Origin of the sequence: Pandoraea vervacti (assembly GCF_000934605.2) — a bacterium.
GTDB classification, from domain to species: Bacteria; Pseudomonadota; Gammaproteobacteria; order Burkholderiales; family Burkholderiaceae; genus Pandoraea; species Pandoraea vervacti.
This window is the reverse complement of sequence record NZ_CP010897.2, coordinates 1898843-1956513: the sequence shown is the minus strand read 5'-3', so window position 1 is coordinate 1956513 and position 57671 is coordinate 1898843. Positions and strand designations below refer to the sequence as shown.

The 57671-nt window shown below is 62.6% G+C and carries 51 protein-coding genes (2 of these 51 running past the window's edge); 20 read left to right on the top strand and 31 right to left on the bottom strand.

Going from position 1 to position 57671, the window contains the following annotated elements:
* On the bottom strand, positions 1-1289 hold the 5' portion of the coding sequence (uvrB, locus tag UC34_RS08810; RefSeq protein ID WP_044455249.1) for an excinuclease ABC subunit UvrB. The gene continues 799 nt to the left of window position 1, outside the view; only the first 1289 of its 2088 coding nucleotides appear in the window; it begins with the start codon at positions 1287-1289; its stop codon lies off the left edge, out of view.
* Positions 1290-1640: 351 nt separating this feature from the next.
* On the opposite strand from uvrB, the gene UC34_RS08805 reads away from it, so the two are divergent.
* Together UC34_RS08805 and UC34_RS08800 are read left to right on the top strand one after the other, a co-directional pair.
* Positions 1641-2840, top strand: a complete 1200-nt coding sequence (locus UC34_RS08805; RefSeq protein WP_044455248.1) for an amino acid aminotransferase — start codon at positions 1641-1643, stop codon at positions 2838-2840.
* A 229-nt stretch (positions 2841-3069) separates the two neighbouring features.
* Positions 3070-4311, top strand: a complete 1242-nt coding sequence (locus tag UC34_RS08800; protein WP_044455247.1) for a polyhydroxyalkanoate depolymerase — start codon at positions 3070-3072, stop codon at positions 4309-4311.
* A gap of 140 nt (positions 4312-4451) precedes the next feature.
* Here the strand turns inward: UC34_RS08800 and UC34_RS08795 are convergent, their stop codons facing one another.
* The gene (locus tag UC34_RS08795; protein ID WP_044455246.1) at positions 4452-5090 is read right to left on the bottom strand and encodes a TetR/AcrR family transcriptional regulator; all 639 of its coding nucleotides are present in this window, start codon (positions 5088-5090) and stop codon (positions 4452-4454) included.
* Positions 5091-5194: 104 nt separating this feature from the next.
* On the opposite strand from UC34_RS08795, the gene rsxB reads away from it, so the two are divergent.
* Positions 5195-6130 (top strand): electron transport complex subunit RsxB, encoded by a 936-nt coding sequence (gene rsxB, locus UC34_RS08790; RefSeq protein ID WP_044455245.1) that lies wholly within the window; start codon positions 5195-5197, stop codon positions 6128-6130.
* 63 nt (positions 6131-6193) lie between these two features.
* On the top strand, positions 6194-6838 hold the full coding sequence (gene nth / locus UC34_RS08785; RefSeq protein WP_044455244.1) for an endonuclease III: 645 nt from the start codon (positions 6194-6196) through the stop codon (positions 6836-6838).
* Positions 6839-7044: 206 nt separating this feature from the next.
* On the opposite strand, the gene UC34_RS08780 is transcribed toward nth, so the two are convergent.
* The gene (locus UC34_RS08780; protein ID WP_044455243.1) at positions 7045-7638 is read right to left on the bottom strand and encodes a malonic semialdehyde reductase; all 594 of its coding nucleotides are present in this window, start codon (positions 7636-7638) and stop codon (positions 7045-7047) included.
* 102 nt (positions 7639-7740) lie between these two features.
* Positions 7741-8562 carry a DMT family transporter gene (locus tag UC34_RS08775; protein ID WP_237165324.1) on the bottom strand — a complete coding sequence of 274 codons (822 nt, stop codon included), beginning with the start codon at positions 8560-8562 and terminating at the stop codon, positions 7741-7743.
* Between the two features lie 361 nt (positions 8563-8923).
* On the opposite strand from UC34_RS08775, the gene UC34_RS08770 reads away from it, so the two are divergent.
* Positions 8924-9355, top strand: coding sequence for a DUF1841 family protein (locus UC34_RS08770; protein ID WP_044455242.1), 432 nt, complete (start codon positions 8924-8926; stop codon positions 9353-9355).
* 190 nt (positions 9356-9545) lie between these two features.
* On the opposite strand, the gene UC34_RS08765 is transcribed toward UC34_RS08770, so the two are convergent.
* Complete coding sequence (locus UC34_RS08765; protein WP_044457926.1) at positions 9546-9947, bottom strand: c-type cytochrome; 402 nt, start codon at positions 9945-9947, stop codon at positions 9546-9548.
* Between the two features lie 46 nt (positions 9948-9993).
* On the bottom strand, positions 9994-10359 hold the full coding sequence (locus tag UC34_RS08760; protein ID WP_044457925.1) for a c-type cytochrome: 366 nt from the start codon (positions 10357-10359) through the stop codon (positions 9994-9996).
* Positions 10360-10640: 281 nt separating this feature from the next.
* Between UC34_RS08760 and UC34_RS08755 the strand changes: the two genes are divergently transcribed.
* The 4 genes from UC34_RS08755 (at position 10641) to UC34_RS08740 (ending at position 14523) form a co-directional block, all read left to right on the top strand.
* Positions 10641-11483: an AAA family ATPase gene (locus UC34_RS08755; RefSeq protein WP_044455241.1), complete on the top strand. Its 843-nt coding sequence runs from the start codon at positions 10641-10643 to the stop codon at positions 11481-11483.
* Between the two features lie 13 nt (positions 11484-11496).
* Positions 11497-12672 (top strand): vWA domain-containing protein, encoded by a 1176-nt coding sequence (locus UC34_RS08750; protein ID WP_044455240.1) that lies wholly within the window; start codon positions 11497-11499, stop codon positions 12670-12672.
* Positions 12673-12842: 170 nt separating this feature from the next.
* The gene (locus UC34_RS08745; protein ID WP_044455239.1) at positions 12843-14054 is read left to right on the top strand and encodes a benzoate/H(+) symporter BenE family transporter; all 1212 of its coding nucleotides are present in this window, start codon (positions 12843-12845) and stop codon (positions 14052-14054) included.
* Positions 14055-14175: 121 nt separating this feature from the next.
* A complete protein-coding gene (locus tag UC34_RS08740) occupies positions 14176-14523 on the top strand; it encodes a DUF2322 family protein (RefSeq protein WP_044457924.1) in 348 nt (115 codons plus the stop codon).
* A 166-nt stretch (positions 14524-14689) separates the two neighbouring features.
* Here the strand turns inward: UC34_RS08740 and UC34_RS08735 are convergent, their stop codons facing one another.
* The 5 genes from UC34_RS08735 to UC34_RS08715 all read right to left on the bottom strand — a co-directional run bounded on the left by UC34_RS08735 (position 14690) and on the right by UC34_RS08715 (position 20719).
* Complete coding sequence (locus tag UC34_RS08735) at positions 14690-15532, bottom strand: spermine/spermidine synthase domain-containing protein (RefSeq protein WP_044455238.1); 843 nt, start codon at positions 15530-15532, stop codon at positions 14690-14692.
* Positions 15533-15721: 189 nt separating this feature from the next.
* Positions 15722-16267, bottom strand: coding sequence for a DNA-deoxyinosine glycosylase (locus UC34_RS08730; RefSeq protein WP_044455237.1), 546 nt, complete (start codon positions 16265-16267; stop codon positions 15722-15724).
* Between the two features lie 5 nt (positions 16268-16272).
* Positions 16273-16869, bottom strand: a complete 597-nt coding sequence (locus UC34_RS08725; RefSeq protein WP_044455236.1) for a chorismate--pyruvate lyase family protein — start codon at positions 16867-16869, stop codon at positions 16273-16275.
* Between the two features lie 225 nt (positions 16870-17094).
* On the bottom strand, positions 17095-18981 hold the full coding sequence (gene htpG, locus UC34_RS08720; protein ID WP_044455235.1) for a molecular chaperone HtpG: 1887 nt from the start codon (positions 18979-18981) through the stop codon (positions 17095-17097).
* 292 nt (positions 18982-19273) lie between these two features.
* A complete protein-coding gene (locus UC34_RS08715; RefSeq protein WP_157123098.1) occupies positions 19274-20719 on the bottom strand; it encodes an aminotransferase-like domain-containing protein in 1446 nt (481 codons plus the stop codon).
* A gap of 304 nt (positions 20720-21023) precedes the next feature.
* Between UC34_RS08715 and UC34_RS08710 the strand changes: the two genes are divergently transcribed.
* The 5 genes from UC34_RS08710 to UC34_RS08690 all read left to right on the top strand — a co-directional run bounded on the left by UC34_RS08710 (position 21024) and on the right by UC34_RS08690 (position 25238).
* A complete protein-coding gene (locus UC34_RS08710) occupies positions 21024-21377 on the top strand; it encodes a DUF2917 domain-containing protein (RefSeq protein WP_044455234.1) in 354 nt (117 codons plus the stop codon).
* Positions 21378-21514: 137 nt separating this feature from the next.
* Positions 21515-22201, top strand: a complete 687-nt coding sequence (locus UC34_RS08705; protein ID WP_044455233.1) for a VOC family protein — start codon at positions 21515-21517, stop codon at positions 22199-22201.
* A gap of 71 nt (positions 22202-22272) precedes the next feature.
* Positions 22273-23169, top strand: a complete 897-nt coding sequence (locus UC34_RS08700) for a DMT family transporter (protein WP_044455232.1) — start codon at positions 22273-22275, stop codon at positions 23167-23169.
* 140 nt (positions 23170-23309) lie between these two features.
* On the top strand, positions 23310-24500 hold the full coding sequence (locus UC34_RS08695) for an aminotransferase-like domain-containing protein (protein ID WP_044455231.1): 1191 nt from the start codon (positions 23310-23312) through the stop codon (positions 24498-24500).
* Positions 24501-24782: 282 nt separating this feature from the next.
* Complete coding sequence (locus tag UC34_RS08690; RefSeq protein WP_044455230.1) at positions 24783-25238, top strand: RidA family protein; 456 nt, start codon at positions 24783-24785, stop codon at positions 25236-25238.
* 242 nt (positions 25239-25480) lie between these two features.
* On the opposite strand, the gene UC34_RS08685 is transcribed toward UC34_RS08690, so the two are convergent.
* Positions 25481-26749: an MFS transporter gene (locus UC34_RS08685; protein WP_044455229.1), complete on the bottom strand. Its 1269-nt coding sequence runs from the start codon at positions 26747-26749 to the stop codon at positions 25481-25483.
* A gap of 132 nt (positions 26750-26881) precedes the next feature.
* Between UC34_RS08685 and UC34_RS08680 the strand changes: the two genes are divergently transcribed.
* The gene (locus UC34_RS08680; RefSeq protein WP_044455228.1) at positions 26882-27814 is read left to right on the top strand and encodes a LysR substrate-binding domain-containing protein; all 933 of its coding nucleotides are present in this window, start codon (positions 26882-26884) and stop codon (positions 27812-27814) included.
* Here the strand turns inward: UC34_RS08680 and UC34_RS08675 are convergent.
* From UC34_RS08675 to UC34_RS08635, 9 genes are all read right to left on the bottom strand, one after another.
* Positions 27811-28263, bottom strand: a complete 453-nt coding sequence (locus UC34_RS08675; protein WP_044455227.1) for a CopD family protein — start codon at positions 28261-28263, stop codon at positions 27811-27813. The two genes, UC34_RS08680 and UC34_RS08675, sit on opposite strands and share 4 nt — an antisense overlap.
* 11 nt (positions 28264-28274) lie before the next feature.
* Entirely contained in the window at positions 28275-30611 is a 2337-nt protein-coding gene (parC, locus tag UC34_RS08670; RefSeq protein WP_044455226.1) for a DNA topoisomerase IV subunit A, read from the bottom strand.
* 232 nt (positions 30612-30843) lie between these two features.
* Positions 30844-31791, bottom strand: a complete 948-nt coding sequence (locus UC34_RS08665) for a lytic transglycosylase domain-containing protein (protein WP_072617448.1) — start codon at positions 31789-31791, stop codon at positions 30844-30846.
* Positions 31772-32179 (bottom strand): DUF4399 domain-containing protein, encoded by a 408-nt coding sequence (locus UC34_RS08660; protein WP_044457921.1) that lies wholly within the window; start codon positions 32177-32179, stop codon positions 31772-31774. The genes UC34_RS08665 and UC34_RS08660 overlap by 20 nt, the downstream gene beginning before the upstream one ends.
* Positions 32180-32416: 237 nt before the next feature.
* A complete protein-coding gene (locus UC34_RS08655) occupies positions 32417-34396 on the bottom strand; it encodes a DNA topoisomerase IV subunit B (RefSeq protein ID WP_044455225.1) in 1980 nt (659 codons plus the stop codon).
* 404 nt (positions 34397-34800) lie between these two features.
* Positions 34801-36732 (bottom strand): ribosomal protection-like ABC-F family protein, encoded by a 1932-nt coding sequence (abc-f, locus tag UC34_RS08650; protein WP_044455224.1) that lies wholly within the window; start codon positions 36730-36732, stop codon positions 34801-34803.
* A 90-nt stretch (positions 36733-36822) separates the two neighbouring features.
* Entirely contained in the window at positions 36823-37296 is a 474-nt protein-coding gene (locus UC34_RS08645) for a GNAT family N-acetyltransferase (protein WP_044455223.1), read from the bottom strand.
* Between the two features lie 143 nt (positions 37297-37439).
* A complete protein-coding gene (locus UC34_RS08640) occupies positions 37440-37673 on the bottom strand; it encodes a hypothetical protein (protein ID WP_044455222.1) in 234 nt (77 codons plus the stop codon).
* Between the two features lie 596 nt (positions 37674-38269).
* Entirely contained in the window at positions 38270-38785 is a 516-nt protein-coding gene (locus tag UC34_RS08635) for an ABC transporter permease (protein WP_044455221.1), read from the bottom strand.
* Positions 38786-38942: 157 nt separating this feature from the next.
* On the opposite strand from UC34_RS08635, the gene UC34_RS08630 reads away from it, so the two are divergent.
* From UC34_RS08630 to UC34_RS08620, 3 genes are all read left to right on the top strand, one after another.
* Positions 38943-39143 (top strand): hypothetical protein, encoded by a 201-nt coding sequence (locus UC34_RS08630; RefSeq protein WP_044455220.1) that lies wholly within the window; start codon positions 38943-38945, stop codon positions 39141-39143.
* Between the two features lie 112 nt (positions 39144-39255).
* On the top strand, positions 39256-40974 hold the full coding sequence (locus UC34_RS08625) for a glutamine--tRNA ligase/YqeY domain fusion protein (RefSeq protein ID WP_044455219.1): 1719 nt from the start codon (positions 39256-39258) through the stop codon (positions 40972-40974).
* Between the two features lie 305 nt (positions 40975-41279).
* Positions 41280-42257 (top strand): urea transporter, encoded by a 978-nt coding sequence (locus tag UC34_RS08620; RefSeq protein WP_084070470.1) that lies wholly within the window; start codon positions 41280-41282, stop codon positions 42255-42257.
* A 509-nt stretch (positions 42258-42766) separates the two neighbouring features.
* Here the strand turns inward: UC34_RS08620 and UC34_RS08615 are convergent.
* The gene (locus UC34_RS08615; RefSeq protein WP_044455217.1) at positions 42767-44263 is read right to left on the bottom strand and encodes a cryptochrome/photolyase family protein; all 1497 of its coding nucleotides are present in this window, start codon (positions 44261-44263) and stop codon (positions 42767-42769) included.
* Between the two features lie 133 nt (positions 44264-44396).
* Between UC34_RS08615 and UC34_RS08610 the strand changes: the two genes are divergently transcribed.
* Entirely contained in the window at positions 44397-44852 is a 456-nt protein-coding gene (locus UC34_RS08610; protein ID WP_044455216.1) for a hypothetical protein, read from the top strand.
* A gap of 254 nt (positions 44853-45106) precedes the next feature.
* On the opposite strand, the gene UC34_RS08605 is transcribed toward UC34_RS08610, so the two are convergent.
* The 9 genes from UC34_RS08605 to UC34_RS08565 all read right to left on the bottom strand — a co-directional run bounded on the left by UC34_RS08605 (position 45107) and on the right by UC34_RS08565 (position 56968).
* Positions 45107-45631, bottom strand: coding sequence for an MgtC/SapB family protein (locus tag UC34_RS08605; RefSeq protein WP_044455215.1), 525 nt, complete (start codon positions 45629-45631; stop codon positions 45107-45109).
* 25 nt (positions 45632-45656) lie between these two features.
* Positions 45657-46784: a DNA polymerase IV gene (gene dinB, locus UC34_RS08600; RefSeq protein ID WP_063389878.1), complete on the bottom strand. Its 1128-nt coding sequence runs from the start codon at positions 46782-46784 to the stop codon at positions 45657-45659.
* Positions 46785-46884: 100 nt separating this feature from the next.
* Positions 46885-47610 carry a hypothetical protein gene (locus tag UC34_RS08595; protein ID WP_237165283.1) on the bottom strand — a complete coding sequence of 242 codons (726 nt, stop codon included), beginning with the start codon at positions 47608-47610 and terminating at the stop codon, positions 46885-46887.
* A gap of 269 nt (positions 47611-47879) precedes the next feature.
* Positions 47880-48962, bottom strand: a complete 1083-nt coding sequence (locus tag UC34_RS08590) for a CaiB/BaiF CoA transferase family protein (RefSeq protein ID WP_044455213.1) — start codon at positions 48960-48962, stop codon at positions 47880-47882.
* Between the two features lie 108 nt (positions 48963-49070).
* Complete coding sequence (locus UC34_RS08585; RefSeq protein ID WP_044455212.1) at positions 49071-50372, bottom strand: CaiB/BaiF CoA transferase family protein; 1302 nt, start codon at positions 50370-50372, stop codon at positions 49071-49073.
* A 3-nt stretch (positions 50373-50375) separates the two neighbouring features.
* The gene (locus tag UC34_RS08580) at positions 50376-52403 is read right to left on the bottom strand and encodes an aconitase family protein (protein ID WP_063389824.1); all 2028 of its coding nucleotides are present in this window, start codon (positions 52401-52403) and stop codon (positions 50376-50378) included.
* Between the two features lie 127 nt (positions 52404-52530).
* The gene (locus tag UC34_RS08575) at positions 52531-53607 is read right to left on the bottom strand and encodes an ABC transporter substrate-binding protein (RefSeq protein WP_084070469.1); all 1077 of its coding nucleotides are present in this window, start codon (positions 53605-53607) and stop codon (positions 52531-52533) included.
* A 134-nt stretch (positions 53608-53741) separates the two neighbouring features.
* Positions 53742-54737, bottom strand: coding sequence for a LysR family transcriptional regulator (locus UC34_RS08570; RefSeq protein WP_237165282.1), 996 nt, complete (start codon positions 54735-54737; stop codon positions 53742-53744).
* A gap of 620 nt (positions 54738-55357) precedes the next feature.
* A complete protein-coding gene (locus UC34_RS08565) occupies positions 55358-56968 on the bottom strand; it encodes an ABC transporter permease (RefSeq protein ID WP_044455211.1) in 1611 nt (536 codons plus the stop codon).
* Positions 56969-57584: 616 nt separating this feature from the next.
* Here UC34_RS08565 and UC34_RS08560 point away from each other — a divergent pair.
* On the top strand, positions 57585-57671 hold the 5' end (the start) of the coding sequence (locus UC34_RS08560; RefSeq protein WP_044455210.1) for an ABC transporter ATP-binding protein. It continues 1023 nt past the right edge of the window; 87 of the gene's 1110 nt are visible here — the first part of the coding sequence; it begins with the start codon at positions 57585-57587; its stop codon lies off the right edge, out of view.

Sequence of the window (57671 nt, the reverse complement as noted above, 5' to 3'; positions counted from 1 at the left end):
CGCACGACCTGCTCGACCACCTGCCCGGTTCGCTTGGCCTCGTAGTCTGCGGGCGTCGCCGATACGAAGATCGCCTGGCGCATTTTGCGTTCGTACTCCGCAAACTTGAGCGGACGATTGTCCAGTGCGGATGGCAGGCGAAACCCGTAATTGACGAGGTTCTCCTTGCGCGCCCGGTCACCGTTGTACATGCCGTTGAACTGGCCGATGAGCACGTGGGATTCATCGAGGAACATCAGCGCATCCGGCGGCAGATAGTCGACGAGCGTCGGCGGCGGTTCGCCCGGCGCCGCGCCGGACAAATGCCGCGAGTAGTTTTCAATGCCCTTGCAGAACCCCAGTTCCTGCAACATCTCCAGATCGAAACGGGTTCGTTGCTCAAGGCGCTGCGCTTCGACCAGTTTGCCTTCCTTGTAAAAGAAATCGAGCCGCTCGCGCAGTTCGTCCTTGATCGTCTCGATGGCGCGCAACACCGTATCGCGCGGCGTAACGTAGTGCGAGGACGGATACACCGTGAATCGCGGCACTTTTTGGCGAACCCGCCCGGTCAGCGGATCGAACAGTTGCAACGAATCGACCTCGTCGTCGAACAACTCGACACGCAGCGCCAGCTCGGCATGTTCCGCAGGGAATATGTCGATGGTGTCGCCACGTACGCGAAACGTACCGCGGCCGAAATCCGTTTCGTTACGGGTGTACTGCATGGCGATCAATCGGGCGATGATCTCGCGCTGTCCCAGCTTGTCGCCCTGGCGCACCGTCAGAATCATCTGGTGGTATTCGGAGGGATTGCCGATACCGTAGATAGCGGACACTGTCGCCACAATCACCACGTCGCGCCGTTCGAGCAGGCTCTTGGTCGCCGACAAACGCATCTGCTCGATGTGCTCATTGACCGACGAGTCCTTCTCGATGAAGAGATCGCGCTGAGGAACGTAGGCTTCCGGCTGGTAATAGTCGTAGTACGAGACGAAGTACTCCACCGCGTTGCGCGGGAAGAACTCACGAAACTCGGAGTACAACTGCGCGGCTAGTGTCTTGTTCGGCGCGAACACGATGGCCGGACGGCCCATCCGGGCGATCACGTTAGCCATCGTGAATGTCTTGCCCGAGCCCGTGACGCCCAGCAGCGTCTGAAAGGCGAGCCCGTCGTTGATGCCTTCGGTCAGTTGCGCGATGGCCGCCGGTTGATCGCCCGCCGCAGGAAACGGGCAGTAGAGCTGATAGGGCGAATCCGGGAACGTCAGGAACTTGCTTTCGTCGAGGTCGGTGTCAGCCGCAGGGGTCATGGCGGGGCGCGAACATGAGAGACGTAATTCGGCATTTTAGCGCGTCGGACGATTCCCTGAGTCCGATAGGTGACAGGACGCAGGTCGAAGTACGCGACGACGGAAGGCCGGTCCATCGGTCAACTTGCGGCCGTCCGCAGACGCCCTGCCCTCACCCGAAAATGCGCCGATTTCGTCAATTTCTGGCAATACGAGGCACTTTTCGTGCCGAAAACGCAGGAATTCGCCGACTGCGCGCCGGTGTTTACCACAAGCGCGGGTATTCTTCGCTAAAATAGCGCGCTGGGCCGATCCTGCGTAAGTTGCGGCCGACCCGCTGCATTTTCCTACTACCTGCCTCGAGCCGTCGAAATGACCCTCTTTTCCGCTGTCGAACTCGCCCCGCGCGACCCCATCCTTGGCCTGAACGAAGCCTACAACGCCGATCACCGCACCGATAAGGTGAACCTGGGTGTTGGCGTGTATTTCAATGCAGAAGGCAAACTGCCCCTGCTCAAGGCCGTGAAGGCAGCGGAAGAACAACGCGTGGCTGCGGGCCTGCCGCGCGGCTATCTGCCGATGGAAGGCATTGCCGCTTACGACAAGGCCGTGCAGGAAATGCTGTTCGGCAAGGAATCGCCGGTCCTGACCGAAGGCCGCGTGGTCACCGCCCAGGCACTGGGCGGCACGGGCGCCCTGAAGATCGGTGCGGACTTCCTCAAGCAGCTCAATCCCAACGCAACCGTCGCCATCAGCGATCCGAGCTGGGAAAACCACCGCGCCCTGTTCTCGACGGCCGGCTTCAACGTCGTGTCGTATCCGTACTACGACGCCGCATCGCACGGCGTGAACCTGAACGGCATGCTCGACATGCTCGGCAAGGAACCGGAAGGCACGATCGTCGTGCTGCACGCCTGCTGCCACAATCCGACTGGCGTCGACCTGTCGATGGATCAGTGGGCACAAGTCGTGGAACTCGTGAAGGCACGCAAGCTGGTGCCGTTCCTCGACATCGCCTACCAGGGCTTCGGCGACGGCATCGATGCCGACGCCGCGGTCGTCCGCCTGTTCGCTGCCGCCGGCCTCGACTTCTTCGTGTCCAGCTCGTTCTCGAAGTCGTTCTCGCTGTACGGCGAACGCGTGGGCGCCCTGTCGATCGTCACGGGCAACAAGGACGAGTCGGCCCGCGTGCTCTCGCAACTCAAGCGCGTGATTCGCACGAACTACTCCAACCCGCCGACGCACGGCGGCTCGGTAGTGGCCGCCGTTCTGGGCAACGCCGAACTGCGCGCGCTGTGGGAAGAAGAACTGGCCGAAATGCGTGAGCGTATTCGCGCAATGCGTCTGGCACTGGTCGAGAAGCTGCGCGCTCACGGTGTGGACCGCGACTTTTCGTTCGTGATCAAGCAGCGCGGCATGTTCTCGTACTCGGGACTTACCGCCGATCAGGTCGAGCGCCTGCGTGAAGAATTCGGGATCTACGCCGTGAGCACCGGCCGCATCTGCGTGGCCGCGCTCAACGACAAGAACATCGATCACGTGGCGTCGGCCATCGCCCAAGTGCTTCGTTAAGCGATTTTTCGGCGCGCAATTCGCGCCGAATGAGAAAGCCCGCCGCCCGGCGGGTTTTTTTTGATCCTTGAATTGTTGCGTCGCAGCAACGATAGTTTATGACAATGACTCGAATAAGCTAAGACTATCGGGATGATGCGGAAATGCCATATATCAGGGTTATGCTGCGTTGCACAGCCGCGATAAACGGTTGCATAATTCCCCCATCATCCGCCTCAGGGCACACAACATGCTGTATCAGATTCATGAGTACAACCGTGCGTGGCTGAATCCTCTCACCACGTGGGCAAAGGCGGCGGCGACGACTTTCGTCAACCCGGGCAGCCTGCTTGCCATGATGCCGGGCGCGCCCCGCATCGCTGCCGGATATGAGTTGCTCTACCGGCTCGGCAAGGACTACGAAAAGCCCGAATTCAACATCAAGGCAGTCGAGGTCGACGGACACAACATTCCGGTCGTCGAAATGACCGCGATGGAAAAGCCGTTCTGTCGCTTGCTGCGCTTCAAGCGTTACGCCGATGACGCCAGCGCCGTCGGGCAACTCAAGGACGATCCGGTCGTGCTGGTCGTGGCGCCGCTCTCGGGTCACCACGCTACGCTGCTGCGCGACACGGTCTCCACGCTGCTCAAGGACCACAAGGTGTACATCACCGACTGGGTCGATGCACGCATGGTGCCGCTTGAAGCCGGGTCGTTCCATCTGGACGACTATGTTGCGTACATTCAGGCGTTCATCCGTCACATCGGCGCGGAAAATCTGCACGTCATTTCGGTGTGTCAGCCGACGGTACCGGTGCTCGGCGCCATTTCGCTCATGGCCTCGAACGGCGAAAAAACGCCCAAGACCATGACGATGATGGGTGGCCCCATCGACGCCCGAAAGAGCCCGACCGCCGTCAATTCGCTGGCGATGAACAAGTCGTACGAGTGGTTCGAGAATCACGTGATCCACGCGGTCCCGTCGAACTACCCCGGCGCCGGCCGCCTCGTGTACCCCGGCTTCCTGCAACACGCGGGTTTCGTCGCCATGAACCCGGACCGCCATCTGAAGTCGCACTGGGACTTCTATCTGGACCTGATGCGCGGCGACAGCGACGATGCCGACTCGCACCGCCGCTTCTACGACGAATACAACGCCGTGCTCGACATGTCCGCGGAGTATTACCTCGATACGATCAAAACGGTGTTCCAGGACTTCAGTCTCGCGCGCGGCACATGGGATGTGGCGGGCGAGCGAGTGCGTCCGCAGGACATCAAGACGACGGCGCTCTTCACGATCGAGGGCGAACTGGACGACATTTCGGGCAGCGGTCAGACCCAGGCAGCGCACGAACTGTGCACCGGCATCCCGGCCAAGCGTCGTGCGCATTTCACCGCGCCGAAGTGCGGTCACTACGGGATCTTCTCCGGCAGTCGCTGGCGCAACGTGATCTACCCCCAGATCCGCGACTTCATCGCGAAGCACGCCTGAGCGTCAGTCGCTATCGGCCACAGCCACACAAAAACCGCCGCGTGAGCTCCGGCCCACGCGGCGGTTTTTATTTTCCGATCAACGTTAAGTGCGGCCTGCCGCAAACGGTCCGCAGATGGCGGCAGGCGTCGTCTGAACGGTTATCGCGTACGCAATGAATCCAGCAACATCTGCGTATTGAATGACGAGTAAGTCTTTCGCGCGTCCTCGCTCATCACGTCTCGCCCCATCACGATGGACAGCGTATGGCGGTTGGACATCACGTAATAACCCATCGCCGAAATGGTCACGTAGAGATCGACGGGATCGATGCCCTCGCGAATCTCGCCACTGATCTGACCGCGCCTGAGCGTTTGCGCAAGCAGGTCGACGATCGGCGAGACCTGCTGACGAATCTCCGTCGACTGACGCATCGACTTCGCTTCGTGCAAATTTTCGTTGTTGATGAGCTGGATCAGCTCCGGGTGATCGGCGTAATAGTCCCACACGAAATGGGCCAGTTCGGCCACGGCGTCGAGCGGCGCGAGCAAGTCGAGCTTGAGCGCGTGTTCGGCACGGTTGAATTCGCCATAGACCTCTTCGAGGACCGCCAGATAGAGCTGGTCCTTGTTCCCGAAGTAGTAATAGAGCATGCGCTCATTGATCTCGGCTCGCCGTGCGATGCTGTCCACGCGCGCCCCACTCGAACCACGTTCCGCAAACTCCTCGATCGCAGCGGCAAGAATGCGCTGGCGGGTGCGTTCCGGGTCACGTTTGATCTTGGTTTCTAGGGTTGTCATGATCGGCCGGTCGTTCTCATGGGGCGGAATTATGGCACAACGGTTTCAGTGTTTCCGCAAAATGCAGGATAATTCGACTTTCTGCCGAATCCCCCACATAAGACGTGTCCGAAGTCAGCGCGCTTGCCCAGCGTATCGATGCCCTGTTGCCCCAGACGCAATGCACCAAATGCGGTTACGCGGGGTGCCGTCCGTACGCCGAAGCCATCGCCAGCGGGCAGGCCAACTACAACCAATGCCCGCCGGGCGGGGCCGAAGGCGTGGCGCGGATTGCGAAACTCCTTGGCCGCCCCGTCATTCCACTCAATCCGGAAAACGGCGCGGAGCGAGCGCGTCCGCGCGCCTTCATCGACGAATCGTTGTGCATCGGCTGCACATTGTGCATTCAGGCGTGCCCGGTCGACGCGATCGTCGGCGCCGCGAAGCAGATGCACACGGTCATTGAAGACCGCTGTACCGGCTGCGACCTGTGCGTGCCCCCCTGCCCTGTCGACTGTATCGAGATGATTCCCGTGACCGGCGAACGTACCGGTTGGAACGCCTGGTCGCAAGCGCAGGCCGATCAGGCTCGCACACACTTCGAAGCGCATCAGGCACGTCTCGAAAAGGACAAGGCCGAGCGGGAGGCGCGGCTGGCCGCCCGCGCGGCGCGCGTGGCGCCCGGTACGTCACCTGCGCCGGCCGCAGGCAGCGCCGATATCCATACCCAGCCTGCGGCTACCGCCGGTGACGTCCCCACCGGCGCCGCGCGCGAAACGCAAACGGCCACAACGGCACCCGCCGTTACCGACGAAGCGGCCGCTGCGGCTGCGCGCAAGCAGGCCATCATTCAAGCCGCCCTTGAACGGGCGCGTCAAAAGAAGGCGGCACTGGCTGCCGAGGGGCTGGGTCCCAAAAATACCGAGAACGTCTCCGCGTCGGTGCAGGCTCAGATCGACGAGGCAGAAGCCCGCCGGAAGCGTCTTGGCCTGCATGACGATGGCGGCGAAAGCTCGCCGAGTGCGCCGGATGCCGGAGACGACACAAAACATCGGGCCTGACCAGGCGGCACACCGCTTTCGCCGCCCTTCTCACAACAACAATCGCACGCCACGCGCCCCGCTATGAACGACGCCAAACGCCGCGCCCTGTTCGAGACGCTGCAACAGCTCAATCCCACGCCGACGACGGAGCTGGAATACACGTCGCCATTCGAGTTACTGATCGCCGTGCTGCTTTCGGCACAGGCCACCGATGTCTCCGTGAACAAGGCGACCCGCAAGCTGTACGCCGTGGCGAACTCACCGGCAAAGATGCTGGCGTTGGGGGAAGCGGGCGTGGCGGACTACATCAAAACCATCGGCCTGTATCGGACGAAGGCCAAGAACGTCATCGCCACCTGCCAGCTTTTGCTCGATGTGCACGGCGGCGAAGTGCCGCGCTCGCGCGAGGCATTGGAAGCGTTGCCCGGCGTTGGCCGAAAGACCGCGAATGTCGTACTGAATACGGCATTCGGCGAAGATACGATTGCCGTCGACACACACATTTTTCGCGTAGCGAACCGCACGGGGCTCGCGCCTGGCAGGGACCCCCTAGCCGTCGAGTTGGCGCTCGAGCGTGTCACGCCTCGCGAATTCAGGCACGACGCCCACCATTGGCTCATCCTGCACGGCCGCTACGTGTGCAAAGCGCGCAAGCCCGAGTGCTGGCATTGCGCCATCGAGCCGCTGTGTGACTTCCGTCCCAAAACACCGGCACCGAAGACCTGATATCCCCCACCGCGGCGCAACGTCGTTCGCGCGGCTACGCGCTGCATGCCCATGACGACGAATGGCGATGAATAACGAGGCATAACACCGAATAGCAACAAATAACGGGCGGCCCGATATCGGGACCGCCCGTTTTGTCTTGCCACGCCGCTTTCGGCGTACCGAGCGGCGTACCCGTGAAAGCGGCGTGTTTGCCTGCCAACGAATCAGATGATGCGAGCTGCCTCGTCGAACGAGAGACGCGGGTTACGGGGGAACAGCTTGTCGTGATCGCCGTAGCCGAGGTTGCAGATGAAGTTGACGCGCCACTCGGTGCCAGCGAAGAACGTGTCGTTGACCTGTTGTGCGTCGAAACCGGCCATCGGTCCGCAATCGAGCCCCAGTGCGCGAGCCGCCAGAATGAAGTAGCCGCCTTGCAGGGAACTGTTCATGTGGGCGGCACCGGCAGCCTTCACGGCGTCGCCCGAGAACATCGGCACCATCTTTTCGGCGCCGTTGGGGAACAGCTTGGGCAGGTGTTCGTAGAACTTCAGATCGTAGGCGATGATCGCCGTGACCGGTGCCGTGCGGGTCTTGTCCACGTTGCCGGGCGCCATGCATTCGAGCAATCTGGCCTTCGCGTCGGGGCTCTTCACGAAGACGATCCGTGCGGGCGTCGTGTTGGCGGACGTCGGCCCCCATTTCACCAAATCGTAGAGTTCGCGCAACGTCTCGTCGCTGACCGGCTTGTCGAGCCACGCGTTGTGCGTGCGCGCATCAGTGAACAGTTGGGCGATAGATGCTTGGGCAATGGTGCTCATGACGAATGACCTCGGAAAATAAATAGCGAACAAAGCGCTGTCGACGGGCGATTGTACCGTCGCCGTCTATCGCGCGCCGCTGCGGCAAAAATCACCGTGACGTCAGGCATTGGCCGCAGCGCCTCGCGCAGAGAGCCAGACAACGCCTGCCAATATCAACGCCCCGCCGCCCCACTGTGCGGGCGTGAGCGTTTCGCCCAGCAACATGGCCGCAAGTAGCACGGTGACGACCGGCTCCAGCGTCGAGAGCATCGAGGCACGCCCCGCGCCAAGGCGCTGCAAACCGGCGAAGAATGTCAGGATGGCCACGACCGTCGAACATAGGGCGATGGCGATCAGGGCGGCCCAACCACCTGCGCTGGCAGGCCAGTGTAACGATTCGCCCTGTGACGCCCTGATCGCCGACATCACGCCGAACGACGCCGTGGCCGCCACGCAGACGAGCGTCGCCGTCGCACGGGCGTCGACGCCTCGCGTTAGTCGGGCGCCCACGACGATATACCCGGAATAGATCAACGCAGCCGCCACGGCAAGCGCCATACCCAGCGGCTGACCTTGCCCGCCGCCGACCGTGAGCGCAGTCCCCAGCGAGCACAGCACGAGCGCCCCCAGCTTGACCGGCGTGAGGCGCTCGCGCAGGAAAATCGCGGCCAAAATCGTCACGAAAACGGGGTAGAGATAAAGCAGCAGCGCGACGAGCGACGCCTGAGCGTACTGCAGCGCACCGAAAAAGCACAGTGACTGACCGACATAGCCGATACCGCCCATGAGTGCGATATGCAACGACTGGCGACGCGACGGAAAACGCACGCGCTGCAAGCGACACCAGACGATTAGCAGCACGGCAGCGACAAAGAAGCGAAACAGCAACATCGCGAAGATGTCGGCCCCTGACGCCGTCGCCCCCCGCGCGAAGATCGCCATGGCCCCGAACGCCGACGCCGATATCGCGATCAGCGCTACGCCGCCCCAGGTCGGCGCCGCTGGGGCAGGATTCGCCGCCGGGATGGCGCCAGAGGCCTGAGGGACGTCAGGAAGACGGGGGCTTTGCGGCATAATGACGAATTGAGCGACAATACGGCGTGTTTTTATTGCGTTATCGGCGAATTCCGGTCGTGGATCGCGGTCACGAGTTCCGGTCACAAATTCCGGTCACCGCCGACCCGCCCGGCCTATCGCGGCACTGCGGCACTGCGGCACTGCGGCACGACATTTGCCGCCCCGCCATTGTAGTCATGGCCAAGCACGCCGCAAGACGCCTCAAAAAGAACCCCACGGAGTCCCCATGTTCAATCCGAGCCGCGACGAAGTCCGGCAATTCTTCTGCACCACCTGGCAAAAGCAACGCGACGGCAATATCCTGACGCCGCTCGAGACGATCGCTGCCGACTGGATCAACGAACACCCGGAGTATCACGACGCCCTCACCGACACCGACGAGGCCAGCGCCCGCGATTACTCGCCCGAAGCGGGACAGACCAACCCGTTCCTGCACCTGTCCATGCATCTCGCGATCAGCGAGCAGGTGTCGATCGATCAGCCGCCGGGCATTCGCGCCGCCTACGAAAAGCTGACGAACCGTCTTGATTCCCCTCACGAAGCGCAGCACCGCATCATGGAATGCCTCGGACAGACGCTCTGGGAAGCGCAGCGCAGCGGCCAGCCGCCCGACTCGGATGCCTACCTGCAACGTATCGAGCAGCAGGCATCGCGCTAAGCGCGCTGGCGGAGCAACGCCTGAGGTGATCGGTTCGCGTGAATTGCACGGCAACGCCCATTAGCACGCCGCATCCGGCGGCAACACGTAGCCAACGTGGCCGAGTACGTGCAAAGCGCACCTCGTCAGACGAAAATAAACGACGGTTGCCACACAGCAACCGTCGTTTTTTCATGCTGCCGCAAAAGACTTACTTCTTCGTGACCAGATCGCCGGGCAGCGATTCGATGTAAGCCGAGATGTCCTTGAGCTCCTGGGAGGTGAAGGGACGCGGCTTGCCGTCCTTGCCGATCGTCGCCGGATTGGACATGACCTGCGTCTTCATGATCGCGTTGCTGCGGCCATAGACGAGGCTCGTTTCGTTCTGGTACGCCCGCAGGGCGTTATAGATGTAATCCGCGTACTGACCGGCCAGCTTCGGATACTCCGGCGTGATCGGCGCGTTCAGATTTGCGCCATGGCAACTGACGCACATGCCCTTGTCGACCAGCGCCTTACCGTTCGCTACGTTACCTGCGGCCACCGCAGCGCCACTCATGCCGGCGAGCGCCGCACCCAGCGTCAGGGACACCGCAGCCGCGGCCTTTGCCATCGAATGCATCGAATGCTTCATCGTGTTCTCCTCAGCCACGCACGTTTTACTTCTGGGGATTGACCGGCGTCGACGCCGTCTGTGCCGCGTAATAGGCGGCAATGTCGACGATGTCCTGATCAGTCAACGTGGCTGCGATGCCATGCATCGTCTGGAACTTGCGGTCGCCCTTGGCGTATTCCTTCAGGGCGTTTTCGATGTACTTCGCGTTCTGCCCACCGATTTTGGGTACGTGATACACCTCGGGGAACGCTGTGCGATAGTCGGGAATGCCGTGGCAGCCGATGCACATGGCCACCTTGCCTTTTGCCGCTTCCATGTCAGGCTTGAGTTCGGCCGCATGAAGCGCGCTGAGCGACATGAGTGACGTGCTGCCAAGCGTCAGCGCCATCATCGTGAGGAACTTTTTCATGGTCTTCTTGGGAACGTTTTTGGTTGGAATACCGGCCCGCAACACGCAGATCGACATCCCGGCTCCAAGGCTGTCGACCTGTGAAAAAAGCAATCGATTGTAACCCACACCCTCCCGGGCGCAAACTCGGTGCTGACCCGCACAGTTCTCCGAAGTTTTCTCGCAAGCCTTTGATGTAAAGACACATTTCTTGTGCCCAAGCGAGCCTCATGCGCAATGTCTTATACTGAACTTTTTCCCTGCCCGGCCGCCTGGCCGGCGGTTTGCGGACGGCTCAGACAATGCGCTTCGAAGGTTCTTCCCAATACGTCGCCACCGACGACCTCAAGCTCGCCGTGAATGCGGCGGCCACGCTGCAACGACCATTGCTCATCAAAGGCGAGCCCGGCACCGGCAAGACCATGCTCGCGGAGGAAGTCGCGGCCGCCCTCGGCATGCCGCTGCTGCAATGGCACGTCAAGTCCACCACCAAGGCGCAGCAAGGTCTGTACGAATACGACGCCGTGTCGCGTCTGCGCGACTCGCAACTGGGCGACGAACGCGTCCGCGACATCGCCAACTACATTGTCAAGGGCGTACTCTGGCAAGCCTTCGAAGCCGATCAGCCCGTGGTATTGCTGATCGACGAGATCGACAAGGCCGACATCGAGTTTCCGAACGACCTGCTGCGCGAGCTCGATCGCATGGAGTTCTACGTCTATGAAACGCGCGAGCTGGTCAAGGCACGTCATCGCCCGCTTGTCATCATCACGTCGAACAACGAAAAGGAATTGCCGGACGCCTTCCTTCGCCGCTGTTTCTTCCACTACATCAAGTTTCCCGAACCGTCGACGATGCAGTCGATCATCGACGTCCATTTCCCCAATATTCGACGCGAACTGGTGAACGCCGCCATGGCGACGTTCTTCGAGGTGCGCGAGATCCCCGGCCTGAAGAAGAAGCCTTCGACCTCGGAGCTCATCGACTGGCTCAAGTTGCTGATGGCCGAGGAGATCGGGCCGGAAGCGCTGCGTAGCGCCGATAACAAGCTGGCGATTCCGCCGCTTGCGGGGGCTCTGCTCAAGAATGAACAGGACATGCACCTGTTCGAGCGCCTCGTCTTCATGAACCGCGCCAACCGGTAAGCGCGCCCACGTCATGCTGATCGACTTCTTCTACACCTTGCGCGCGGCGAAGCTGCCGGTTTCCGTCAAGGAATACCTGACGCTGCTCGAAGCGCTGCAACGTCAGGTCATCGCGCCCTCGCTCGACGAGTTTTACTATCTGGCGCGTCTTTCGCTCGTCAAGGACGAGAAGCATTACGACAAGTTCGATCAGGCCTTCGGCGCGTACTTCAAAGGCGTGCAGCAGATCGTGGATGCCTCCGGCGAGGTGCCGCTGGAGTGGCTCAAGAAGCGTATGCAACGCGAGTTGTCCCCGGAAGACAAGGCGCGTATTCAGGCACTGGGCGGGTTGGACAAGCTCATGGAGCGCCTGAAGCAGTTGTTCGACGAGCAGAAGGGGCGGCACGAAGGCGGCAACAAGTGGATCGGCACGGGCGGAACATCGCCGTTCGGCAATGGCGGCTACAACCCCGAGGGCATTCGTATCGGGGGGGAAAGCAACGGCAATCGCACGGCGGTCAAAGTCTGGGACCAGCGTACGTATCGCGACTACGACGATTCCGTAGAACTCGGCACCCGCAACATCAAGGTTGCGTTGCGACGCCTACGCAAATTTGCGCGCGAAGGTGCTGCCGAAGAACTCGATCTCGACGACACCATTCGTTCGACGGCCGCCAACGCCGGCTGGCTCGACCTGAAACTCGTGCCGGAGCGCCATAACAACGTCAAGGTGCTGATGCTGCTCGATGTCGGCGGTTCGATGGACGACCATATCGCGCGCACCGAAGAGCTTTTCTCCGCCGCAAAGTCGGAGTTCAAGCATCTTGAGTTTTACTATTTCCACAACTGCGTCTACGACTATCTCTGGCGGCAAAACCGTCGTCGCCACAACGAGCGTTTCGAGACGTGGGACGTGCTCCGTAAATACCTGGCCGACTACAAGCTGATTTTTGTGGGCGACGCCACGATGAGTCCGTACGAAGTGCTGCAACCGGGCGGCTCAGTCGAATACAACAACAAGGAAGCGGGCGCCGTGTGGCTGCGGCGCTTCATCGATCGCTTCCCGCATCATGCGTGGCTCAACCCGGAGCCCGAAGCGATTTGGCAATATCGCCAGTCGATCTCGGTGATCCGTCAGCTATTTGCGAATCGCATGTACCCGATTACGCTCTCGGGGCTGGAATCGGCCATGCGCGTACTCAGCAAGTAAACCGCCGCTTCCGCTTGTTTCCCCATGGCTTCACGCTGCCGCACATTGCGGCACATTGCGGCACATTGCGGAGTATCGGACGCCGGGTACGCACCCGGCCCATTGCGCCGCCAGTAGCGCAAGACATCACAACCAAAACGCCACAACATACGCAGAGACAGCACTTCATCATGACGTCCAGCACCACGCCCGCGCCGCCCCCGCCCCTGCCGCCATTGCGTCCGTTGGCGGACACGTCTGCATCGGCCATCGTCGCCGGCTTCGTGGCCATGATGACCGGCTATACCAGCTCGCTCATCCTCATGTTCCAGGCCGGACAGGCCGCCCATCTGAGCCCGGCGCAAATCTCGTCCTGGATCTGGGCGCTGTCGATTGGTATGGGCGTGACGACCATCGGCTTGTCGCTACGCTATCGCACGCCCGTAGTGGTCGCCTGGTCCACCCCGGGCGCCGCCCTCTTGATCACGTCGCTGCCGGGGGTTCCCTACGGCGAGGCCATCGGCGCGTTCATCGTCTGCAACGCGCTCATCGCTATTTGCGGACTCACGGGCGGTTTCGAAACGATCATGCGACGCGTGCCCCCTGCCCTGGCCTCCGCATTGCTCGCCGGGATTCTTTTCCGGATCGGGCTGGAGATATTCGTCGCCGCGCAGCACCAGACCGCACTCGTCCTCTCGATGTTCTTGACTTACCTCGTCGTCAAGCGTGTCGCCTCGCGCTACGCCATTTTGCTGGCGCTGATCGTGGGAACGGCCGTTGCCGGCGCGCTGGGGCTGCTCGATTTCAGCCACTTCAACGTCTCGCTGGCAAAGCCTGTGTGGACGACTCCGTCGTTCTCGCTGGCCGCAACGATCAGCATTGCGATCCCGCTGTTCGTGGTGGCGATGGCCTCGCAGAACGTACCGGGTCTGGCCGTGTTGCGCGCTGACGGCTACAACGTGCCGGCCTCGCCGCTGATTTCGACGACGGGTATCGCGTCGGTGCTGCTCGCGCCTTTTGGCTCGCACGGCATCCATCTGGCAGCCATCACCGCGGCGATCTGCACCGGGCGCGAAGCACACGAAGACCCCGCCAAGCGCTATACGGCAGCCGCGTGGTCCGGCATCTTCTATCTGGTTGCCGGCACCTTCGGCGCGACCATTGCCGCGCTGTTTGCGGCGTTCCCGAAAGCGCTCGTGGTCTCGATTGCTGCGCTCGCGCTGTTCGGGTCGATCATGAACGGGCTCGCCAATGCAATGCATGACGTCAAACAGCGCGAAGCAGCGCTGATTACGTTCATGGTGACGGCATCAGGCCTGACGCTACTGTCCATCGGCTCGGCTTTCTGGGGGCTCATTGCGGGCGTGCTGACGCTGGCGATCCTGCAATGGCGACGCGGTTAAGTTCGCCCCCCCGGGCGATGCCGTCCCACAGCAAGCCGCGCCGGCCGAAGTGATAACATTCGGCCCGCAATGTTTTTCCATTCCCATTCGACGTAATCGCAGGAGCAGCAACACCATGGCAGTGATCGACCCGACCCCGGTATTCAAGGACAATCTCGCATTGATGGCCGCTATCGGCAGCAACGGCAGCATCGAAGGCATCGCCCGCATCGACCTGCGCAACGGCAGCGGCGCCATCGTCGGCACCATCGAGAATGCGCCGGGCAAGCAAGGTTCGCTCGCCGTGTATCACTATCTCAAGCAGGCCTTCGGCACGCTCGACGCCAAGGCTGCAGAGCACGCACTGGCCGTGTTCGGCGAGCACACGGCGGACGCCCGCAACCGTCCGGGCGCCCACCCGAACGTCGATCGCCTTCTGGCGATCGTCGCCGGGGGCGAGCCGCTGACCATCGACGAAGTCGCGGCGTGATTCGGATCGGCTGGAGCCGTTCGCTCAATTAGTGTTTGGCCGATTTCGCGCCGATGACTTAACGGTCGCGCAAGAACGAAAAGCCAGCCTCAGCCAGCCTCTCGGCTGGCTTTTTGCATCTCCGCGAATGGCGGCTTACGCCATTGACGGCACTACGTGCGTAACGTCAGACCGTAAGCACTGGACCGCCGTCACCGTTGGTTTCGCGAAGCTGTTTGACCCATCGCTTCGCGGGCAGACCGGTGGCCGCTTCCACCACCTTGGCGCGGGCTTCCACGTCCTTCCACTCGACTGACAGAAGCGGGCCATTGAAGGCCAATACGATGACGTTGCCGTCATGCACTTCCGGGAACTCGATCACCCGATTGTCGAACGCCTGACGCAGGCGACGGATGTTCTTCGGATAGCTGTCGTGATCGCCGAACAGATTCATCGTCAGCATGCCCGGCTCGCGCAGCACGGCGCGGCACGCCTTGTAGAAGGCCGGCGTGTCATGCACGGGCCCACGCGCGGTAGCGTCATAGAGGTCGACTTGTAGCACGTCGACAGTACCGTGATTTGCGGTGTCGGTCACGAAATCCCAGGCGTCGGCTTCGAGCACCTTCAGGCGACGCGAATCGCTCGGCAGATCGAACATCGTGCGAGCGGCGACGACCACGGCCGGGTTGAGCTCAACAGCCGTCACTTGCGTGCGCGGGAATTGCTTGGCCGTGAACTTGGTGATCGAGCCCATGCCGAGCCCGAGTTGCACCACGTGCTTCGGCGCGCGCAGGAACAACAGCCACGCCATCATCTGCTGCGCGTATTCGAGCTCGATACGGTCAGGCTTGGACAGACGCATCGCCCCCTGCACCCACTCCGTGCCGAAATGCAGGTAACGCACGCCACCGATTTCGGAGAACGTCACCGGCGCAAAACGCGGCTTGTACGCGGGGCGCGGTGAACGGGCGGCACGGTCGTCGGCAACGAACGCTTCGGCTTCGATGGATTTGCGTTTGATGAGGGTCATGTGTCCTTCAGTAATGCTCGGGAAATTCCGATGGGTTCGCATTGTACCGGGTTCGGGATGTCGGACGCCGGCGCAAGTCTGGTGACCACGCATACGCGGTCTGCGCGCAAACGGCAGACCGAACAGATCGGGTGCGCGGGGGACAGGTATGTGACCGGGATACGACCGGCATGCGAGAGACGCCGGCGACTACGTCTGGTCCAGCCAGTCACGCAGCACGAGCCACGCATCGCGCTTTGTGGCCAATGGAATCGTGTACGCGGGACTGCTCGACGGCAGCAATACGACCGGCATCGTCACACCGCCCTGCGCCAGCGCGCGCTGACCGATGCGAGCCGCCGTGCCGCCGTTGAACGCCACAGCACGTAGTGCAGGCAACGTGGCGATCAACCCTGCGAGATCGCTGCCGGTGTGCAATCGTATGTTGCTGTCGAGACTGCCTTCGCGGCGCGCTTGCGCCACGACATCCCACAGCCCCACCCCATGGGCGCGCAACGCGTCGAGCCGCGCGTCGTACGCGAGCGCCGGCAACGGTTCGCCGATCACCTCCCCCACCAGATACCAGAAGCGATTCTGCGGATGCGCGTAGTACTGCTGGTGGGCAAGAGAAACCTCGCCCGGCAGGCTGCCGAGAATCAGCACACGCGTGCGCGCGTCCACCACCGGGGGAAAATTGCGTTTGAGGCCGGCGCCGGACAAGGTCGGTGCGGTCCGCGAGGACGATGAGCTCGACATGACAATCAGACGTTCACATTGTCGCGCAGGCTCGACGACAGCCGGCGCCAAAAGCGCGGAAGAAACGCTTCGGTGACAAGCAGCGGCGCACCGTGCCGCAGAAATACCGAGCGACGAGCCCACAGCCGGGCTCGCAGATGCCTGCCGACAACGGGGTCACGCGCATCATGGCGAGCACGCCCGTGCAGCAGGTGACGCGGCCCGAGGGGACGAGAGACCAACACGGATCGCGTGACGGCGGGATCGTGATACAACAGGTCCGCCAGCGGGCGAGTGCGCAATCGGCGCATCGCTTGCCAGATGGACCGACTATACGTGAGTGGCGTAACGCTGTGCGCGACGACCACGGGCTCGTCGTCAATCAGGAGGATGACGTCCCGCGCCCAGAGCGGGGTACGCAGCGGCACACCGATGGCGCGGCATTGATCGGCGTCGGCCGGTATCACCCGCTCAGCCACGACGCGAACGCTCACCTGGCCGAGTGCGGACAGATGGCGTGTCAATGCACCGCCCCGGGTCAGCCAGTCCTTGTGATGACGCGAAAGCGCCGGTGCCGGGACAGCCTGCCAGCGCCGCCCGCTTACATCGAATCGGAAAGTCATGGCTCGGCATTATAAAGGGCCTGCGCGCGCCTGCGCCGCCCCGTCGGATTCACGCCCATATCTCGCCGAACGCTCTGCGCGAAGGGCCGTAGGCAAGGGACGTCCATGAAAAACGCCCCCGCGACATTTCGTCACGGGGGCGTTTTCGGTCGGGCATACCGTAGCGAATGCGGCGTCGGGCCGTAGATCCCGCGCCGCTCTCGTTCGACGGTTATCTTGCCTCGCTTAACGTGCGGCGAGCAGCAACGCGTTGGTACGTTTGACGAACGCCGCCGGATCTTCGAGATTGCCGCCTTCCGCCAGCAACGCCTGGTCGAACAGCAACTGTGTCCAGTCCGACAGGTCCGCACTGTCCGCGCTCAGGCGTTTGATGAGGGCGTGCTCCGGATTGATTTCGAGAATCGGACGGAACTCCGGCATCTTCTGGCCGGCGGCCTTCATCAGACGCTGAAGCGTACCGCTCATGTCGTTCTCGTCGGAGACCAGACACGACGGAGAGTCGGTCAGACGGAACGTCACACGCACGTCCTTGGCCTTGTCTGCGAGCACTTCCTTCATCTTTTCCACCAGCGGCTTGAGCGCATCGCTGGTCTTCTCCTGGGCTTCCTTCTCACCCGCGTCTTCGAGCGCACCGAGATCCAGATCGCCACGTGCCACGCTCACCAACGCCTTGCCGTCGAATTCGTGCAGGTAGGACAGCATCCATTCGTCAACGCGATCGGTCAGGAGCAGCACTTCCACGCCCTTCTTGCGGAAGACTTCGAGATGCGGGCTGTGACTTGCCGCCACCCAGTTCTCGGCCGTGACGTAGTAGATCTTGTCCTGCCCTTCCTTCATGCGGCCGACGTAATCGGCGAGCGACACGCTTTGCTCGGCCGAATCGTTGTGCGTGCTCGCAAAGCGCAGCAGCTTGGCGATCCGCTCGCGGTTCGCGTGATCCTCACCGGTGCCTTCCTTGAGGACCTGACCAAACGCCCCCCAGAACTGGGTGTACTTGTCCTGCTGGTTTTCGGCCAGATCTTCGAGCAGGCCCAGTACGCGCTTCGCGCATCCCTCGCGAATCGCCTTCACATCGCGGCTTTCCTGCAGGATCTCGCGGGAAACGTTCAGCGGCAGATCGGCGGAATCGACCACCCCGCGCACGAAGCGCAGGTAGTTCGGGAGAAGCTGCTCGGCGTCGTCCATGATGAATACGCGCTTGACGTACAGCTTCAGGCCACCCTGCGAATTACGATCCCAGAGGTCGTACGGAGCGTGCCCCGGCACGTACAGCAGTTGCGTATATTCACTGCGCCCTTCCACGCGGTTATGCGTCCAGGCCAGTGGCGGCTGCATGTCATGCGCAATGTGCTGGTAGAACTGCGTGTACTGCTCGTCCGTGATCTCGCTTTTGCTGCGTGTCCACAGCGCGCTGGCCTGATTGACGGTTTCGTCCGTCTCGGCCGGCACCATGGCCTGCTTCTCTTCGTTCCACGATTCGCCGCGCATCACGATCGGCAGCGAAATGTGATCCGAATATTTGCGAATGATCGATTGCAGTCGCCACGACGAGAGCAACTCGTCTTCCCCTTCACGCAGATGCAGCGTGATGGCGGTGCCCCGCGATGTACGTTCGATCGTCTCGACGGAGAAATCGCCCTCGCCCGTCGACGACCAGCGCACACCTTCGGCTGCAGCAAGACCCGCGCGACGCGATTCGACCGTCATGCGATCGGCCACGATGAAACCGGAGTAGAAGCCCACGCCGAACTGACCGATCAGCGCAGCGTCCTTCTGCTGATCGCCCGACAGGCGCGAGAAGAACTCCTTGGTGCCGGACTTGGCGATCGTGCCGAGATGTGCGATGGCTTCATCGCGGCTCATGCCGATGCCGTTGTCTTCGATAGTGATGGTGCGCGCGTCCTTGTCGAACGACACGCGAATCTTGAGTTCCGGATCCTGCTCGTACAGCGCGGCGTTGTTGATCGCTTCGAAGCGCAGTTTGTCTGCGGCGTCCGAGGCATTGGAGATCAGTTCGCGCAGGAAGATTTCCTTGTTGCTGTACAGCGAATGAATCATCAGTTGCAGAAGCTGTTTGACTTCCGCCTGAAAGCTCATGGTTTCTTGCGCCATGGTCGGGACCCTCGTGAATCGGTGAGATGGAAGAAATGTCGACGCTGATCGCCGCCCGGCGCACTTGCGCGCGCGCCGCCGCGACGGCGATACAGGTCGGAACATAGGGACGGGCGCGCCGCATTTCAAGGCCGCCGGAAGGGTTATTTTGCTGGGGAATACCCCCTGATGGCCCGAAAAGCCGTCAGACCCGGCAAAAACTCAAAGTGGCTAAGGTCGCTGAAGCGGCTGAAGCGGCTGAAGCGGCTGAATCGGCCAAAGCAGCCGAAGCAGCCAAAGCGAGCAAAATGGCCTAGGCCGCCAGTTCCAATTGCCGCGACAGGAACGACAACATGGACGGGTCGCTGCAACAGGCGATGTTCATTCGCATCCAGGTACTTGGCGCCTGACGTGGCGAGAACAACGCGCCCGGCGCAAACAGGAAACCCGCCTCATGCCCGGCGGCGGCAATGGCGCTCGTGTCGATCCCCGTGTCGACCCACAGGAACATGCCGGACGTCGGCTCGCCGAACAACCGGAGCCCGAGCCGTTCCATGTGTCGGCGCGCGCTGTCCCGCACCTCGTCGAGCCGCGTGCGCAGGCGCTCGACGTGCCGACGGTAATGCCCCTCGGTCAGCGCCTTGTAGACGATCCGCTCGTTGATTTCCGGCGTGGTCGAACTCGATAGCATCTTGTGATCGACGAACGTCTTTGCCAACTCCGGCGAGCAGGCGACGAAGGCGACCCGCAGGTTGGCCGTGAGCGTCTTCGAAAAACTGCCCATGTAGATCACGCGCTTAAGTTGATCCAGACTCGCCAGACGCGCCACCTGTTGATGCGGCGGACACAGGTCGCAGTAAATGTCGTCTTCCAGCACCATGAAGTCGTACTGCTCGGCAAGCCGCAGAATCTGAAAGGCGCGCGCGGGTGTCAGCGAGGTGCCCGTCGGGTTGTGAAGAATCGAATTGAGAATCAGCAGCTTGGGACGGTGCTGCTGAACGAGCCGCTCCAACGCCTGCATGTCGAGCCCGTCGGGCGTGTACGGCACGCCGATGGTGTGCGCGCCTTGCGAGGCAATTCGACCGAACATCACGAACCATGACGGATCGCCCACCAGGACGGTATCCCCTGCACCTACGTACAAACGCAGCAGAAAGTCCACCGCCTGCGTAATGCCGGACGTCAGTACGATCTGCTCCGGACGCGCCCCGATCTCCAACTCCGCCAGTTGCGTCTGAAGCTGAACGCGCAAGGGCAGGAAGCCATGGGGATTGCCTGCCTGAAGCAGATACGCACTCGACTGCCGGCTCATGGAGCGCATGGCGGACGTCATCATCTCCGCGTCGAGCCAGCCCGGCGGCAGATATCCGAGCCCCGGCCCGCGCTCCGGTGCGACTTGATGAAGCATGCTGCGCACCAGCCATGCCACGTCGAGCGGCCCCTGCGGGACCATCGGCGCCGCAGCGTTTTGCGGCGGCATAACAGGGCGTTCGCGCACGTAAAAGCCGGACCCGCGGCGGGCTTCGAGATACCCCTGAGCCACCAGACGCTCATACGCTTCGACGACCGAAAAGCGCGAAACCCGCTTGTCTTCGGCAAGCGAACGAATGGAAGGCATGCGCATTCCCGGCAGGAAAACGCGCTCCTCGATACGCAGCCTTGCCCAATGCACGAGTTGATCGACGAGCGTCATGCGGGACGTGTCGAGCGCGGCATTGTCCGCAAGGATCAACGGAGAAATGCGGTTCGTCGTGGTCATCGTTCTCTACCTCTGTTGCGCGCCCACAGGCTGCGCCTGCCTGACGGAGCCAAGGAGCCAAGGAGCCAAGGAGCGCACCGATCGTGCCGATGCGCAGGCGTTCGAGCGCGTACCGATGGGTGTCGTGTCGAAGGTTGACAGGCACTCCCAGGTCGAAGTGTCAGCCCCGTATTGATCATGGATCGCCACTCTACGCCGGCCATTTTCCCTGTCAATCCTGAACTGTACCGAAAACTCTCTTGACATCTGTATCGGTACTGTACCGGAGTTAACCGATAAAGTGTCCTCTCAACTGGAGACCGCCATGCGTGAAATCCGACTCTTCGAACTGGACCCGGGACAAACCGTCTTCTGGCGGAGCCCGGCCGCCGAACGCCCTCAGTCGCTGCAAGTGTTGCAGGGGCTTCTTTGGCTGACCGTGGAAGGCGAGCATGCCGACCATTGGCTGAGCGCAGGCGAGAGCTTCGAGATTCGTGGCGGACAGCGCGTGTGGCTCGGCACTTGGCAAGACGGGGCTCGCATGCGCATGAGCCAGCCTGCCAAGCTGCTTTCCTCGTCGACGCGCCACCGTGCGCTGCGCATCGGCCTACCGCTGTCGTGGCGCAGCATCGCGGCGCGCATCGCAAGCCGCACGGCGACGCGATTCTCGCGCGGGTAAGCGCAAGCGTGCGCTACGTCGCAGCTCGCGCACAGGCGTATGCCGCCGGGCGCAGCCACCCAGACAGATGCGGGCGCCGCTAGCGAGGCAGAGTAAGCTATCGCTTTTGCCATCGGCTCCCTTCGTCACGACACAATATGAGTGCACCTCACGCCCTGAAACTGGACCACCTCGTTGTTGCCGCACAAACGCTGGAAGCGGGCGAAGCGCATGTCATCGAACAACTTGGCCTGACCGACGTTGTGCCGCAACGCGGCGGCAAACATGCCCGCATGGGCACTCACAACAGCCTGTTGGGGCTATGGGGCGACGCGTATCTCGAAATCATTGCGATCGATCCTGAGGCGCCTGCGCCGAATCGCCCGCGCTGGTTCGGCCTGGATGACGAAACCGTACAGGCACGGCTTGCCCGGGGTCCCTACCTTGCCCATTGGGTGGCCCGCGTAGCGCGTCCGCGTTCGCTGCCGCGCTGGCAAGCACAGTATCCGCAACGTCTGGCGCCCGTCATGGCGATGCAGCGTGGCGCACTGACCTGGCAGATCGGCGTGCCGGAGGACGGCAGCCTGCCATCGTGGCAAGGGGCGGGGCACGGCTTGCTGCCTACGCTGATCCAGTGGGACTCGGTACAGCATCCATCCGATTCGCTTCCGTCCGCCGATTGCGCCGTCACATCGTTGCGCGGCTTCCATCCGCAGGCTGCGACCATCGCAGAACAATTGCAATGGCTGGGCGCGGACGCCCTGATTAACGTCGAAGCGACGCTGGTCGAGCCGTCGCTCGCAGCCGAAATTGAAACCCCCAACGGTCCGCGCACATTGCGTTAGACCTTTGTTACGCCAAACGCCCGGCCACAGCGCATGGCGGGCGGCATCCACCAGAAACACGAGGCGACACCATGAATTCGCGTGAATCCCGGGGCATGCTGATCGGATTGATCGGCGTGCTCATCTTCAGTCTGACGTTGCCAATGACGCGCATCGTCGTCGCGGAGGTCAACCCGCTGCTCAACGGACTGGGGCGCGCGCTGGTGGCCGCCGTATTCGCCGGTGCACTGCTGTGGTGGCGCAAGGAACCCTGGCCCACGCGGGCACAGCTCAAAAGCCTTGCCGTCACATCGCTCGGCGTCATTGTCGCTTTTCCGGTCTTTTCGGCATGGGCCATGAAGACGATCCCGGCGTCGCACGGCGCAGTAGTCAACGGTTTGCAGCCCTTCTTCGTCGCGATCTACGCCTATTGGCTCGGCGGCGAGCGACCGTCGCGCAGCTTCTGGGTCTTCGCCCTGCTTGGCAGCGCCATCGTCATCGCTTTCGCGCTGCGCGCCGGCGGCGGCAGCCTGCATGCCGCAGATGGACTGATGCTGCTCGCCGTCGTCGTGGGGGCGCTCGGCTATGCGGAAGGGGGCAAACTCGCACGTGAGATGGGGGGATGGCAAGTCATCTGCTGGGCCCTTGTCGTATCGGCCCCCGTGCTGTTGCTGCCCGTCGGATGGCTCGCCTGGCAGCAACCGTGGCCGGTCAGCGGCAAGGCGTGGGGAGCGTTCGCGTATGTCACGCTCTTCTCGCAGTTCATCGGATTCTTCGCCTGGTATGCCGGGCTCGCCATGGGTGGGATCGCGCGCGTGGGCCAAGTACAATTGCTTCAGATTTTCTTTACGATTGCGCTGTCCGCCCTGTTTTTCGGCGAACAGGTCGATGCCGTCACCTGGCTGTTCGCCGCCGGTGTCGTATTGACCATCGCACTCGGCAAGAACTCGAAGATCGGCGCTTCGCGACTCACGGGCAAACCGATCTGACGACACGTGTCGGCGCATGCGATCCTTGCGCCGCCACCTGTCAGCCCCCTGGCGTTGCGCCTGCCTCAAGCGCTCGGCACCCGCAACGCCCGACATTCGCGGCTCACTCAGAAAGGCCGCCCATTCCAAGCGAGACCATCATGCACGATTGGCAATATTCCGAACGCGCCCGCAATCTGACCAGCTCGGCCATTCGCGAAATTCTCAAAGTGACGGAGCGCCCCGACGTCATCTCGTTCGCCGGCGGACTGCCCTCTCCCGCGACGTTCCCCGTCGAACAGATGCGGGCTGCCGCCGAGCGCGTACTTACCGAATCGCCGCAAGCCGCGCTCCAATACAGCGCCACCGAAGGGTACGCGCCGCTGCGCGAATGGGTGGCAAAACGCTATTCGCGTGACGGTTTGACGCTTGCGCCGGAAAACGTGCTGATCACGACGGGGTCGCAACAAGGCCTGGATCTCATCGGCAAAATCTTCATCGATGAGGGCAGCCGCGTGCTCGTCGAAGCCCCGAGTTATCTCGGCGCGCTGCAATCGTTCTCACTGTTCGCGCCCACGTATGTGCCGGTGCCGACCGACGATCACGGCCTGTTGCCCGAAGCGCTCACGCCGGAGGTGGTGAGAGGAGCCCGCTTCCTGTATGCGATGCCGAACTTTCAGAATCCGACGGGGCGCCGCTTGCCGATGGCGCGTCGCGAAGCATTGGCCGCCGTGGCCAGACGCGACGGTCTCGCCATCATCGAAGACGATCCGTACGGCGAACTCGACTACGAAGGAAAGCGCTTGCCGAGCCTGATGTCGTTGGCGCCCGAGCATGTGCTGTATATGGGCTCGTTTTCGAAGGTGCTCGCCCCCGGCCTGCGTCTGGGCTTCATCATCGGCCCCAAGGCAGTGATCGCAAAGCTGGTGCAAGCCAAGCAAGCGGCCGATCTGCATACGCCGAGCCTGACGCAGCGCATCGCCTACGAGGTGGTGAAGGATGGATTTCTCGACACGCACATTCCGTCGATCCGCACGCTGTACGCCGCGCAGGCACAGGCGATGCTCGCCTCGCTCAAGCAGCACATGCCCGCGGACGCGACGTGGACAACGCCCGCCGGCGGCATGTTCATCTGGTTGACATTGCCCGCAGGCATCGACACCATGCAGCTACTGGAAAAAGCGATCGCGCAAAATGTGGCATTCGTGCCAGGGGCGCCGTTCTACGTGGGCACACCGCAGACGAACACACTGCGGCTGTCGTTCGTGACGGTGCCGCCGGAAAAAATCGAAATCGGTGTCGCGCGCCTTGGCGCCCTCATCGCCGACGCCCTGCCCCGACGTGCGGCTTGATTCGCGCTGCTTGATTCGCGCTGCCTGATCCGCGCCGCCCCAATCTGCGCCGCCTGGTTCACGCGGTCTGTGGCTCACGCGACATGATCTGTGCCGCACGTTCGAGGGCATCTTCCCGACTGGCCTGAGGTGACTCGGGCCAGTTGCCTGAGGGGTCGAGGTTAGTCGACAACGAGCGACACCACGGCATACCGCCTCACGCGCATTGCCGTTCCAGCCGCCCCCCGACCGGTTCCATGACCGTATCGGTTCGATTTCAACGCCTCTGCAAGGAAGCCGTACGTGTCCGTCTACGACAAACTGAAGCAACTCGGTATCGAACTGCCGACATCCGCCGCCCCCGCCGCTGCCTACGTGATGGCCGCCCAGACCGGCAACACCGTGTTCCTCTCCGGTCACCTGCCGAAGAAGGATGGCAAAGTCTGGACCGGCAAGTTGGGACAGGATGTGAGCGTCGATGAGGGCAAGGCGGCCGCGCGCGCCGTCGCCATCGAACTGATCGCCACGCTGCATGCCCACACAGGCGACCTGAACAAGGTCAAGCGCATCGTCAAGCTGATGAGTCTTGTGAACTCGACGCAAGAATTCACCGATCAGCATCTGGTGACGAATGGCGCATCGGAACTGTTCGGCGAAGTCTTCGGGGACGCAGGCAAGCACGCACGCTCCGCGTTCGGTGTCGCTCAGATCCCGCTCGGCGCATGTGTCGAAATCGAACTGATCGCAGAACTCGCGTGATGTATCCGACGGACTCGACCGGAAGAATTCGCTTCGAGTTCGTTGCGTAGGGGGTGCACAGACGTCCCGAGATCGAATTGAGGATGTGAAGCGCGCCGCAGCGCGCGTTCGCCCGCTGCGTCGTTGAATACGACCTCGAGCGCGAGACCGAATGCAGCGCCAACAAGACAACAGCCACCCTCGGGTGGCTGTTGTCTTGTATGCCTGTCCAACGGCGCATCCGCCGCAAACCGCTCCGACGCTCAGGCCGGCTTGCTCGCACGGAAGGCGCGTCGCAAGGCAATGGCGACGGCCAGTGAAGCGATCACGGCGACCGACAACAACGCGACCACGCCATGCCAGCCATGCGACTTGAGCACCACCCCCGAAAAGCTGCCCAGCAGGCTCGAACCGAGGTAGTAGAAAAACAGATAAAGCGCTGACGCAATCGCACGGCCTTGCGTCGCGCGACGACCGACCCAACTGCTCGCCACGGTGTGGGCGCCGAAAAAGCCGAACGTGAAAATCGCCAGCCCCATCACGACGGCCGCCACCTGCGATGCCAGCATCGTGCCGAGTCCGACCATTGCCAGTGCGACAAGCACCCACAGCAATCGCGCACGTCCCACGCGATCGGACAGCGGTCCTGCGATAAACGAGCCGACCACGCCGATCAGGTACATCGCGAAGATCGCGCCAATTGCGGCATGGGGCAGATGGAACGGCGGCGCCGACAGGTAAAAGCCCAGGTAGTTGTAGACGCTCACGAAGCTGCCCATCATGAGACCGGCGAACAGATACAGGCCCAGCAATGCCGGGTCGCCGAGATGTCGGCGCGCGTGTCCCAGCGCTTCGCGCACGGTCACTCGACGCGGCGTAAATCGACGCGAATGCGGCAAGCTGCGCGCGAATTCAAGCCCCATCGCCAGACACACCAGCCCGATCAGCGCGACGGAAACGCGCCACGAGAACATGTCCGCGACGAAAGCCGCCATGACCCGGCCCGCCATCCCGCCCAGAATATTCCCGCCGATATACAGCCCCATCGACATGCCGAGCGAGCGCTGGTCGATTTCTTCGCTGAGGTAGGCCATGGCAATGGCAGGCAGTCCCGATAGCGCAAGGCCCTTGAGTGCGGCCAGCACAACGATCGTTTCGAAGCTGGTGGCGAACGCGCTGGCCAACGTCAGGACCGACGACGTGAGCAGCGCGATGGTCATCATTCGCTTGCGACTTACGCGGTCTGCGGCAACGCATGTCACGAGCAGCCCAAGGGCCATCATCATGGTTGCCGCAGACACCGACCAGCTTGCCTGCGCAGGCGTGATACCGAAGGTCGTCGTCAGCAACGGCAGCAGCGACTGCATGCAGTAAAGCTGCGCAAAGGTCGAAAAACCACCGAAAAAGAGGGCCCGGCTGATAACCGAATATTCACGGGTGCCGCGCGCCACACCAGCAGGAAGTGTCGGTGCAGCCGCGCTGCCGTCGCGCGCACCGGCGCAAGACAAGGGGAAGGAATTCGTTGATGCCATGACGCTGGCCCGCCTCGCGCGAGCCACGGTTAAGTGGGGTACGTCAAATGATAGGTTTGCCGTTACCTCGCGTCCAATATATATTTAAGCGATATTTTCATATATAAAACTGATCAATCAAAGGACGAAAGCATGGAACTGAGGCATCTTCGCTACTTCGTGACCGTCGCCGAGGAGCTTCACTTCAGCCGCGCGGCCCAAAAACTAAATATCGGACAGCCCCCACTGTCGATGCAGATCCGGGCGTTGGAGGACGAACTGGGCGTGTCGCTGTTCGAACGCTCACAGCGGCGCGTCTTTCTCACCCCGGCAGGACGCACGTTTCTGGTCCGTGCGCGCCAGATCCTCGCGGATGCCGAAGCGGCACGCCTTGAGGTCCAACAGATCGCCGGACTCGACGCAGGCGAGCTACGTATCGCGTTCACGACCTCCGCCCCGATGACGAATTTGATGAAACGCGTGCTCACCAGCTACCGTCAGCGATATCCGCGCGTCACGCTGACGCTGAGCGAATCCCCCTCGGAGCATCAGCGCGAAGCGCTCATGGCACGTACGTTGGACATTGGGCTGCTGCGTCAGGCGGAAGATGCACCGCCCTTCCCGGGACTCAGCTTCGAGACATTGATCGACGAAGCGCTTGTCGTCGTCCTGCATCAGGGGCATCCGTTGACACGGCGCGCCGCGCTGTCGATTGCCGACCTGTCGGACGAAGCGTTCATCATGCACCCGCACGGTGTGGGCGCAGCCATCGACGGACAGATTCGCAGCATGTGCGAGCGCGCCGGCTTCACGCCGCGCGTCGTTCAGGAGGCGCGCGAGTCGACGACGATTGTCGCGCTCGCGGCAAGTGGATTGGGTGTAGCCGTATTGCCGGCAGCCGTGCGGTGCATTCAGATCGAAGGCGCACACTTCATGGACGTCATCGAACCGGACGCCCACGCTCCGCTCTTGCTCGGCAAGCGCCGCGACGACAACAGCCCGCTCGTTCAGGCATTCGTCGCCATGTGTCATGAAGTGGCTGACCGGCTGCGCGACGAGCGCCAGTCAGCCGCTGATCCCCGTTAGCTACGCAGCGACGCCGCCAGTCCGATCACGACGATGCCCAACACGAGATTGAGAATCACGAGCCGACGGATCCCGTTCACGGCAGCGGCGCCGTCCGGCCACGACTGCGCCTGCACCGCACGCTGCAGACGCGGGAACAACGCAAAACGGATGTGACCGAATACGAGCATCATCAGCACACCGATTCCTGCCATCGCGTGAACCGGCCAACGCGCGTGCAAGCCGCCCATGCCCATCATCATGTGTCCGCCGGACAGCAAAATCAGCACGATTGCCACACCCACCCACGTAAAGAAGCGCGTGAACGCCGCTTCCCACAACGGCAGGCGTTGCTGTGGCGAAAGCTCGGACGACGCCGGGCGCAAACACACCAGCGCGAAGAACATTCCACCGATCCACACGGCAACACTGACCAGATGGAGGAACAGGCTGAAGGCATAAACACTCATGCGCGACTCCGTCAGGATGCCTTCGGCACGGCCGGCAACACCGGCTCCAGCGAACGCGGTTTGAACGTCGTGAACTTCACTGCCGGTGAACGGCCCTTGCGAGCACGCTTGCCGATGTTGGGCGCGAGCGACGCCCCCGAAAGCGTTTCGGACTGCACCTTGCCGCCACGGACTTCACCGTACACCGTGACCCCGGCCTCGCTGATCGGCACGGCCGACACAAGCGTCTGTTTGGCTTCCAGACCGATCAGTGTGACGCCACGGCCGCCGCCGGTGAGCGCCTTCATTTCTTCCATACCGAACACGAGCAGGCGCCCGTCGCTCGACAGACACGCTACCGCGCTTGCACCCGGCCAAATCGGTGTCGGAACCAACGGTTCAGCGCCTTCGTCGATCGTCATGAAAGACTTGCCCGCCTTCACGCGGCTGACCATGTCACCCAGCTTGGTCGTGAAACCGAAGCCGGCGGATGTCGCCAGCAGTAGCGCCTGCTCGCCCGAGGCCGCGTAGTAATGCAACAAGCGCGAACCGGATTCAAGCTCGATCAGCGAGGTGAGCGGCACTCCGTCGCCGCGACCGCCCGGCAACTGCGCCACGGCAACGGAATAGACGCGACCATTGCTGCCCCATGCAATCAGGGGATCGACGGTCCGGCATTCGAACGCGCCATACAACGAGTCGCCCTGCTTGAACGAGAAGCCCTGCGCATCCAGCCCATGGCCCTTGAGTGCGCGCACCCAGCCCTTCGCGGAGACCACGACCGTGACAGGTTCGTCTACGACGCGCGCTTCTGCGACGGCGCGCTTCTCTTCCTGAATCAACGTGCGACGCTCGTCGCCGAACTGCTTCGCGTCGGCTTCGATTTCCTTGATGATCAGGCGCTTCATTGTGCTTTCGTTGGCGAGCAACTCCTCGAGCTTGGCCTTCTCGTCACGCAACGCCGCGAGTTCCTGCTCGATCTTGATCGCCTCGAGGCGCGCCAGCTGACGCAAGCGAATTTCGAGAATGTCTTCGGCCTGACGCTCGCTCAATTTGAACGCGCTCATCAGGGCCACCTTCGGCTCGTCCGACTCGCGAATGATCCGGATGACTTCGTCGATATTCAGGAAGACGATCATCCGGCCTTCGAGAATATGGATCCGGTCGTCAACCTTGCCCAGGCGATGGCGCGAGCGACGTGTGACCGTCGCGAAGCGGAAGCCGATCCACTCGGTGATAATCTCGCGCAGGGACTTCTGCCCCGGCCGACCATCGGCGCCGACCATCACGAGGTTGACCGATGCGCTCGACTCCAGGCTGGTGTGCGCGAGCAGCATCGTGATGAATTCCTGCTGGTCGATGCGGCTCGACTTGGGCTCGAACACGAGACGCACGGGAGCATCCTTGCCCGACTCGTCGCGCACGGCGTCAAGCATGGCCAGCATCGATTGCTTCAGATTCTGCTGCTCGGGCGTGAGCGACTTTTTGCCCAGCTTGACCTTCGGGTTGGTCAGTTCCTCGATTTCCTCGAGCACCTTCTGGCCGGACGTGTTCGGCGGCAACTCATACACGACCGCCTGCCACTGCCCGCGTGCCATCTCTTCGATCTTCCAGCGCGCGCGCACCTTGAGGCTGCCACGCCCGCTTTCATAGGCGGCGCGAATTTCCGCTGCGCTGGAAATCAACTGACCGCCGCCGGGGAAGTCAGGCCCCTGAACGTGGGTCATCAGTTCGGCGTCGTCGAGCTTCGGATTGCGGATCAGGGCGACCGCTGCCGAGGCGACTTCGCGCAAGTTGTGCGAAGGAATTTCGGTCGCCAGGCCCACCGCAATACCCGACGCCCCATTGAGCAGCACGAACGGCAGGCGCGCCGGCAACAGCCGCGGCTCCTGCGTCGAGCCATCGTAGTTCGGCACGAAATCCACGGTGCCCGCGTCGATTTCGTCGAGCAGCAGCTTGGCGATCGGCGTCAAACGCGCTTCCGTGTAACGCATGGCCGCGGCGCCGTCACCGTCGCGCGAACCGAAGTTGCCCTGACCATCGATGAGCGGATAGCGCATCGAGAAGTCCTGTGCCAGGCGCACCAAGGCGTCATACGCCGACTGGTCCCCGTGGGGGTGAAATTTACCGAGCACGTCGCCGACGACCCGTGCCGACTTCACCGGCTTGGCATCGGACGCAAGGCCCATTTCGTTCATCGCGAACAGAATTCGGCGCTGTACAGGCTTCTGACCGTCGCAGACGTCCGGCAGCGCGCGGCCCTTGACCACGCTAATTGCGTAATCCAAATAAGCGCGCTCGGCATACGCGCCGAGCGTTAGCGTGTCGTCATCCGACGGTTGCGTAAAGAGATCTTCTACTTGTTCCATAAAACCTGTGGGTTTGCTGCGAACGTTTGGCGAGAGTTCGGGTGAACGTTGACCGCGAGATCATACCAAGCTCGCCGGCACATTTCGGCAAAAACGCGTACGAATACCAAAGCGAGAGGCAATTTGGGACGCGTAGCCGCGGAAACTTCCGGGACTCCGCCTACGTTTCGGACGATTCCGAAGGGTGATTTCCACGACGCGCCGGCGCGCCGTCGAGGGAGACGCGGGGGTATCAGTCGGTCGCGGGCGGCGTCGACAGTGCCGAAGGCGCCGAATCACGTACCGATGCGTTCGGCATGGTAGCAGGTACGACGGGCAAGCCCGACGGCGCCCCCAGGATGACGTGGATCCGGCCGTCGCGTGACCCGTTGATCCGCGCATTGCCGAGCTTTCCACCGCCGCCGCTGGCCTGAATGACGCCGTGGCCGGACGGCGCATCGAGCCCATCCGCGTTGAACCGCCGATAGAGTTCGAGTACCGCCGCAACGTAGTCCCGAGTCTCCGCATAGGGTGGGATCTGATCGTCATGACGCGCCACTGCGCCCTCACCTGCGTTGTAAGAGGCGAGCACCAGTTCCAGACGGTCGGGATATCGGGCTTGCAGATCGCGTAGGTAGCGAGCCCCTGTGAGCACGTTGGTGCGCGGATCGGCCAGCTTGTCGGCAACGGTGCGGCGCGCGTCGGCGCGTACGCCGTAACGCTCCCCGGTCGCCGGCAGCACCTGCATCAGCCCGACGGCGCCTTTCGGCGACACCGCAGCGCTGTCGAAACCCGACTCGGCCGCCATCACGGCCTTGAGCAGCGCGGCATCGACGTGGAACTTCTGCGCCGCCTGCGCGATCACCGGCGCCAGCTTTTTCAGATTGGGATGTCGTGCGAGCGCATCGTAGAGCCGCGAACGGTCGGCACCGCTCACCACACCTTGCTGTCGATTTGCCCGCAGGTCGACGTTGGCGCCATTGCCGACGACAAGCCGATAGCGCGCGTCGAGCTTGCGGGCCGCGAGATGTGCGACCCCATTTTCGTCGACGTAACCGTAGAGTTCGGCGTGCGCGAGGGGCGCCGCAGCAAGCAGCATGGCCGCCAGCGCGGAACCTGCGAGTTGCCGCAGAGAAAACGTTCGGCGGCGCGCGCTGACGCGTTCCGCCGTCGAGACATGGTTATTGCTGACCTTTGACATGCACCTTGATCGTCTGGCTCATGGCCGGACCGTACGACTGATGCGCACCGTTGGCGAATTGCATCGTCAACGTGTGATCGCCCGGCGTCAGATTGACGCTCGTCTCGGTCTGGCCTTTGCCGAAATGCAGGTGCGTGTCGTCGGTAGGAACGACCTGACCTGCCGGAACCGGGTCGCCGTCGATGATGAGGTGGTGATGCCCGGTGTCGGACGCCATATCGCCCACCGGTTTGATCGCCATCCCCTCGACGCCGAACTTGACCACCACCGGATTCGACACCGTCGCGCCATTGGTCGGTGCAACGAAGAAGACGCGCGACTGGGCCGATTGTGCCAACGCGTTAGCGCTTGCGCCAGCAATCAGCATGGGCACGAAAATGCAACGCATAGAACGCAACATAACGCGACTCCCGGTAGGATGAAGGTTGGATTATCCCACTATGTGAGCACTCACGCTGGTTTGCCCTGCGTGAGTGCGGCGAAAGCGTGCTTTCCTACGATGCCGATGCTCGGCTAACGCGGCTCAAGCGCCCAAGTGGCGCGCCTTTGCGAGGCCTTCCGGGTGAAGCGCTCAAATCGCGCTCACGGCGCTCACCACTCATGCGGCCCGTACTACGCTGACCACTCAAATGTCGGCTTCGACCTCGTTGCCCTTGGCTTCGAGCCAGCTGCGGCGCTGCGCCGCCTCGCCCTTGCCCATGAGCATGTTCATGCGCGCCACGGTTGCATCGAAATCAAGCTGGCCGAGCGATACGGGGCTCAAACGACGCGTATCCGGGTTCATGGTCGTCTCCCACAACTGCTCGGCGCTCATCTCGCCCAGCCCCTTGAAGCGGCTGATGGACCATGCCGTTTCCCGTACGCCATCCTTGCGAAGCTTGTCGAGAATCGCTTCGAGCTCGCCTTCGTCCAGCGCGTACAGCTTTTGTGCCGGCTTCTTGCCGCGCGCCGGTGCGTCGACACGGTACAGCGGCGGACGCGCCACATAGACGTGGCCTTTCGCGATCAACTGTGGGAAATGGCGGAAGAACAGCGTGAGCAGCAACACCTGAATGTGCGAGCCATCCACATCGGCGTCGGAGAGGATACAGATCTTGCCGTAACGCAGATTCGACAGATCGGGCGTATCGTTCGCGCCATGGGGATCCACACCGATCGCGACCGCAATGTCGTGAACTTCGTTATTGGCGAACAGACGATCGCGCTCGGTCTCCCAGGTGTTCAGGACCTTCCCGCGCAACGGCAAGATTGCCTGGAATTCCTTGTCACGCCCCATCTTCGCCGAACCGCCTGCCGAGTCGCCCTCGACCAGGAACAGTTCGTTACGCGTAATGTCTTCGGTTTCGCAGTCGGTCAGCTTGCCCGGCAACACGGCCACGCCGGAACTCTTCTTCTTCTCGATTTTCTGGCCGGCACGCGTGCGCGCCTGCGCCTGCCGAATCACGAGTTCAGCCAGCTTCTTGCCGTGCTCGACGTGATGATTGAGCCACAGTTCGAGCGCGGGACGCGTGAACGACGAGACCAGACGCACGGCGTCCCGGCTGTTCAGGCGCTCCTTGATCTGCCCCTGGAACTGCGGATCGAGCACCTTGGCCGAGAGCACGAACGACACGCGGGAAAACACGTCTTCGGGCAGCAGCTTCACGCCCTTCGGCTGAAGATTGTGGAGCTCGATGAAACCGCGAACCGCCTGAAACAGCCCTTCGCGCAAGCCCGACTCGTGCGTGCCGCCCGCGGGCGTGGGAATCAGGTTGACGTACGATTCGCGCACCTGTGCGCCGTCTTCCGTCCATGCCACGACCCACGCTGCCCCCTCGCCCTCGGCGAAGCTGTCTTCGCTGCCGTCGGCAAAACGTTCGCCTTCGAACAACGGAATGAGCGGCTCGGCACCGCCCAGTGATTCGACGAGATAACCCCGCAGCCCATGCTCGTAGAACCACGTTTGCTCTTCGCCGTTCTTTTCCTGGCGCAACGTCACACGCACGCCCGGCAGCAACACGGCCTTCGAGCGCAGCAAGCGTTGCAGTTCGCCCAACGGCAACGCGGGGCTATCGAAGTACTTCGCATCCGGCCAGACGGTCACGCGCGTGCCGCTCTTTTTCTCGCCGCGTTGCGCCGCACGCGAATGCAGCGCCACATTGACGTTGCCGCCGTCGGCGAACTCGAGCTCGGAGACTTGCCCATCACGCCAGACCGTCACGGCCAGACGCGTTGCCAGCGCGTTCGTCACCGACACGCCGACCCCGTGCAGGCCGCCGGAGAACGTGTAGGCGCCCCCAGCCGCCTTGTCGAACTTCCCGCCGGCGTGCAGACGCGTGAATACGATTTCGACGACCGGCACCCCTTCTTCCGGGTGAATGCCGACCGGAATGCCGCGGCCGTCGTCCTCGACGCTCACCGAACCGTCCTTGTTCAGCGTGACGAGGATCTGTTTGCCGTAACCGCCCAACGCTTCGTCCGACGCGTTGTCGATCACTTCCTGAATGATGTGCAGCGGGTTTTCGGTGCGGGTGTACATGCCCGGACGCTGCTTGACCGGCTCAAGGCCCTTGAGCACCTTGATGGAGGCTTCGCTGTATTGGGCAGGCGAATTTTTTTTCGACATAGCGTGACTGAATTGGGGTTCCACGCCCGCCGATTATCCACATTTCCTGTGGACAACCACGGGGAAAACCCATTAACACATGACAAAAGTGACGCCGGATCAACGACTTGTGTTGCGGCGCCCAGATAATGGGCACTCAGGGGGCGCACGGCGCCGGAGCGGTGTCCGGCAAGCACGTCGCATCCGATGAATCGCGGCCTATTGTACTGTCACTCGCGATGCGGTCCAGAGACATCGCCGAGCGCCACATCGCGTCGAACTCGTGTTCGCCCGCTTAGAACTCGCTTCCCACTCGCTTCCAACGAAATGCGGCCGGAAAGCCGGCCGCCGATACTGTGCGAACTCGCGAGGCGAACTGACGTACTTCCTTACCTGCTCCCTTACTTGCTCCCTTACCTGCTCCCTCAGGTGCTCTCGCCGCGCTGCTTGGCTTCGAGCACTTCCCAGCGTTCGAGCGCTTCGAGCAACTCCAGTTCAATCGCCTCGAAACGTTCGGACAATGCCGCCCCCGCTGCCGGATCTTTCACAAAGATTGCCCCGTCCTCGATCTTCGCGGCGGCCTCCTTCTGCTCGTTTTCCAGCGCAGCGATACGCGCCGGCAGCCCATCGAGTTCGCGCTGCTCCTTGTAACTGAGCTTCACGGTGCGGTTCGTGCCGCGCTTCGGTGCACTGGCCGTTTCCTTGACGGCCTCCTCGGCCGGCGCACGTTGCGCCGCAAGGGCGGCCGATCGCTCGCTCTGCACCTGCCAATCGGTGAAACCGCCCACGTACTCGCGCCAGTTTCCGTCGCCCTCGGCCGCAATGACCGAGGTCACCACGTTGTCGAGGAACGTACGGTCGTGGCTCACGAGGAACACGGTGCCGTTGTACTCCTCCAGCAATTCTTCGAGCAGTTCGAGCGTCGGGATGTCGAGGTCGTTGGTTGGTTCGTCGAGCACCAGCACGTTGGCGGGCCGCGCAAACAAGCGCGCGAGCAACAGCCGGTTGCGCTCGCCGCCGGAGAGCGACTTCACCGGCGAGCGCGCCCGCTCCGGTGAAAAGAGAAAGTCGCCGAGATAGCTCATCACGTGCTTGCGCGTGCCGTTGATCTCGATCCAGTCGCTGCCCGGGCTAATGGTGTCGAGCAGGTTGCGCTCGGGATCGAGTTGCGCACGCATCTGATCGAAGTACGCGACCTGCAGGTTCGTACCAACACGAATCTGACCGCTGTCGGGCTGGATCTCACCGAGAATCAGCTTGAGCATGGTCGTCTTGCCCACACCGTTCGGTCCGACCAGGCCGACCTTGTCGCCACGCATGAGCGTTGCGGAGAAGTCGCGCACGATGGTGCGTCCGCCATACGCCTTCGTTACATTGATTAGCTCTGCGACGATCTTGCCGGACTTCTCGGCCTGCGCCACGTCCATGCGCACATTGCCTTGCTGCTCACGACGCTCGGCACGCTCGTTGCGCATCGTCTTCAGACGCTCGATACGGGACACGCTGCGCGTGCGGCGCGCCTCGACGCCTTTTCGAATCCACACTTCTTCCTGCGCGAGCAACTTGTCGAACTTCGCGTTCTCCACGCGCTCGATTTCCAGCTGTTCGGCCTTGCGTTCCTGATACTGCGTGAAATTGCCCGGGTACGAGAGCAGGCGGCCGCGGTCGAGCTCGACGATGCGGGTGGCCACGCGGTCGAGGAAGCTCCGGTCGTGCGTGATGAAGAGCAGTGCACCGCGATAGTTGATGAGCAACTCTTCGAGCCAGCGGATGGCGTCGAAATCGAGGTGATTGGTCGGCTCATCGAGCAGCAGCACATCGGGCTTGGCGACCCACGCCTGTGCAAGCGAAACACGTTTTTGCATCCCGCCGGACAACGCACCGACGCGCGCATGTCCATCGAGACCGAGCTGGGCGATCGTCGTCTCGACGCGAGTCTTGAGTTGCCACGCATCGGCGGCGTCGAGCGACGACTGGAGCGTATTCAGGCGCGCCAGCAACGCGTCGTGCTCCGGCCCCTCGGGGGCAACGGACAGCGCCTGCGCCGTGTGGTCGTATTCGGAGAGCAGCCCGTGCGCGTCGCCGAGACCCGATGCCACGACGTCAAACACCGACTGCTCGGGATCGAATACGGGTTCCTGCGGCACGTACACCGTGTGCAAGCCCGCCTGACGCGCCACGAGACCATCGTCGGGGGACGTAAGGCCCGCCACGATCTTGAGCAACGAGGACTTGCCGGCGCCATTACGGCCGATAAGCCCGACGCGCTCACCAGCTTCGAGCGAAAAATCGGCATTGTCGAGCAATGCCAGATGACCGAACGCCAGTTGGGCGCCCGTGATGGAATACAAGGCCATGTGTCGGGGAACGCGTGAACTACGATGAGAGGTATTGTAGTGCCGGGCGCGACGGCCCGGCCGATATTGCGGTGAACTTCGGCGACAGTATCACTGTGCCGGCGCCGGCGCACGCACCATTTCGATGTGCAGGATGCCGTCTTCGTCGTACGGCTCGCTTGCCTTGACGAAGCCGAAGCTGCCGTAAAAGGCTTCCAGATGCGCCTGAGCGCCAATACGCAGCGCGACGTGCGGCCACTGGACTTCGGCAATCGCAACTGCTCGCGCGAGCAATTCGCGGCCCAGTCCGGTACCTCGGTGGGACGACGCGGTGATCACGCGTCCGATCGATGCTTCTTCATACGCCAGTCCGGGCGGCAACAAGCGCAGATAAGCAGCAATCTGCGGCACACTCGACGCGTGCGCCGCGACTTGTGCGACGAGATGCAGGCTATGCAGATCGCGCCCGTCGATGTCCTGATAGGGACATTGTTGCTCGACGACGAACACCGCATTGCGTGCGGCCAGGATGCGATAGAGCAGCGCACTGCCCAGTTCGTCGAACGTCTTGCACATCCATTCCATTAGCGAATCTCCAGCCTTTGCGGTGCGGCATTGCCGCACGACGAAAGGCGGGACTATAGCACCGTCGCAAAGCGACGATGCCGGGATCGCGCACATGAAGTCATGGGGGAAGCAACGCGACGAGCGAGGATCGCGCGTCGGACTTACTGGTAGTAGACGATGCCTTGCTCGATGTCGGCACGCGCGTTGCGCTCGGCGTCGTCGAGGGCGTTACCTTGTGTGGCGAAGCCGTAGGCGCTTTGCACCTGGTAGGCCCCGACTTTTTCCAGGCCCTGATGCGTCGGGCGGTGAATCTCGTAGAACGCGTCCCAACGGGCGTTGTCTCGCTCGACAGCATGGACGCTGTACTGGAATTCCTGATATTGCGATGTTTTCATTTTGTATCCTTCTTTACTGCAAAAATATGACTAATAACTATCCCTCTCGAATCGGCTTACGGTGTTGAGAGTGCAAAGTTGCACAAATGTTTCCGTGAAGTGCACGCAGCGTAGCTATCAAATGTGTCAGTTACGCGACATGGACGTGACTGACATGCGACAAACCGGTCTGCGGAACGTGGTACGCGGCGCAAGACCGCGTGCGCACCGACATCGCGCCAAGCAAAGCGCAATACGGGTGCTCTGAGATGCAACTTCCTGTTCGGGGAATGAAGCCAACCGTTCGTTCGTAACGGCGGCGGAAGAACGTTGTAGCGTTCCCATTGGCCTATTGCCAACATACGTCGTGCGGCACATCTGTAGTGATTTTCGCGCCACACGTTGACTCACACCCGAGACATTGACTACCGGGCGATTTTTGTCACGTGACTGCACTCACGAGGCCCGAAGTTGACGGACAGATGAATGCAGTTGGCGAATAATAGCAGAAAAGCGAGACGCTTGCACCAAGGTGCGTCGCCCCGCCACCGCTCGCCCGCTTACGTCGCCACCACGCGACGTCCTTCATGCTGCGTCGCCACGCCGGCGCCGTCCACTCACGTCGGTGCGCCCGCGTCGTCCATTTGGCGCAACACCCAGTACATGTAGCCCGCGAACGCGCCAAAAATGAGGTGTCCGGCCAACATCGCCCAGCCCCGGGACTCCATGAACCACGGGAAAATCTGCGTCATGACGTAGAAGTTCACGATGTACACGACCAAACCGAAAACGCCACCGGCGATCGACACGGTCACGATGTCCGAATCCAGCCGGAATGGCGCAATGATCGCCCCCAGAACGATGCCAAGTACCACGCCGATCGCGGCATGGACCAGCAACGCCATGGCCACGATCGACACGTCGAACGTGGCGGGCTGATTCAGAATGCCCGGTCCGAAGACAATGGCCGCGACCATTCGGGGCGGCACCCATGGGCTCTGCCCCGTGACGAGCAGCACCATGAGCATTTCCACGGCAGAAAAGAAGGCGCAGGCCACAAAGCCGGCAACGGCAGCCGCGGCCCAGTCCGGCGAGCGGTGCGTATAGCGGTGGGAGCTGAGATGCAGTTCCATGATCTCCTCCGTTGAGGGTGCCTCACAGAGCCGCCGGCACGACCGGCAGTGTCTCCAGCATAGGACACAATCCGGGAAACGTCTGTGGTCGGGACGCCCGTATTCCTATACTTGCCGGTATGCCTCGCATCGGGCGGGGTCTTCAGGGAGGTGTCCTATGGCTAACACATCCAGCTTTCTCGCACTCCTCGTGAGCATCGTCCTCGTCGGCGTACCGGTGTGGCGCATTCTGACCCGGCTCGGCTATTCGCCGTGGCTTACCGTGCTGGTCTTCATTCCGATCGTCAACATCATTTCCCTGTGGCTCCTTTCCTACGCCAACTGGCCTAGTCAGCGGACCTCGGTTCAAACGACCTGAAGGCTCGACATGGGCTTGGGACCGGCATCACGACCTGATGCCGCGTCGACGCTCGCCCGTGGTGCAATGCGGTACGGTAGAATATTCGCCAAACTCCGAACACTGGACAGGCATGAGCACAGAGCTGAACGCGGCATCCAATTTCATCCGCAACATCATTGACGAGGACAACCGCTCGGGCAAATGGGGCCAGCGCGTCGAAACGCGCTTCCCGCCGGAGCCGAACGGTTATCTGCACATCGGTCACGCAAAGGCCATCTGCGTGAATTTCGGCATCGCGCGCGATTACGACGGCGTGTGCCATCTGCGCTTTGACGATACGAACCCCGAAAAGGAAGAAACCGAATACGTCGACTCGATCATCGACATGGTCAAGTGGCTCGGTTTCAGCTATCAAACGCCGCAGAAGGAACATCTCTATTTCGCCAGCGACTATTTCGAACAGCTCTATCAGGCTGCCGAAATTCTGATCCAGCGCGGCAAGGCATACGTCGACAGCCAAAGCGCCGAAGACATGCGAACCAATCGCGGCACGCTGGTCGAGCCGGGCAAGGATTCGCCGTTCCGGAACCGTACGGTCGAGGAAAATCTGGATCTCTTTCGCCGCATGCGCGCCGGTGAGTTCGCCGACGGCACACACGTCCTGCGCGCCAAGATCGACATGGCCTCGCCGAACATCAATCTGCGCGACCCGGCCATTTACCGTATCCGTCACGCCCATCACCATCGTACGGGCGACGCGTGGTGCATTTACCCGATGTACACGTACGCGCACCCGCTCGAAGACGCCATCGAGAACATCACGCACAGCCTGTGCACGCTGGAGTTCGAAGATCAGCGCCCGTTCTACGACTGGGTGCTCGGTGAACTCGCGGACGCCGGCATGTTCACTCGTCCGACGCCGCAACAGATCGAATTCGCCCGTCTGCAACTGACCTACGCGATTACGAGCAAGCGCAAGCTGCGTCAACTGGTCGATGAGAAGCACGTCGACGGCTGGGACGACCCGCGCATGCCGACGCTGGTCGGCCTGCGCCGCCGCGGATTTTCGCCCGAAAGCCTCCAGTTGTTCTGCGAGCGCATCGGCGTGGCCAAGTCGGCCTCGTGGATCGACATGAGCATTCTCGAGCAGGCACTGCGCGACGACCTCGACCCGAAGGCGCCGCGTGCAACCGCCGTGCTCGATCCGCTCAAGCTCATCATCGACAACTATCCGGAAGGAAAGCAGGAAGATTGTCAGGCACCGGTCCATCCGCATTTCCCTGAGCGCGGCATGCGTACGTTCCCGATTTCGCGGGAACTGTGGATCGAACGCGAAGACTTTCAGGCCGAGCCGGTCAAGGGCTTCTTCCGCCTGTTCCCCGGCAACAAGGTGCGCCTGCGCTACGGTTACGTTGTGGAATGCACGGGCTTCGACACCGATGCTGACGGCAACGTCACTGCCGTGCACTGCAATTACTTCGAAGACAGCCGCTCGGGCACGCCGGGCGCCGACAACTACAAGGTCAAGGGCAACATCCACTGGGTGAGCGCACCGCACGCGCTGGCTGCGGAAGTGCGTATTTACGACCGCCTGTTCCTCGATCCGAATCCGGATGCCGGCGACAAGAATTTCCTCGACGCCATCAATCCGAACGCCAAGCGAGTCACGCAAGCCTATGTCGAACCGGGCATGCTGAATTTCGCACCGGAAGACCGCGTACAGTTCGAGCGCCACGGCTACTTCGTTGCCGACCGTCACGACTCAGTGCCGGGCAAGCCGGTGTTCAACCGCATCGTTTCGCTCAAGGACAGCTGGGCCGTGAAGCCCGCCAAGGGGGGCGGCAAGTAAGCCGCCACATCCGCGCGTCATCGCACGAAACCCGCGCCTCAGTGCGCGGGTTTTGTTTTTCCGGCGCACAAGGCGCGCCTTGCGAGCGAGCACGGCCTTGTGGCAAATACCGACTATAAGACGCCGGCGAGCCCGGCTGAAACCGTTCGGCGTAAGCTCGCCTCCAACGCTCCCGGCCCGGTGCGTCATTCAGCGCCTCATCGATGATGTGCGCGACGTTGGCCCGCGAGCGCCATTCCCGTTTGACGTTCCGTGTCGTTGCGCTTTAATGCGCTACATTGCGCGCCTCGCCGCTGCCACCGCCCATGCCCCAGTCTCACTCGCGCACCGTCCCCGCCACACCGAGCACCGCCGCATCGCCCGGAGCGAGCGCCCTTGCGTCATTGACCCGCGAGCGCCGCTGGCTGATACATAAACGCCGCTGGCTGCTCGCCGAGCTGAGGGCAACGACCGCGAGCTTTGCGCAGATCTATTTCGTACCGTCGGCGGGCATGGGAGTCCTGCTGTTGGCAGTCGTTGCCCTGGCCGACCTGCCTGCCGCGTTGACAGGCTTCGCCGCAAGCATTGCCGGATCGGCGTGCGCCATCGCCCTGCGGCTCGCTCCCGCGCAACGTCGGTCGGGGTTATTAGGTTACAACGCGGCTTTGACGGGCGTGGCCTTCGCCGCCTTGTGGCAACCTGATGAGACCTTTACCGCCTGGCTAGCCGTTTGCGTCGGGATGAGCGTCGTGCTGACGGCGGCACTGACCCGTTACCGGGTACCGGCGCTGACCGGACCGTTCGTCGCTGTCATGACCCTTTCGTGGGCCCTGCAATCCTGGCTGCACCTCACACCGCGGCACGGGGCCCCGGGCTGCGACGCCGGCGGGCCGGGTTTCGTCTTCTGTTCAGTGGGGCAAGTCGTCTTCATTGCACCGTTCGTGCTGGGACTGCTGACCTGGTATCTGCTCGCGCTATGGAACGCGCGCGCCACCCTATGGGCGCTGGCCTCCGGCACGGCGATCTGGGCGATTTTCAGCCTGTTGACCACTGTCTGGCCCGCACTCGCGTCGCAGGCCGGCGGTATCGGGGTCAACGCATTTCTCGCAGCCCTTGGATTGGGCGTTTTCGGACGACGTCCCAACGTGCGTCTGGTCGGCGCTGCGCTGGCGGCAATGATCTGCGTTGTGCTGGGGCATTGGCTTGAGCCGTCGGGATGGCCGTATTTCACGCTCCCGTTCAATCTCGCCGTCTGGACCGTATTGATGTTGACGAAAGCGCCCGGGCAGACCGTCCGGCCATAAAAAACCCAAAAAAATGCCCGGAACGCTCAGTTCCGGGCACTCGCTCAACGCGAACCCCGTGGTTCGAAGCTGCCGTCTGCGCGGCGAAGGATTCTCTCCAGCTTCCCCGTGTGGTTTTGGCCTGCCCTTTGCTCGTATCCGAGCATTTTGAGCACATCTATTGTTGTACTGCTTCCTCCCTGACGCCCACTAACGCCCCCCGACGTTGCGAACCGATATCGAAGCCCAGGCCTCTTGCGTGCCATAAGCGTATCAACGGCTGATTCCGGAAAAAGTTGACGGGGGTATACACGGATGAACGCGGCGGATGAATGCGCCGGATGAACGTGGTGGACAAATGCGACAGAAAACGGCGTCGGGTCCCAGCGACGGATCACGGCACGCGAATCGCCGTGACCGGATCGACAGGCGTCAATCGCCCGCGATTCCCCGGATCAACGCCGTTCGCGCTAGCCCGCGGACCGCCGCCCCTGCTTTTGCCCGGCCGCCCCGCGGAAGCTTGCGCAAACTCAATGGCCCAAAGCGTCGTCGTCCGGCCTGCCGGACACCCCAGGCATCTTCACCACCGCGTATCGGGCCAGCGTTTCCTTGCGCGCCACGTCGTGGGCGACCAGCGGCTGCGGATACTCACGGCCCAGGGTCACATTGGCTTCGGTCAGCGTCAGCGCATCCGCACGCCACGGCGCATGAATCGCCTTGTCCGGCAAATGAGCCAGTTCCGGCACGTACTTTCGGATGAAGCGCCCCTGCGGGTCGAACTTTTCCGACTGCGTGACCGGGTTGAAGATACGGAAATAGGGCTGTGCGTCACACCCCGTGGACGCCGCCCATTGCCACCCCCCGTTATTCGCCGCCAGATCGAAGTCGTTCAGTTGACGCGCGAAGTACGCCTCTCCGCGACGCCAGTCGATGCCCAGGTCCTTGACCAGAAAGCTGGCAACCACCATTCGCAGCCGGTTGTGCATGTAGCCGGTCTGATTGATCTGGCGCATCGCGGCGTCGACCAACGGATAGCCGGTCCGCCCCTCGCACCACGCCTGGAAATTCTCATCCGCCGTCTTGCCCGACGCCCATTCGATCGCGTCGTAGGCGGGCTTGAACGCGTTGCCGACAACTCGCGGATGATGGTGCAGGATCATGAAATAGAACTCCCGCCAGATCAGTTCGTTCAGCCACGTTCTCGCGCCATTTCCGGCGTCGCCGCCACGTTGCATGGCCGCGTGCGCCTCTCGGGTGAGCGTGCGAATCGACACCGTCCCGAACCGCAAATGGACCGACAGGTAGCTCGGCCCGCGCACGGCGGGGAAATCTCGTCGCTCGTGATAATGCGACATGCGCGGCAGAAAATCCTCCAGCAACTGACGTGCCCCTGACTCACCCGCCGCAATCGCGATCCGGCGCGAGGCGGGTACGTCGAAACCCAGAGCCTCCATGGACGGGACCTTGCCTTCCCCCTGAGGCAGTTTGGCCAGGCGCTTCAGATCGGACTCGCGACCATGCGGTGCGAGGTCCACTGCACTCACCTGCTTGAGCCAAGCGCGCGAATACGGCGTGAAAACGGTGTACGGTTCGCCCTGCGCCGTCAGGATCTCGTTCATGTCGAAGATCACCTGATCCTTGAGTGTCTCGAACGCAATGTCTGCGTCTTCAAGCGTTCGTGCGACGGTTCGGTCGCGCGTGAGCGCATCGGGCTCATAATCCCGCCCGGCAAAGACCACCTGCACGCCAAGCGCTTGCGCCAGCGCGGGAATTTCCACAGCCGGGTCGCCGTGCCGCACGATAAGCCCGCCGCCCGCCCGGGCAAACGTTTCGGCCAATTCGCTCACGCTCTCATGAATGAATGCCACGCGCCGGTCGTCACGTGGAAGCGCGTCGAGAAGGGTCGTGTCGAAGACGAACACGGGATAGACCTCGGCGCACGACGCGAGCGCCTGCGCCAGCGTCGCGTTATCCGAGCAGCGCAAATCGCGCCGCAGCCAAACCAGCCCTTTGTGAAATTCGCTCATGTCTGATTGGCGCGACACTCGCACGCCTTGATCCGGTGAAATCGCAGATATCTTCGCGGCATTCAGGACGAATCCGCCAAATCCCGTACCATAGCGAGATCGTGGACTTTACGCCATCGGCCTCGCTGACTTCATGACTCGGAAGTTTCCGATTTTGGCCCGCGCCCGCCATGTTGCGCCGGCCCTGTGCAGCGTCGCTGCCGCCCTGATTCTGGTGGGTTGCGCCGCGCCCGCTCAGCCCCCGTCCGGTGCATCGGCATCACGTCAGCCGGCCCCGGACACCGCAGCCGTGCGCGAACGGCATTTGGCTGCCGCCGACGCGGCCGCCGACCAATATCGCACCTGCCTCTACGGTCACGTCGCCCGCTACGTCAACCTGGTGCCCGACCCTATCCGGCTGGCCGACGAAGCGGCCGCCGAGTGCGCTCCGATTACCGAACGGTTCCGGCGCGAGCGTCAGGCGGCGATCGCGACGTACACCTCGGCATCCGACGCCGCCCAACAAGCCGACGCCGCGACGCTCAGCCTGCGAACCGACGGGTTGCGGGTCGCTCGCGCACGCGCCACGGAGTTGCGCGCGCTTCAGTGAAGCGGAACGTGTGCCCGCATCGGGCATTCGGATTGACCGTTGATTACGTAGTCACCCGAACGTGCTTTCCCTAATCGGGCAAGCCCCGATTGGCGAAATACCAGCAGGTGACCAAAATGAAATCGCCCTCTTACGTCCTTTTGGGGGTACTGCGACAACGTCATTTGCCCGCTTCGGCGGGCATTTTTCTTCGGTATCCGCAGGATTCTGTCCAGACGTTCAGGCAAAGGGGGCAGCGATGTGCGTCTTTCGCATTAGCCGCGTGGAGGTGACTTGTCGTCGTGCGCATGCGGCGCCGACGCGTGCGCGTCGGTTGACGGACTGTCCGGCTCGTCGTGCCCCAGCCAACGGTGCGCGAGCGATTCGATTCGCCCGCCGAGCGCCAGCACGATAAGCAGCAATATCATCGCCACCAGCGCGATATGCCAACGCCCCAAACCGCAAATAATGCCGATCCCGGTCGTGCTCCACAGCGCCGCAGCTGTCGTAAAGCCGTGCACCGACGCGCCATGACTCGGCCGGATGATGCAACCCGCTCCCAGAAACCCGATGCCGGCGACGATTCCCTGCACCACCCGGCTCACGGACGAGCTGTCGTAAGGCAGGGCCGTTCCGGGAAACGGCACCACGGCGAGCACGAACAGGGCCGAGCCGAACGAGACGATCGCAAGCGTTCGCAAACCGACCGACTTGTGATGCAGATTCCGGTTGAGCCCGACAAGTCCGCCAAGTATCAATGCCGCCGTGAGCCGCAATGTGACTTCGATGATCTCAGCCATCCCTCACCTCGCTCGTCTGCGCGATTTATATCTGTGTCGACGCATTATCGCCCGACGACGGGCCAATTTGCGTAGTGTCATCCCAGTCGTCGAACAATCGCAGTTGGCGCGTTGCCTGCGCTTCGAGCATGCGCACGCCAACGCCCAACAATCTGACCGGGCGGCGTTTGCGCCCCACGGCTTGCGCCAGCAATTCACGGCACTGCGCCGGGTCCACACCCAGTGCGCCGGCCTCCGCCGTCGTTCTCGAAAAATCGGCGAAGCGAATTTTGACGAAGACCTTGGCGATAGCCAGCGGCTCGCTGCGACGCGCCCGCCCGATGCGCTCGGCCAACTGACGAAGCAGCCGCGCCAGTGCCGTCTCACACTCGGCCAGCGTTCGCAGATCTCGCGTGTAAGTGGTCTCCACACTGATGGATTTGCGTTCACGGTCCGGACTGACCTCGCGGTTATCGATGCCTCGACAGCGCTCGTAGAGTCGCTGGCCGAAAACGCCAAAACGTTCGGTGAGATCCACCATTGAATGGCCGCGCAGATCAGCACACGAATCGACGCCGAGCGCACGCAACTTCTCGGCCGTCACCTTGCCCACCCCGAACAGCCGTTCGACCGGCAGCGCCGCGACGAACGCATCGACTTCGCCCGGTTTCACGACGAACAGCCCGTCGGGCTTGCGCCAATCGCTGGCGATCTTGGCGATGAACTTGTTGGGGCCCACGCCCGCGGACACCGTCAGACCGACCTCCGCGGCAATACGTGCCCGGATTTCGCGAGCGATTAACGTGGCCGACCCTCCGCAACGCTGGCTGTCGGTCACGTCGAGGTAGGCCTCGTCGAGCGACAACGGTTCGACGAGTTCGGTGTAATCCCGATAAATCGCCATGATCCGTCTCGACGCTTCCTGGTATCGGTGCATCGACGGCGCAATGATGCGCAAGTCCGGGCAGAGTTTGACTGCCTGTGCGGACGGCATGGCCGAGCGTACGCCGAACGCCCGCGCTTCGTAATTGCAGGTGGCGACCACGCCGCGCTGATCCGGCTGACCGCCGACCGCCAACGGAATACCGCGCAGCGACGAGTCGTCACGCATCTCGACGGAAGCGTAAAAACAATCGGCGTCGCAATGAATGATCTTGCGCAGTGAGGTGGTCATGGTAAGCGGCGAAAACACTGTGCAAATATACAGCATTTGCGCATTTTTCGCGCTCCATCCGTGACATCGCCGCGTACGATCCTATCGCGCCGATGTCACGTCATCGCACGGGCAAGAATTGAAGAAACTGCGCGCCAAGCAAATTCTGTACGTAGCCGATGCCCGCGCGCCGGTACTTCTCGTCCAGCATCTCGGCAAGAAGATCCAGCCGGCCGATGACTTTTCCGAACTCGCGCTCGAAGCTGACATTGCGGACGTCGGCGATTTCGTTGGCCAGCAACAGCGGTTTTCCGGCCATGTCGCGTCGGCTAGCCAGCAGCCAGGCGGCAATTTCCACGTTGCGCGCGGCATTGTAGATGCGCTGTGCGTCCAGCCCGTCGCTCAGATAGAACACGGTGGTACCGCCGTGCGCAGCAATGATCGTGTCCGAAAGACTGAAGACGAACGCCGCCACGCGGTCGCCGCCGAACGCCGGGTCGAGCGAAAGCGACAATGCCCGCACGTCGCGCAAGTCCTTCAAATCCGTCAGCGTGCGACGCCCCTCAATGGCGGCGCGCAGCTGTGACATGGCGTCGGCCTGAGTCGCCGCCCCGCCCTTGCGCCACTCCCGCGGGTTGCGCTTGTAGAGCTTGTCCGCCAGCAGATACAGGCTCTCCAGGTTCGCCCGCATACCCAGCGTCGCCATGCGGTTGATATCCGTTTGCGCAAGATCCGCGGTCGTCATCGACGTCGAGCGCACCTTGCCGCGATCGACCGGCGCGTCCTGATACGACGCACAACCCGCACACATCACGACGCCACCCATCGCAATGACGGCAACCGCCATCGGAAGGTGTCGCATAGCGTGAGGCAGCGAATGTCGTCGTCTTGGCAAAGCGAGCCGTCGGGTCATGAGAAAGTCGTTTTGAGTCAGCAAAGACTCTACGCGATCGACGCCCTCGCTTCGCGCCCGCCATGCCTGAAAAATTGTGACATTCGGTAACGCCAGTCGGTAATGCCATTCGGTAGCGCCATTCGGTAGCGCCATTCGTGAACGCCATTCAATACGCGCGTCCTTGCACCCGCACCGGATCAAATCTCACCGATCTACGAGACTTACGGAAATAGTGCATCGCGGGCGCTCGCAAACAATGGATGCGCCATCGCCTCTTCCAGCCGAAGCACTGGCGTCACACAACAATCCGCATCGGCGAACCTTGCCGTCCACTCGGCCTGTGATGCGCTGGCGAACACGGCAGCCAGCTCCGCGCGAAGCGCCGCCGCATCCTTGCCCCCCACTGCTTGTCCGAGCGTCCAATGGCGCATCTTCCAATCGCTACGCCCCAACACATCGCACAGCGTCTCCCAGAACTTCAACTCAAGCGCCCCCACAGCCATGTATCGACCATCGAGCGTGCGGTAGACCTGATAGCAAGGCACGCCCCCGTTGAGCAGGTCGGTCCCCGCGCGCGACACATGCCCCTGGCGGTGCAGCGCCACCGCCGGAACGAGATTGGAGCGAAACACCTCATGCGTCATGGAAATGTCGAGCCAACGCCCGCGCCCCGTGCGTTGCGCCGACACGAGTGCAGCCAGCACGGATTGCACTGCCGCCTGTGCTCCGCCGTACAGGTCACCGATCTGAAAGTTCGGGATGATCGGAGCGTCGCCTGCATCGCCGAGTTGGTCGAGCACGCCCGCGTAGCCGATATAGTTGATGTCGTGTCCGGCCGCCTGCGCCATCGGCCCTTGCTGGCCATAGCCTGAGATCGACGCCATGACCAGCGACGGCCGGATGCGGGCCAGCGTTTCGAAGTCGAAACCGAGGCGCGCCATCACGCCCGGCCGGAAGCCTTCGAGCAGGATGTCCGCATGAGCAATGTGCGCCAGAAAGGTGGATCGGTCGGCATCTCGCTTGAGGTCGAGCCGCTCCACCGCCTTGCCTCGATTGAGCAGGCGCCAGAATGCGCTCGGCGGGCTTTGCCCATCGCCAAGCATCATCTCGCGGGCATAGTCCCCTGCCCCCTTGTCTTCGATCTTGATGACGTGTGCGCCCATCTCCGCCAGACGCAGCCCGGCAAGCGGACCGGGCAGGAGACGCGTGAGATCCAGAACCGTCACGCCCGACAGGGGACGCTCGGGCGGCTGAGCGGGCGTGGACGATTCACGGGCACTGGCAAAGTCGGGCGATGGGGTCATGGCGGGCAAGTGGTTGACGGCGAATAGGCTCACCGTACCGCGCCCGAGCCCTGCGCCGCAAGCGGGTAACACGCCGACGCGACTCGGACATTTCCGAAAACCGCCGTGCTACCCGCGACCCGCGCCATCGCTCCAAAAAACGGGACCGGCCGCATCGGCCGAATCGGCAGAATCTGCCGAACCGGATGCATCGTCCGGCATCGGCCCGAGCGCCGGTCCCGCCACCACCCCCTCGCGCAACAGGCGCGAAATCTGGCTATCGAGGTATCCCAGATCCCGCAGAATGTCGTTTGTGTGTTCCCCAGCCGCGGGCAACGGCATACGCGCCGGCAACCGCTGCCCGGCCATGGTGATGGGCAGCAGCGGCACCTGCGTGGACTCGCCATCCTCCGTCATCAATTCGCCCAGGCCGCCGCTCTCGCGCAAGTGCGGATCGTCGAACAGCGCCTGCGGTTTCACGATGGGCGCGAACGGCAAGCCGTGACGCTCAAAGGCCGCTGCCAGATAGCTCGCGTCGAAACCCTGCATCATGTCGCGCAACAGCGGAATCAACCAGTCGCGGGCGAGCACGCGATCGTTGTTGGTCGCCAGCCGGGGATCCTCCGCCAGATCATGGCGGCCGAACACATCGCAGAAAATTCGCCACTGCGAGTCACTCACCACGGCAAGGAATATCTGAACCCCGTCTCTCGCCGTGAATACGTCGTAAATGCCCCAGGCCGACACGCGTGCCGGCATCGGATCGGGCGCCACACCGGTGACGGCGTACTGCTGCATATGCTGCGCCGCGAGCAGTACGCAATTCTCGAAAAGCGCGCCCTGCACCTCCTGACCGCGCCCTGTCGTCTTACGCTCGTAGAGGGCCGCCATGGCCGCGAGCGCGCCGAACACGCCGCCCATGATGTCGTTGACAGAGGTCCCCGCGCGCAGCGGTTGTCCCGGCGGGCCGGTCATATAGGCAAGCCCCGCCATCATCTGTACGACCTCGTCGAGCGCGGTGCGCGCGGCATAAGGCCCGGGCAAGAATCCCTTTAGCGACACATACACGAGCGCCGGATTCAGGCGCGACAACGTTGCGTAGTCCAGACCGATCTGCCGCATGCGACCGGGCTTGAAGTTCTCGGTCACCACGTCCGACGCACTCACCAGTCGCAGAATCAACTCTCTGCCTTCCGGTCGGTTGACGTCGACAGCGAGGCTCCGTTTGTTGCGGTTGAATGTGCGAAAAAAGCCGGCACCGGTCCCGAGCAGTCGGCGCGTGGCATCGCCGCCCACGGGTTCGACCTTGATGACATCGGCGCCGAGATCGCCGAGGACCATGCCGCACGCGGGCCCCATGACCATGTGAGAAAACTCCACGACGCGAATGCCTTTTAACGGCATCGGCGTCGCAGGGGACGCTTCCTGCATTGGCTACCCTCCCAAACTCGCTCGCGACGTCTCATCGCTTGGCCGCACCGTCTGGTCAACTGAATGAGATGCGAAGCCATCGCGTCTTAGTTGATCGAAGCCGACGATGTACCCCGCCAGAGCACTCGCCGCCACGGTCGCAGGACTGCCCAGCCACATCTGCCCCGGTCCGGAACGCCCGGGGAAATTCCGGTTCTGGGCGCTAATGACAACGTCGTGCGGTGTCCTGGAGACACCGGGACCTGCATTGACGCATGCGCCGCATCCGGGGGCGAGCATGGTCACGCCCGCCGCCTTGAACACATCCGCGTACCCTTGTGATTCACACCACGCGCGCACGTCCTCGCTGCCATATTGGAGATAGAACTGAACGCCATCGGCGACGCGATGGCCTTGAGACAGTCCCCACGCGAGCACGTCGTGACAGGCTCGCAGGTCCTCGCGCTTGCTGCCGGTGCACGATCCGCCATAGGCGATGTCGATGGGCACGGCCGCCGACAACTCGGCCAACGCCACACCATTGCCGGGATCGCCGGGGCTCGCGACCATGGCGCCCAGCGCCGCGCAGTCAATTTCGATGACGTGGGCGTACGATGCTTGCGGATCGCTCGTCATCCAAGCATCCAACGTGATATCGATGCCTCGCCGCTCACGCAAGTAGCGGACAGTCTCGGCGTCCGGCGCCACCAATCCGGTGAGTCCACCGATCTCGGCCACCATATTGGTCAGCGTGGCGCGCTCGTCCGTCGACAGGTGCGTCACCGCCTCGCCTGCAAACTCGATGATCTGGCCAATGGCTCGACCGTCTCGGATGTAGGGCAGATGGAGCAAATGCAACGCGAGATCCTTGGCACCGACGCCCGCAGGCAGACGCGAACGCAAGTGGACGAGGCACGTGCCCGGCACCGCGAGTCGCGCATCCCCGGTGAGCCATGCATTGGCCATTTCGGTAGCGCCTACGCCGAATGCGAAGGCGCCGACCGCCCCGCAATGAGGTGTGTGAGAATCCGTGCCGACGACCACTTGGCCGGGGAGTGCGTAGCGTTCGAGCATCAGCGCATGGCAGATGCCTTCCGAGCCGCCGCCCGCGACTCGCCCGTGCAGCCGCACCCCATGTTGCGCACAAAACGCCTGTTGCACGCTGCCCAGACGTTGTGCGGCATCGACGATCGGCGTCGACGAACTCGCGTCTGCGGGCACGGCATCGAGCTGGGTGAGGTGATCTTCGAAGCACAGAATCGATGCCGGATCGCGCAAGTTGGGCACAGCGTCGCCGAACGCATGCCGCAGAAAGCTCACGGCCATCGGCGTCACGTATTCATGAGAGAAACGCCAGTCCGCGGGGACGAACACCGCGTCTCCCGCGCGTACGCGATTAACGCCAAGCGCCCTCGCAATGATCTTTTCGCCGTAGGTCATGGGCCCCGTGACATGCGCAGGTCGCGGCGGCGACGTCTTGCCCGACAACCGGCGTCGCGTATAGCCGAACAGCCCTGCGCTGCGCACGATTTCTTCGCCCAGCGGGTCGCAATCTTCGAGAAATGCTTCGATCGGAATGGCCTCGCCTGCCTGCAACCGCTCAGCCAGCGAAAGGTCGGTAGACATCAGCAGGCCGAGGTTCTGGCAGTTCTGTGCATAAATGCGCTCGAAACTCTCGGCGATCACAATGCGAATGCCAGCACACCACTCGGCAAACGGACTGGCTTCGCGCGACGATCCCTTGCCTCGTCGGAACCCGGCGACCGATAGCGCGAAACCGCCGTCACGCACCGCCTTCGGCTTGACCGGGAACACGCCGGCCGGGTCGCCCGTCTCGTCATGGCATCGCAGCCCGACATAGACGTAGTCGCCAAGCGATTCGTCGAACGCCAGACATGCGCGCGCCGGCGTCATTTCGTCGGTGGAGATCTGGTCGCGCAGCGGAGCCGCCTCGGCTCGCGTCAACGTTTCCCCCGCCAATTGGCGGCTCATCGCTTCGGCACGGTCGCTCAACCAGAGCACCCGTCCTTCCAGTCGCACGGTGGCTTGCATGAGATCGCTCCTCGAATGGTCCCGCATGGGGTCACCCGTTTCGATCGCAAGTTACGTGCCCATTAAACCGGCGGCAGCGAAGAAAAAATGAAGTCATCACGTCCAGACGCTCGTTCGTCCGTTGTGCTCAGGGGTACTGCCGATTCGCCTGGGCGGCGAATGCGTTCGTCCAGGTGTCAGCCAGCCGTATCTGCGCCGGTTTGACCTCGGGGGTGAACGACGCGAGTGCCCGGAGCGCCGTCGCCGGTCCGTCGGCGGGCATCATGCCGTCTGGCGAGAACGCCTCGCGGCAATTGGCGAAGGCTTTGAGATAAAGCGTCTTGTCGCCGAGCAGATACGGTTCGGGCACCGTTTTGAGCAACTGAGCGGCCGTGGCATGTTGCAGCCACTTGTCCGCACGCACAATCGCGTTGGTCAGCGCCTGCACCGTACGAGGATTCTTTTGAATGAAGCTCTGCGGCGCATACATCACGGCCGCGGGCATCGGACCACCAAACATGGCGTGCGTACCCGCTTGGGTCCGCGTGTCGACGAGCACCTTCACGTCCCCCGATTCCTGCAACAACGTCATCATCGGATCGACGTTGGAAACGGCGTCGACCTGGCCGTTGCGCGCGGCAGCGACGACCGTCGCGTTGCTGCCGACCCCGACGATCGACACATCGGTCGGCTTGAGTCCCGCTTTGGCGAGCGCTACGCTCACCAGCATGTGCGTGCTCGACCCTGGGGCGCTCACCCCCACGCGCATGCCCTTCAAGTCCCTGACCGACTTCACATCGCCGGCCTTCGCCTTCACCACGCCCAGCACCAGCTGCGGGGCCGCCCCCAGCACCACAAACGACTGGTAGGTCAGGCCCTTCGTTTGCATGAGCAACGTATGCTCGAAGGCGCCTGTGCCAACGTCTGCGCTCCCGCCCACGACCGCTTGCAGCGCTTTGGAGCCCCCCGCGAAGTCGTCGATGGTGACATCGAGTCCTTCATCCTTGAAATAGCCCAGTTGTTCGGCAAGGGTGAGCGGAAGGTAGTAGAGGCCGGGCTTACCGCCGACGGCGATCGTGATCTTCGGCTTTTCGAGCGGCTGGGCAGGCGCGGCGGATGCGCCGGCACTCAGGCTGAGCGCCACCAAACCCAACGCCATGAGCGTGAGGACGAGAATGAGACGCCCCACGGCTTCGCGCACGCGGCGCGCTTCGGCATATGTCATCGCGTGTCTCCTCCCGCAAGATGCGAGATACAGGCGCGCCCCGGCTCGTCGGCCGGAATCGCTATCGGCTCCCAGAGCATCCGCTGCGCAAGACATCGCGACAAGAGGTGTTTCGGCATGCCAGACGTCGTGATTCACGATGCCTGCGCGCCCGGCGCTTCGTCGTCCGGTTTGTCGCCGTCTGCGTGACGACTGTCCAATGTCGTTCCTGCGTCACGCCCTGTTACGTTACGTGCGCACAGGTGATCCACCAGCATGCGCGAAGCCACGGGAAGCGCATCGTAGCGACGCACACAGACGATCAGTCGCCGGTCGGCCCAGGAGTCGGTCAGCGGCACAATGCGCAATGCTTCGCCATCGGGCACCTGCGAGTACGTACCGACAGCCTCTTTCGGCGCGATGGCGAGTCCCAGTTGAGCCCGTACCATGCGGCATACGGCTTCGAACGTCGAGACGTGGACTCTGAATTTGACCGTTTTCCCCTGTTCGGCGGCAAGGCGGCGGAACACGGTGTACATGGCGCTGTCCGGATGCACGCCGATCTGATCGAAGTCGAGGGTTTCGATGAACGCCAACTGCGTGGCGCCGGCCAGCGGGTGGTCGCGATGCAGCACCGTCACGATCTGGTCGCGCCGATACGGGAAGACTTCGACGTCCCGCGTGTCGACAGCATCCCAGCAAATCCCGATGTCCGTGGCCCCGTCGGCAACGCCGCGCACGACCTGCGCGCTGGTGTGTTCTTCGAGGTCGACCTTCACCCCTTCATGGCGACGCAAAAAGGCGCCAAGTTCGTCCGGTAAAGTTTCGACGATCGAGGAAACGTTGGCGAAGATGCGTATGTGGCCACGTACGCCACTCGTGTACTCGGAGAGGTCGCCCTGCATCTTCTCCAGACTACGTAGCACGTTGCGCGCGTGATGTAGCAGGGCCTCGCCCGCCGGGGTGGCACGCACCCCCCACTTGTGCCGTTGCAACAGGGCTGAGCCGACCAGGGACTCAAGGTCGTTAATGCGCTTGCTGACGGCCGACGGGGCAATGAACTCGCGCTCGGCCGCACGCGCGATACTGCTCTCTTCACAAACGGCGACGAAGAGTCGCAACGAGACGAGATCGATCCGCCATAGCGCCATGCCTGTCTCCCGAAGGCACTGCATTGACAGCGATTTTGCGGCGCATGTGGCGAAAGCGCCACTGGGAGCCGCCCCTGAGCCTGCCTGAAAACAACACCTGAGCGGTGCGTCGCGTCCGCGAGTCAGTGTGAAACGTCGTCAACGCTCGCGAACCCATGCACCGCGATGCCACGGTCCGAGGTTCAGGCCGATAGAGGGCGGCCGAGCGGGTCGATCGACATGACGACGACATCGTTCAAAAAGGCTGCACGGGACCGCCGCGCGCCCCGCGTCCGCCTGTATGTCCTTGCGCCGATCCCTCCCAGGACAACCGCCTAGCGCATCGCCCCCGCCAGCAGTACGGCACTCCAGCCACCGTCCGCTGCGTTTAGCGGTGCCTCGGGCAGTGGTGCCGTCGCCAAGGCCATGAACAGCCAACATTTGCAAATGATGATCGCAATCATTTTGTTGACGCTCAATCATCCCGGCTTGGTTGCCGGGTCTGATTTGACTATAGTGCGACGCTATCGGCGCGGCAACTGGGAAACGGTTCTAGATTTGACGGAATGACGCCGCACGCAGGCAAATGCCGTCGCGCATTGACACATTTCGCTTGAAAGGGATGGCTGTGCCTTCCGGCCTCACGGGCGCCCCGTGGGGCGTGGGGGACGCGAAATGGCCCGGGCGAGCACGAGCACCGGCAACAGGCCGACCAACACGAGCGTCAATGCCGGTACTGCGGCCTCGGCCAGTCGCTCGTCGGCCGCAAGATGGCTGGTGACGACCGCTAGCGTATCCATGTTGAACGGACGCAACGCGAGCGTGGCGGGCAACTCCTTCATGACGTCGACGAACACCAGCAGCGCCGCCGTCAACACGCTGCCTCGCAGGAGCGGCAAGTGAACCCGACGCAACATCGACCAGCCGCCAACGCCAAGGCTGCGGGCACTGGCGTCGAGGTTCGGCGCGATCCGCGCAAATCCGGCGTCGACGCTTTGCAGCGCGGCCGGGAGAAATCGGACGAGATAGGCGTAGATGAGTACACCGCTGGTGCCGGCAAGCACAAGACCGTTCGCCCCGAACCGGTCCCCCAACCACGTATCGAGATGCAAAACCGGTGTGAGAATGCCCAACGCAATGACCGCCCCCGGAATCGCGTACCCAACACCAACCAGGCGAACTGCCACGCGCGTGATGCGCCCTGGCGCCAATCGCTGAGCGTACCCGAGCACAATGGCAAATACGCTTGCCACGACGGCCGCAACCGCCGCGAGTCGAACGGTGTTGAATACCCACTCGCCATAGCGCGGCCAGGGTACCTGCCCCAGTTCGGACACAGCCAGTCGCAACATGATGAGCGCCGGCAACGCAAAGCCGATGATGAGCGGCAACGCACACGCGATCATGGCGAGCGCCCCTCGCCATCCGGAGAGTCGTGTGCGGCGAGACGTGGTTGGCGCACGCCCCGGCGCGCCGTAGTAACGAAGTCGCGTCCGGCTGCGTGCTTCGGCGATCAACAGCACCAGCACGGCGAACAACAGACAAGCGGACAACTGAGCGGCCGCGACCCGGTCCCCCATCGAAAGCCACGCGCGGTAAATGCCGGTCGTAAACGTCGGCACGCCAAAGTACGCCACCGCGCCATAGTCAGCCAGCGTCTCCATCAGGACCAGCGCCACCCCGGCCACCAATGCCGGACGCGCGAGCGGCAGCGCCACCCGGACAAAGGCTTGCGGCGGCGTGCACCCCAGCGTGCGCGCCGCTTCGAAAAAGCGTTGGCTATGGTCCGCAAACGCCGTACGCGCCAAAAGATAGACATAGGGATAGAACGCACCGGCAAACACCCATGACGCGCCATACCAGGAGCGAATCTCCGGAAACCACGCGACCCGGTCGACAGCGAGAATGCTTCGCAAGGCACTTTGCACCGGCCCGGCGAACTGAAGGAAGTCGGTATAAGCGTAAGCCGTCACGTACGCCGGCATCGCCAGTGGAAGAATCAGCGCCCATTCGAGCACGCGACGGCCGGGAAATGCGTAGTGCACCACCAGCCATGCACTTGCCACCCCCATCACCAGCACGCCGCCGGTGACCGCCAGCGATATGCGCAGCGAATTGAGCGCGTACTCCGGCAGCACCGTATCGAACATGTGCAAAAGGACTTCGCGCGTCTGCGCATCCCCTGCGGCCAGCGCCGCAAAGATGCCCAGCATCGGTATCAGAACGATCAGCGCCGGAATCCACGCAGTCATGTGCCACGCCCAGCGCCCGGAGAAGCGGCGGCGGCCTTTGCGCCCCGCCACTTGCGGGGGATATGTCGCATGCGGGGCGTGAGCGGATGCATGTCTTTCCCCGGTCGACCCCAGGGCCGGCCCCTGATGGGAGAGCCTGGCCCCGGCGGCGTCGGCCGACAAATCGAGGGAAGAAGAATCAGCGGCGGCGCGAGACGGGGGCGTCGATGACATCGGCAAATCTTGGTCGGAACCGGTGGATGGGCAAAGGAACGGAAAAACGCGAGGCACGTACGTTTGCGACATACGTCCGCGACATACGTCGGGTACATACGAGAGGTGCATACGCCAAGTACATACGCAAGCCGCGGACCACGACTGCAGACCACGACTGCAGACCACGAATTACGGCCCGATAAAGCCGGTCTTCTCCCTCGACCTAGCCTCATCTTGCGTATCGCCTGAAGGAACCGAAACCGGCACTTCGGTCTAAAGCGTTGTAAATTATACGCATTCGCAACACCACCTCTGACGTGGCCACGCATGGAAAGTGCCCAGTGCCGCGCCACGCGGGTGCCCGAATTACCGGACTACAGGCACTGCACACCGCTCGCCGACATCACCCACCTGAAACCAGATGCCTCTGCCCTATCTGCTGCTCGACCACATTTGCGTCAATTACGAGACCGCAGGCCACGCTCATGCCGCCGTACGCGATCTGTCG

Excerpts from the sequence above, each read along its gene's own strand:
- UC34_RS08805 (WP_044455248.1), top strand. The coding sequence starts at position 1,641 with ATGACCCTCTTTTCCGCTGTCGAACTCGCCCCGCGCGACCCCATCCTT.
- UC34_RS08800 (WP_044455247.1), top strand. The coding sequence starts at position 3,070 with ATGCTGTATCAGATTCATGAGTACAACCGTGCGTGGCTGAATCCTCTC.
- UC34_RS08795 (WP_044455246.1), bottom strand. The coding sequence starts at position 5,090 with ATGACAACCCTAGAAACCAAGATCAAACGTGACCCGGAACGCACCCGC.
- nth (WP_044455244.1), top strand. The coding sequence starts at position 6,194 with ATGAACGACGCCAAACGCCGCGCCCTGTTCGAGACGCTGCAACAGCTC.
- UC34_RS08780 (WP_044455243.1), bottom strand. The coding sequence starts at position 7,638 with ATGAGCACCATTGCCCAAGCATCTATCGCCCAACTGTTCACTGATGCG.
- UC34_RS08775 (WP_237165324.1), bottom strand. The coding sequence starts at position 8,562 with ATGGCGATCTTCGCGCGGGGGGCGACGGCGTCAGGGGCCGACATCTTC.
- UC34_RS08770 (WP_044455242.1), top strand. The coding sequence starts at position 8,924 with ATGTTCAATCCGAGCCGCGACGAAGTCCGGCAATTCTTCTGCACCACC.
- UC34_RS08765 (WP_044457926.1), bottom strand. The coding sequence starts at position 9,947 with ATGGCAAAGGCCGCGGCTGCGGTGTCCCTGACGCTGGGTGCGGCGCTC.
- UC34_RS08760 (WP_044457925.1), bottom strand. The coding sequence starts at position 10,359 with ATGAAAAAGTTCCTCACGATGATGGCGCTGACGCTTGGCAGCACGTCA.
- UC34_RS08755 (WP_044455241.1), top strand. The coding sequence starts at position 10,641 with ATGCGCTTCGAAGGTTCTTCCCAATACGTCGCCACCGACGACCTCAAG.
- UC34_RS08750 (WP_044455240.1), top strand. The coding sequence starts at position 11,497 with ATGCTGATCGACTTCTTCTACACCTTGCGCGCGGCGAAGCTGCCGGTT.
- UC34_RS08745 (WP_044455239.1), top strand. The coding sequence starts at position 12,843 with ATGACGTCCAGCACCACGCCCGCGCCGCCCCCGCCCCTGCCGCCATTG.
- UC34_RS08735 (WP_044455238.1), bottom strand. The coding sequence starts at position 15,532 with ATGACCCTCATCAAACGCAAATCCATCGAAGCCGAAGCGTTCGTTGCC.
- UC34_RS08730 (WP_044455237.1), bottom strand. The coding sequence starts at position 16,267 with ATGTCGAGCTCATCGTCCTCGCGGACCGCACCGACCTTGTCCGGCGCC.
- UC34_RS08725 (WP_044455236.1), bottom strand. The coding sequence starts at position 16,869 with ATGACTTTCCGATTCGATGTAAGCGGGCGGCGCTGGCAGGCTGTCCCG.
- htpG (WP_044455235.1), bottom strand. The coding sequence starts at position 18,981 with ATGGCGCAAGAAACCATGAGCTTTCAGGCGGAAGTCAAACAGCTTCTG.
- UC34_RS08715 (WP_157123098.1), bottom strand. The coding sequence starts at position 20,719 with ATGACCACGACGAACCGCATTTCTCCGTTGATCCTTGCGGACAATGCC.
- UC34_RS08710 (WP_044455234.1), top strand. The coding sequence starts at position 21,024 with ATGCGTGAAATCCGACTCTTCGAACTGGACCCGGGACAAACCGTCTTC.
- UC34_RS08705 (WP_044455233.1), top strand. The coding sequence starts at position 21,515 with ATGAGTGCACCTCACGCCCTGAAACTGGACCACCTCGTTGTTGCCGCA.
- UC34_RS08700 (WP_044455232.1), top strand. The coding sequence starts at position 22,273 with ATGAATTCGCGTGAATCCCGGGGCATGCTGATCGGATTGATCGGCGTG.
- UC34_RS08695 (WP_044455231.1), top strand. The coding sequence starts at position 23,310 with ATGCACGATTGGCAATATTCCGAACGCGCCCGCAATCTGACCAGCTCG.
- UC34_RS08685 (WP_044455229.1), bottom strand. The coding sequence starts at position 26,749 with ATGGCATCAACGAATTCCTTCCCCTTGTCTTGCGCCGGTGCGCGCGAC.
- UC34_RS08680 (WP_044455228.1), top strand. The coding sequence starts at position 26,882 with ATGGAACTGAGGCATCTTCGCTACTTCGTGACCGTCGCCGAGGAGCTT.
- UC34_RS08675 (WP_044455227.1), bottom strand. The coding sequence starts at position 28,263 with ATGAGTGTTTATGCCTTCAGCCTGTTCCTCCATCTGGTCAGTGTTGCC.
- parC (WP_044455226.1), bottom strand. The coding sequence starts at position 30,611 with ATGGAACAAGTAGAAGATCTCTTTACGCAACCGTCGGATGACGACACG.
- UC34_RS08665 (WP_072617448.1), bottom strand. The coding sequence starts at position 31,791 with ATGTCAAAGGTCAGCAATAACCATGTCTCGACGGCGGAACGCGTCAGC.
- UC34_RS08660 (WP_044457921.1), bottom strand. The coding sequence starts at position 32,179 with ATGCGTTGCATTTTCGTGCCCATGCTGATTGCTGGCGCAAGCGCTAAC.
- UC34_RS08655 (WP_044455225.1), bottom strand. The coding sequence starts at position 34,396 with ATGTCGAAAAAAAATTCGCCTGCCCAATACAGCGAAGCCTCCATCAAG.
- abc-f (WP_044455224.1), bottom strand. The coding sequence starts at position 36,732 with ATGGCCTTGTATTCCATCACGGGCGCCCAACTGGCGTTCGGTCATCTG.
- UC34_RS08645 (WP_044455223.1), bottom strand. The coding sequence starts at position 37,296 with ATGGAATGGATGTGCAAGACGTTCGACGAACTGGGCAGTGCGCTGCTC.
- UC34_RS08640 (WP_044455222.1), bottom strand. The coding sequence starts at position 37,673 with ATGAAAACATCGCAATATCAGGAATTCCAGTACAGCGTCCATGCTGTC.
- UC34_RS08635 (WP_044455221.1), bottom strand. The coding sequence starts at position 38,785 with ATGGAACTGCATCTCAGCTCCCACCGCTATACGCACCGCTCGCCGGAC.
- UC34_RS08630 (WP_044455220.1), top strand. The coding sequence starts at position 38,943 with ATGGCTAACACATCCAGCTTTCTCGCACTCCTCGTGAGCATCGTCCTC.
- UC34_RS08625 (WP_044455219.1), top strand. The coding sequence starts at position 39,256 with ATGAGCACAGAGCTGAACGCGGCATCCAATTTCATCCGCAACATCATT.
- UC34_RS08620 (WP_084070470.1), top strand. The coding sequence starts at position 41,280 with ATGCCCCAGTCTCACTCGCGCACCGTCCCCGCCACACCGAGCACCGCC.
- UC34_RS08615 (WP_044455217.1), bottom strand. The coding sequence starts at position 44,263 with ATGAGCGAATTTCACAAAGGGCTGGTTTGGCTGCGGCGCGATTTGCGC.
- UC34_RS08610 (WP_044455216.1), top strand. The coding sequence starts at position 44,397 with ATGACTCGGAAGTTTCCGATTTTGGCCCGCGCCCGCCATGTTGCGCCG.
- UC34_RS08605 (WP_044455215.1), bottom strand. The coding sequence starts at position 45,631 with ATGGCTGAGATCATCGAAGTCACATTGCGGCTCACGGCGGCATTGATA.
- dinB (WP_063389878.1), bottom strand. The coding sequence starts at position 46,784 with ATGACCACCTCACTGCGCAAGATCATTCATTGCGACGCCGATTGTTTT.
- UC34_RS08595 (WP_237165283.1), bottom strand. The coding sequence starts at position 47,610 with ATGGCGGTTGCCGTCATTGCGATGGGTGGCGTCGTGATGTGTGCGGGT.
- UC34_RS08590 (WP_044455213.1), bottom strand. The coding sequence starts at position 48,962 with ATGACCCCATCGCCCGACTTTGCCAGTGCCCGTGAATCGTCCACGCCC.
- UC34_RS08585 (WP_044455212.1), bottom strand. The coding sequence starts at position 50,372 with ATGCAGGAAGCGTCCCCTGCGACGCCGATGCCGTTAAAAGGCATTCGC.
- UC34_RS08580 (WP_063389824.1), bottom strand. The coding sequence starts at position 52,403 with ATGCAAGCCACCGTGCGACTGGAAGGACGGGTGCTCTGGTTGAGCGAC.
- UC34_RS08575 (WP_084070469.1), bottom strand. The coding sequence starts at position 53,607 with ATGACATATGCCGAAGCGCGCCGCGTGCGCGAAGCCGTGGGGCGTCTC.
- UC34_RS08570 (WP_237165282.1), bottom strand. The coding sequence starts at position 54,737 with ATGGCGCTATGGCGGATCGATCTCGTCTCGTTGCGACTCTTCGTCGCC.
- UC34_RS08565 (WP_044455211.1), bottom strand. The coding sequence starts at position 56,968 with ATGACTGCGTGGATTCCGGCGCTGATCGTTCTGATACCGATGCTGGGC.